The sequence below is a fragment of the Pseudomonas sp. W2-17 genome (assembly GCF_041060445.1).
In the GTDB taxonomy this organism is placed as follows: domain Bacteria; phylum Pseudomonadota; class Gammaproteobacteria; order Pseudomonadales; family Pseudomonadaceae; genus Aquipseudomonas.
The window spans coordinates 227060-279742 of the sequence record NZ_JAUFNS010000004.1 but is presented as its reverse complement, the minus strand read 5'-3'; the positions used below and the strand labels follow the sequence as shown (position 1 = coordinate 279742).

Here is a 52683-nt window from a genome sequence, read left to right as displayed (position 1 = left end):
GGCGTATTCCTTGGGACGGGTTAATGTGGGTACACCTTAACTCTGAGTAGACCAGTCGTCTAGAGTTATTTTTGTATTATTTCATAGGACCTTTTTAACGTGCTTGGCAGTGGGGGCGGCGAAGGTATAAAGCCGGTCAGGAGAGACCGGCAGGTAGTATGCGGAGGAGGAACGAAGGCAAAGAGAGCGGCAGGAGATTGCGGGGGCGCCGATCAGGCAAGGCGCAAGATCACGCGCGTTGTCGCCATGGCGGTTTCGAAGGGCGCGAGGCTTCTTTCGATCTTGACCATCACGCTGGCGCCGACCCACAGCTGATACAGGCTTTGCGCAACGGCGTAAGGGTTCTCGCAGGCGGGCAGCGAGCCGTCGGCAATGCCAGCCTCAATCGCGCTGCCGAGCCGGTCGGTAATCCCGGCCGTGCCGCGCTTGAGCACCGCGCGCATGGTTTCCGACAGATCGGCCACTTCAACGCCGAGCTTCACGGCGAGGCACTTGCCTTGGCATTCCTGGAACGACTGCGTGTCTTGCCAGACCCGCCAGTAGCTCATCAGGCGCTCGCCCATGGGCAGGCCGGGCTCGCCAAGGATGCGATCGATATCCGCGAGGTAGTCGTCGAAGTAGTGTTCGAGCAACGCCTCACCGAAAGCATCCTTGGAACCGAAGTAATGATAGAAGGAGCCTTTCGGCACGCCCGCAGCGGCCAGAATTTCGTTCAGGCCTACGCCGGAATACCCCTTGGCGGCCATGATGCGTTGGCCGACGTCGAGGATTCCTTTACGGACATCAGATGAACCACGTGTTTGGGGAGTATTCATGGCTCGGAGAATACATCCTAGTAAGTCGGTCTACTAGCGGATTCTGATGGGCGATGTCGTCGAGTGTCGGCGGCGCCTGCCTCGACACGACAGCGTTACCCCCATCGCCGTCGTGTCGCTGCGGTTATACAGCGCGCCTGCCCACTAAACCTGATCCACCGCTTCAGGGACCCCCTGATCTTCGCCCAGAAATCCGCCGCTCTGGTGATGCCACAGCCGCGCGTAAGTACCGTTCTTGTTAAGCAGTTCGGCATGGGTGCCTTGTTCGATGATGCGCCCGTCGTCCATCACGATAAGCCGGTCCATGGCCGCAATGGTCGACAGCCGGTGGGCGATAGCGATGACGGTTTTGCCTTTCATCATGTCGTCGAGGCTTTCCTGAATCGCGACTTCGACTTCCGAATCCAGGGCGCTAGTGGCTTCGTCTAGCAACAGGATCGGCGCGTTCTTCAGCATCACGCGAGCAATGGCGACCCGTTGACGCTGGCCGCCCGACAGCTTGATGCCGCGCTCACCCACCAGCGTGTCGTAGCCGCTATGACCATGCTTGTCGCTGAGCTGGCTGATGAAGCCATCTGCCTGAGCGTTAGCCGCAGCGGTGTGGATTTCCTCATCGGTGGCATCAGGTCGGCCATACGCGATGTTGTCGCGAATGGACCGATGCAGCAGAGACGTATCTTGCGTGACCATGCCGATGGCGCTGCGCAGGCTGTCTTGCGTGACCTGCCTGATGTTCTGCCCATCAATGCGAATCTCGCCGCTGTCCACGTCATAGAAGCGCAGCAGCAGATTGATCAGCGTGGACTTGCCGGCGCCTGAACGGCCGACCAGCCCGATCTTCTCGCCGGGTCGGATGGCGAGATTCAAACCCTCCAGCACCTGACGCTCGCCGTTGTAGTTGAAGCTGACGTTGTCAAACGTCACTGCGCCGCCGGAGGTCTTCAACACCGTGGCATCCGGCGCGTCCTGCACTTTAGGGCCCTGAGTCAGGGTCGCCATGCCGTCCTGCACCGTGCCGATGTTCTCGAACAGCGAGGTCATTTGCCACATGATCCAGTGGGACATGCCATTGATGCGCAGCGCCATGGCGGTGATCGCCGCCACCGCGCCAGTGCCGACGTCACCCTGATGCCACAGCCACAGTGCATAACCGCCCGCGCCCAGAATCAACGCGACGACCAGCGCCTGATTGACGATTTCGAAATGGCTCACCAGACGCATCTGGCGAAAGCCGGTCTGCTTGAAGTCCTCCATCGCCGCGCGCGCAAACTGCGCCTCGCGTTTGGAGTGGGAGAACAGCTTCACCGTAGTGATGTTGGTGTAGGCGTCGGAGATCCGCCCGGTCATCGACGAACGCGCGTTGGCCTGTTCCTGACCGACCTTGCCCAGGCGCGGCACGAAGTACAGCATGGCCAGGCCGAACAATACGATCCAGGCAAGGAACGGCAGCATCAGCTTCAAGGCAAAGCCGCCAGCCAGCGCGATGATCGCAATGAAATAAACCCCGATGCCGGGCGCGATTTCGATCAGGGTGAACAGCACGTCCCGCACCGCCAGCGCGGTCTGCATCACCTTGGTGGTGACCCGACCGGAGAACTCGTCGGAGAAGAATGACAGGCTTTGCCGCAGCATCAGTCGGTGAAAATCCCAGCGCAGCCGCAGCGGCAGGTTGATCGCCAGCACCTGATGCTGAACCATCGTGCGCATCGCCACCAGCCCGATGCTGATCACCAGCACAATGCCGATGCCCCACAGCGCCCGACTTTCCTCACCCGCTGTGGCGCCGCCGTCCTTCCAGGTCGAGAGCAGATCGACCACTTGCCCGAGGAACGAGAAGAGCCAGGCTTCGTAAAGCGATACACAGGCGCTGAGCACTGCAAGGGCGAGGATATAGCCACGCGCTCCACGGGTGCAGGCCCACAGAAAACGCGCCAGACCTACGGGCGGCGGCGGTGCTTCGTCGGGTGGGAAGGGGTCGAGCCGTCGTTCAAATACGCGCAGCATGAGGGTCTCCAAAACTGTCCAGTGGCGCAGATTCTGCCATTGAATGGCTAACTTGAGGGTTCGAGGCTTTCGCGGGTGGGTCGTTCCGCCCGATTGCGCGACTGTCTCGCGGCGTCCGGAACGCCAACATGACGGCTGAAGACCAGCAGTCGGTGACTGCCGGTAAGTGATCGCTCAACAGATCCCGTGCTAACTTCCCGGCCGTTTTCTATCATGCGGACTTTCCGTCCGTATGCGCATTCAGGTCCACCGACATGACACACATCTCCGAACGCCTTCTGGTCCAAGCGCACCTGGACGCCAAACAGCCCAAAACCCTGAGCCCGGACGAGGAGGCTGAGTACCGCCGTTTGATCGCCGCCGAGCTCAAGGCTCAGGACGCTGTCCTGGTCGCTCACTACTACTGCGATCCGGTGATCCAGGCGCTGGCGGAAGAAACCGGCGGTTGCGTCTCGGATTCTTTGGAGATGGCGCGATTCGGCAAAAACCATCCGGCGAAAACCGTTTTGGTGGCCGGTGTGCGTTTCATGGGTGAAACCGCAAAAATCCTCACTCCCGAAAAACGCATTCTGATGCCAACCCTTGAGGCGACCTGTTCACTGGACCTTGGTTGCCCGGTCGACGAGTTCGCTGCGTTCTGCGATCAGCACCCCGAGCGCACCGTGGTGGTTTACGCCAACACCTCCGCCGCCGTTAAAGCCCGTGCCGACTGGGTGGTGACGTCCAGCTGCGCGCTGGAGATCGTCGAAAGCCTGATGGACAACGGCGAGAAAATCATCTGGGCGCCCGACAAGCATCTGGGCCGTTACATCCAGCGCGAGACCGGGGCGGACATGCTGCTGTGGGACGGCGCCTGCATCGTGCATGAGGAGTTCAAGTCCCGACAGCTTGAGGACATAAAAGCGTTGTACCCGGACGCTGCCATTCTGGTGCACCCGGAGTCCCCTGAGCCGGTCATCGACCTGGCTGACGCCGTGGGCTCCACCAGCCAGTTGATCAAGGCCGCACAAACGCTGCCGAACACCACCTTCATCGTCGCCACCGATCGCGGCATCTTCTACAAGATGCAGCAGCTGTGCCCGGACAAGGTCTTCATTGAAGCACCGACCGCAGGTAATGGCGCCGCATGCCGCAGTTGCGCCCATTGCCCGTGGATGGCGATGAACACGCTGGCGCGCACGCTTGAATGCCTGCGCGAAGGCACCAACGAGATATTCGTCGACCCGGCGGTTATCCCCCACGCCGTTCGGCCGTTGCAGCGCATGCTCGACTTTACCCAGGCGGCACGTATGAAGAGCTCTGGTAACGCCTGACTCACAGCGGCAAGCCTCAAGCCTCAAGCGAGAAGCCGATTTGCTGCATTCCATCTTGCAGCTTATGGCTTGCCGCTTGGAGCTGACCGTAGCTCGCCTCAGTTCATCATGTCCTTCACCGCCCGCTCCTGAGCAATGATTTCCTGCTGCCGCGCGTCGATGCGTGAGGCCAGCTGGAAGTTGTTGTTCGCCCGTCGCTTGGCAAATTCAAGCTGCTGAATCGCCTGCTTGAAGTCGCCCATCAGGGCGAAATATTCCGCACGGGCCTGATGCAGACCGATGGTGTTGCCCGACAGGCCGCGGGTGTCCGCCACCTGATTCCAGATGTCCGGATCGTCCGGTCGGCTCTTCAACAGAATCTCCAGAGACTTCAGCGCTTCCGGCGCCTTGGACTGCTTGAGCAAGACGTCGACCTTTGCCTGATTAAGCGGATAGTTGTCTGGATACAGATTCAGCATTCGGTCCACCCGCTGTTGAGCGTCAGGCAGGCGATTGTTGGAGATGTCCAGGTTCACGGCGGCGAGGTTGTAGGGAATGTTGTCCGGCGCCTTGTCGAGCAAGGGCTTCAGCGTCTCGCGGCCTTCATTGAGCTGACCCGCCTTGGTCTGGGCCAGTGCCAGGCCGTAGCGAGCCGCGTCGTTTTTCGGATTCTCGGCCAGTTGCGCACGGAAACGCTTGGCGGCCATGCCGGGGGTTTCTTCGTAAATCAGCACGGTGCGCGCGCGCATCAGTTGATACGCGGGGCTGTCTTCCTTGCCGCCGGGCTTGGCTTGCTCGGCGCGGTTGCGCGTGTCGGCGATACGGGACTCGGTCACCGGGTGGCTCATCAGGAATTCCGGCGGCTTGGCGTCATAGCGATACTGGCGCGCCAGGCGCTCGAACATGGTGGGCATGTTGCGCGGGTCGTAGCCTGCCTTTTCAAGATTGAGGATGCCGATGCGGTCAGCTTCTGCTTCGTTCTGCCGGGAGAATCGCGCCTGCTCCTGAATCGCGGCGGCCTGGGTGCCGGCGATCGCGGCAATCCCCGCATCGCCCGCGCCCGCTGCGGCCATGACAATCCCCGCGAGCATCGCTGCCATGACCGGCACTTGCATGCGCTGCTGCGCCTGCACGCCCCTGGCAAAGTGCCGTTGCGACAGGTGAGCCAGTTCGTGGGCGAGGACCGCAGCGTATTCGCCTTCGGTTTCAGCGTGGAGGAACAGCCCGCCGTTGACCCCGATGATCCCGCCGGGCGCTGCGAAGGCGTTGATCTCCGGCGTGTTGATCAGAATGAATTCGAGCCGGCGGTCCTGCACCTGGCTGGTTTCGGCGAGCCGGTAGACCGACGATTCGACGAAGTCCTTGAGCAGCGGGTCGGACAGCTGCGCCACTTCAGAGCGCAGCAGCCCGAGCCAGGCACGCCCCAGGTCATGTTCTTGCTGCGGAGAAACGATGGATGAACTCGCGTCGCCGAGGGAGGGCAGGTCATCTTCTGCGAAACTCGGCGCTGCCATCAGGCATGCGAGGGTCAGCAGCGTGGGGCGCAAAAAATTCATGCACGAAACTCTGGGGCAGAAAGGCGCCACTGTAGCTGGCTCGATGGCTTGCTGACCAGAGTGGGGTATTCTGGAAAACTTGTAAGAATGTTCTTCCGCCCGTTGGCTTTCATGCGAGGGCGGATGTGTCTATCCGGAGAGAAACGATGTCTGACGCTGTAGGACAACCCGCAGCCTGCGATGCAGAGCTTGATGCAAGCGGTCTCAACTGCCCGCTTCCTTTGCTCAAGGCCAAGATGGAGCTCAACCGTCTGGCCAGCGGCGCGGTCCTCAAAGTGACGGCCACGGACGCAGGTTCGCAGCGCGACTTCCGTACCTTTGCAAAACTGGCCGGGCATGCGCTGCTGCACGAAGAAAACGCTGACGGCATTTATCGGTACTGGCTACGCAAGGCCTGAGCGTTTCTGACCCCTCGCAACCCTCCTAGGATTCTTGATGTTCAAAGTGCTTCGCGACTGGATACAGCGCTACTTTTCCGACGAGGAAGCGGTGGTGCTGGCAGTGCTGTTGGTTCTCGGATTTACCGTTGTCCTCACCCTCGGCGGCATGCTCGCGCCGGTGCTCGCCGGGCTGGTGCTTGCGTTTCTGATGCAGGGGTTGGTCAACCTGCTTGAACGCCTGCGGGTCCCGGAAGGTGGCGCAGTCGGACTGGTCTTCGCCTTGTTCATGGGTGCGCTGGCGCTGTTTCTGCTGGTGCTAGTGCCTCTGCTGTGGCGCCAGCTCATTACCTTGTTCAACGAATTGCCCGGCATGCTCGCCAAGTGGCAGTCATTGCTGTTGCTGCTGCCGGAGCGTTATCCGCATCTGGTGTCGGACGAGCAGGTCTTGCAGGCGATAGAAGTGGCTCGCGGCGAGGTCGGAAAGTTCGGGCAATGGGCGCTGACGTTTTCCCTGTCCAGCTTGCCGCTGTTGGTCAACATGATGATCTACCTGGTGCTGGTGCCGATCCTGGTGTTCTTCTTCCTCAAGGATCGTCGGATGATCAGCCGTTGGGCGAGGGGCTATCTGCCTCGCGAACGTACGCTGATTACCCATGTGGCTGAGGAAATGAATCGGCAGATCGCCAACTACATTCGCGGCAAGGTCATCGAGATCTTTATCTGTGGCGGGGTGACGTACATCGCCTTCGTGACCATGGGCCTGAATTACTCGGCGTTGCTGGCGATGCTGGTGGGGATTTCGGTGGTCGTGCCGTACGTAGGGGCTGTGGTGGTGACGGTGCCTGTAGCGTTCATCGCGCTGTTCCAGTGGGGCTGGAGCGATCAGTTCATCTATCTGATGGTGGTCCACGGCATCATCCAGACGCTGGACGGCAATGTGCTGGTGCCGCTGCTATTCTCCCAGACCGTGAGCCTGCACCCGGTGGCAATCATCTGCGCCGTACTGTTGTTCGGCGGGCTATGGGGGTTTTGGGGGATTTTCTTTGCGATTCCGCTGGCGACCCTGTTCAAGGCCGTACTGGACGCGTGGCCACGGAACGAACCGACGGTGGCGCCGTTGTTGTAGGCGTTGCCTTGCTTTTTGTAGGAGTGAGCTTGCTCGCGATCGGCGGCGTCCAGGTCAATATACGATGACTAAACGACCTGATCGCGAGCGAGCTCACTCCTAAAGTAGGGCGGTCAAGCCTGGTTCAGCGCCTGAGCTGCTTCAAGCACCGCCGCCACATGCCCCGGCACCTTCACTCCGCGCCATTCCTTGCGCAGCACGCCGTCCTTGTCGATCAGGAAGGTGCTGCGGTCGACGCCCAGGTATTCCTTGCCGTACAGCTTTTTCAGCTTGATCACATCGAACAACTGGCACAGCGATTCATCCTTGTCCGAGATCAGCTCGAACGGGAATTCCTGCTTGGCCTTGAAGTTCTCGTGGGATTTCAGGCTGTCCCGCGACACACCGAACACCACCGTGTTGGCGGCCTTGAAGTCGGCGTGGTGATCACGAAAGCCCTGGCCTTGGGTGGTGCAGCCAGGGGTACTGTCCTTCGGGTAGAAATAAAGGACGACTTGCTGACCTTTGAGCGCCGACAGGCTGACGGCCTGTTCGCTTGTGGCCTGCACCTGAAAGTCGGCAACGGGTTGGTCGAGTTCTACAGCCATTCGAGACTCCTTACATCGGTGCTTGAGGGCGCCATGGTTCGATCAGCGCATCGAGATTGAGAGCGTCGGCGAAGTCCAGGAACTGATCACGCAACCAGCTGATCTGGGTGCCGGCCGGCAATGTCACGGTGAACGTCGCGTTGAGCATGGTGCCGCCGGTCTGCGGTGCCTGATAGGTGTCGCAGATCAGGTTTTCCAGCTCGACGTTGTGGTCGATGAAGAACTGGCACAGCTCGTTGATGATGTCAGGGCGGTACGCCGAACTGACGTAGGCCACGTAGGGCAGGGCTTCCGGACGATTTTCCAGCGAAGCACTGCGCACCACATTAACGGTGAAGGCGTGTTTCTTCGCCAGATTGGGCAGACCGGTTTCCAGACGTGCCAGGGCGTCCCAGCTGCCGGAGATCTGCAGGATCAGCGCGCTGCATTCGCCATGGCGAGTGAGGCGTGAGCTGACGACCGAGCAACGGCTTTCGTTACTGGCGCGGCACAGGACGTTGGTCAGCTCCATTGGGTTGGCGCCAAGGGCACTGATGACAAGGAATTGTTCGCGAACTGTGGGGATGGATGACATGCAGCATTCCTAAACGATGAGCGGTCGGTACGCAGCAGGCCTGTGCCGGCGGGCTCGACGGACGAAGGCATCGTGATGTCGCCCCGACCCGCAGCCGTCAATCGCGGCCATGAGCCTGTCATGGCGCGCGATAACGACGCAGGGCGGGGTAAGTGACGACAAAATCGAGCAGTCGAACGAGCCGGGCAGATGACCCGTACCGATCAAAGACCGAAGGGTAGCGAAAACCGGCGCCGAGGGGAATGCTCGCCTTGTGCAAGGATCATGGCGCCAGTACCATTACCGCTCTCTTTTTCCGGCAGGAGCGGTTTGCATGATTGCGGGCAGTATGGTGGCACTGGTCACACCCATGGATGCACAAGGTCGTCTCGATTGGGACAGCCTGAGCAAACTGGTGGACTTTCACCTGCAAGAGGGCACCAACGCCATTGTTGCCGTCGGCACCACCGGTGAATCCGCGACGCTCGACGTCAACGAGCACATCGAAGTCATCCGCCGCGTGGTTCAGCAGGTCGCTGGCCGCATTCCGGTCATCGCCGGCACGGGCGCCAACTCCACCCGCGAGGCGGTCGAACTGACCACCAACGCCAAGAACGCCGGTGCCGATGCCTGCCTGCTGGTCACCCCGTACTACAACAAGCCGACTCAGGAAGGCTTGTACCAGCACTTCAAGCACATCGCCGAAGCCGTCGACATCCCGCAGATTCTCTACAACGTGCCGGGCCGTACCGCCTGCGACATGTCAGCCGAGACCGTTATCCGCCTGTCGACAGTCAAAAACATCATCGCCATCAAGGAAGCCACCGGAGACCTGCAGCGCGTCAAGGATATTCTTGCCGGCGTGAGCAGCGACTTCCTGGTCTATTCCGGCGACGACGCAACCGCAGTTGAGCTGATGTTGCTCGGCGGCAAAGGCAACATCTCGGTCACTGCCAACGTCGCGCCGCGCGCCATGGCCGACCTGTGCAAGGCCGCGATGGCCGGTGACGCCGACACCGCCCGCGCCATCCACGAAAAACTGATGCCGCTGAACAAGACCTTGTTCATCGAATCGAACCCTATTCCCGTGAAATGGGCCCTGCATGAGATGGGTTTGATGCCAGACGGTATTCGTCTGCCGCTCACCTGGCTCAGCGAGTCCTGCCACGAGCCGCTGCGTCAGGCCCTGCGCCAGTCCGGTGTATTGGTCTAATGAGGAAGCATTACGCAATGAAGCGACTGGCCGGACTTTCCGCACTAGCCTTGATTATCTCCAGCACCAGCGGTTGCAGCTGGCTTTTTGGCCAGGACGGTTATTTCCGCGATCGCAGCAGCGATTACCTGGAAGCGACCCAGAAGCCGCCGATGCAGATGCCCGAAGGCGTTCAGGAAGTCAAACGCCTGGACCCGTTGCTGCCGATCCCGCGCAACGTCGCCGACGACACCCAGAAGGGTGAATTCACCGTGCCGCGTCCGCAACCGCTGTCCACTGCTCAGGACTCCGGCGACTACACCCTGCAGAGGAGCGGCGACAACCGCTGGATTCTTGCCCAGCGCGCACCGGCCGAAGTCTGGCCTGTGGCGCACCAGTACTTTGAAGATAACGGCTTCCGTATTGCCGAAGATCGTCCGCAGACCGGTGAATTCAACACCACCTGGCAGCGCATGGACGAACTGTCCGCATCGGTTGCCAAGCGCATGGGTTCGAGTGGCGATGCCGCCAACACCGAAACCCGCGTCCGCGTTCGTATCGAGCCGGGCGTGCAGCGCAATACCAGCGAAATCTATGTGGTCAGCGTACAACGTCCGGCCGGCAGCAAAGATGATCCTGCATTCCCGTCGCGCAGCACCAACGTCGGCCTCGACTCCGTGCTGACCGACGACATGCTGGCAAGCCTGACCCGTACTGCCGAGAAGGGCGGTTCGGTGTCCCTGCTGGCGGCGCGTGATTTCGATACCCCAAGCCGCGTTTCCCTCAGCGAAGACGGCAGCGGCAACCCCGTGCTGAACCTGGGCGCGGACCTTGATCGCGCGTGGTCGAGCGTCGGTCGTGCGCTTAACCAGGGCGACTGGCGCGTTGAAGACATCAACCGCAGCCTGGGCCTGTACTACATCAACCTGGCAGAAAAAGCCGACAAGCCGGAAAACAAGCCTGGCTTCCTCAGTCGCGTGTTCGGCAGTGAAGAGTCCAAGGAAGAGAAAGAAGCCCGCGCCGAGCGTTATCAGGTTCGCCTGAGCAAGGTCGGCGATAACGTTCAGGTAACGGTCGAGAAGAACATCAACACCGTGGCGCCGACGGAAGTCGCTCGTCGTGTGTTGAGCGTCATTCAGGACAACCTGGGTTAAGTGCGCTTCGCGGTTCTGGGCAGCGGCAGTCGCGGCAACGCCACGCTGGTTGCGAGCAACGACACGTATGTGCTGGTCGATTGCGGTTTCTCCCTGCGGGAAACCGAGCGACGGCTCGACAGGCTGGGCGTCAGCGGCAAGCAGCTCAGCGCCATTCTAGTGACCCACGAACATGCCGATCATGTGCATGGCGTGGGTTTGCTGTCTCGGCGCTACGATGTGCCGGTGTACCTCAGCGACGGCACGCTGCGTGGCATGCGCAAGCCGGTCGAAGCCGGCCTTCGGCTGGTGGGCGGACAGGGTTTGCGCATTGGCGGTCTGGGCATCGACGTAGTGTCGGTGGCCCACGATGCGCTGGAGCCCACGCAGTTCGTGTTCAACGACGGGCGCCGGCGCTTCGGCCTGTTGACCGACCTTGGCTCGTATTGCCCGATGGTGCTGGACAGCTACCGCGGGCTCGATGCGCTTATGGTCGAGTCCAATCACTGCCGCGATCTGCTTGCTCGAGGTCAGTACCCGTACTTTCTCAAGCAGCGGGTGGGCGGTGATCACGGTCATTTGAACAATCATCAGGCTGCCGGTCTGGTGAACGAGTTGGGATGGCAGGATCTGCAGCACCTGGTGCTGGCCCATCTGAGCAGCAAGAACAACCTGCCGCATCTGGCCCGGCAATGTTTCGTCGACACCCTTGGGTGCGACGCAGACTGGCTACAATTGGCCGATCAGGATTCAGGGCTCGGCTGGCGCGAAATCGCCTAGCGTCCCAAACGGGCGATTCGCCCCCACTATTCAGCAAGATTCAGCAAGCGGAGCCCATCATGGAAAAACGTGAAGAACTCTACCGCGGCAAAGCCAAGTCGGTTTACAAGACCGATGACGCTGACCGCTTGATCCTGGTGTTCCGCAACGACACCTCGGCGTTCGACGGCAAACGCATCGAACAGCTCGACCGCAAAGGCATGGTGAACAACAAGTTCAACGCCTTCATCATGCAGAAGCTCGAGGCTGCAGGCATTCCGACCCAGTTCGACAAACTGCTGGGCGACAACGAAGTGCTGGTCAAGAAGCTCGACATGATCCCGGTCGAATGCGTCGTGCGTAACTACGCTGCCGGCAGCCTGGTCAAGCGCCTGGGCGTGGAAGAGGGCATGAAGCTCAACCCTTACACGTTCGAGCTTTTCCTGAAGGACGACGCCAAGGGCGACCCGTTCATCAACGACTCCCACGTCGTCGCGTTCGGTTGGGGCACTGCCGAGCAACTGGTTCGCATGAAAGAACTGTCGCTGAAGGTCAATGAAGTCCTGAGCAAACTGTTCGACGACGCCGGCTTGCTGCTGGTCGATTTCAAGCTTGAATTCGGTGTGTTCAGTGACGGCTCGATTGTCCTGGGGGACGAGTTCAGCCCGGACGGCTGCCGCCTGTGGGACAAAGAGACCCGCAAGAAAATGGACAAGGACCGCTTCCGTCAGGGCCTCGGCGATGTCATCGAAGCCTACGAAGAAGTCGCCCAGCGTCTCGGCGTACCGCTCTGATCCAACGCTTCAAGCGGAAAACGCTGCAAGCATCTGAAAGAACGCGAAAAAATCCGTAAAAAGGGTTCGCGTTCCTCGAACGAACTGTTATGATGCGCGCCGTTGGAGAGATGCCGGAGTGGCCGAACGGGACGGATTCGAAATCCGTTGTACTGGCGACAGTACCTAGGGTTCAAATCCCTATCTCTCCGCCATATATAAGGCCCCGAGCGTTTGTAGCGCTCGAGGCCTTTTTTATTTGGGGGAATTTTGGGGGAATGGGGGGAACGTGCCATTCCCCCAGCCAACGGTTATGATTCCCCCATGGCCTACTACGAGAAACGTGGCGAGAGCTGGCGCGCCCAGATCCGTCGAAAAGGATATCCCACCCTATCTGCGTCCTTCGACACCAAGGCAGAAGCCCAGCGCTGGGCCGCCGAGATCGAAGGCGATATGTCGCGCGCGCGATTCGTGGATATCCGTGAGGCCGAATCCACGACGCTCTTTAAGGCGCTGACGCGGTACCAGTCTGAGGTGTCGGTCGGCAAGAAGGGCGAGAAGCAGGAAAAGGTGCGCATCCAAAAGTGGCAGGACTCCGACCTTGCCCATAAGTCGCTCGCTTCGTTGCGGTCAAGCGACATGGCCGCCTTCCGCGACGCCGAACTCAAGGCCGGGAAGTCCACTGCTACGGTGCGGCTCGACCTGGCTGTGATCAGTCACCTGTACACCGTGGCGGCAAAGGACTGGGGTATTGAAGGGCTGATAAACCCGTGCCGGGCGATTCGTATGCCTAAGGGCAGCAAGCAGCGCGAGCGCAGGCCTACCGCTGAGGAACTGAAAGCCATCTACAAATTTGCCAGCGAGATAAATCCGGTGCTCCCGGTCATCTTCGAACTGGCGGTTGAAACGGCTATGCGCCGATCCGAATTGATGATGCTGCGTAAAGATCAGGTGCGGGGAAAAGTTGCGTACCTCGAAGACACGAAGAACGGCGAGCGCCGGTCGGTCCCACTATCATCGCGGGCCCTAGCACTCTTGGAGGGGTTGCCGACGCCAATCGCCGGCGGCAGGTACTTCAATCTCAAGCTGAATACCATCAGCAATTACTTCCCGCGCGTTTGCGAGAAGGCCAAGATTACTGACTTGCGGCTTCACGACTTGCGACATGAAGCGACGAGCCGCCTGTTCGAGCGCGGCTTCACGCTTATGGAAGTTGCCAGCATCACCGGGCACAAGACGTTGGCGATGCTCAAGCGTTACACTCACCTTAGTCCGCAAGATCTTGCGGAGAAGCTCGGATAAGCCCTAATCAAATCAAGGAAGACATACCATGCCGTTTACTGCTATCGAAGCTGCCAATTCCTGTGTTTCTCGAAGCAAGAAACTTCTAGCCGCATCTGACGATGCTGCCAACATAGAAGTGCGCGACGACCTAATTAGGTCCGCCTTAGTTATGGCCATTAGTGCCATGGACTCATATATGCATTGGATGGTTTTTCAGGAAATTACGGCAGTCAGCAAAAATGCAAAGCTGCCGAAGGCTTTATCGAAGCTCGAAATTCCATTCTCAGATGTCGCGGCTCTTGCAGATGCGGTGATTGAAGGTAGACGGGAGGGTAAAGAAACCCGGCCTTGGAACGCTTTGAAAAACTCGGCCCAAAGACAGCTTTTGTTCAGGACATTTCAGTCTTTTGATCAAGTTTCTGTGGCTATGTCGATGGCTGGTATAGCCGACGGCTGGACCAAAACCTCTAAAGCTTTAGGCGTCACATCTCCCGAAATCAAGGAAAAGCTGAATCATTTGGTTCATCGCAGGAACCAAATTGCACATGAGGGCGATATTCTTCGCTCTTCTCGACCTCGGCAACTTAAGTTCAATGATTTGGACTCTGGACAAGTCTCACGCGATGTCGACTGGATAGCGTCGGTGATTGCTGCTATCGAGTCGATCCGGTAGCGTTACGCTACGCGCAAGGACGGTGGTTCCTTTCGTTTGCGACCCAGCTTCGGCTTCTGGTGCTCGCCGTCTCGGAACTCCCGCAGAAACTTGCGCACGTCCTCTTTAAGCCAGCAGTGTTTGCCTCCCATCTTGAAACTTGGTGGCAGCCATGCTACTCCCCGGCGAATCCCTTCTCTAATTGACGCTTCGGTACGGCCTAGCATTTTTGCTAAGCTGTCCACCTTCACAACTTCGATTTCTTCGGACATGAGTTCCTCCTGCCCGCCGTGCACCGGCAGGCATGTGGGTAGATGGGGAAGGGGTTACTTGTCAGATGTGCGTTTGCGTGCGGCCATCACCAGTGCTTTCGAAGCCTTGGCGACACCGCCAACAACGTCTTCGGCGAGGATCGCGGTATTGCAGTGCGGGCAGAGCGGTGCGGTTTTCGTGCTGCGCCAGGCTTCGTCCATTACCTTCGCCGCCCGGCTTCGGGCCTGGAACTGCTCTGCCTGGGCTAGCGCTGTTTCTCGGGTCTTGAGGCGGCCGTTCGCCGCGCTCAGCCTGCTGACCAAGCCTTCGAAAGCATCGAAGGCCTCGACCTCGGTTTCGCAATCGCTGCACCAGATGCGGCGCTCGTTGTGGTCATAGATCAGCTTTTGGTGCTGGCATGATGAAGTGGGGCGGCGGGTCAGGCCGCGTGCAACTCGCAGGTCCTCAATCTGAACTACCTTCACGCCGTAGATGTAGTCTTGCGGTTCGATAGGTGCGCTCATGGGATGACCTCTCTGCCCACGCGCCTGTAATAGTCGCCGGCCACCCCGGCGTGCTTGATGGCGTCAGTAGCGTTCATCCAGCCGAGGCTTCGCGCCAGCGCCCAAACCTCGTCATAAAGCTCGGCTTTGCGGGGCTGAGCCTCTTTTGCCCATTGGGCTTCCTGCGCGGCGAGGGCATTCAGGCACCGCTTGCATGTGACCTTGCCCCTGTTGGTGGTGAATTCACCTTCAACGAGTGCCGTACCGCAGAACACGTATTCGTCACCATCGTCGTAGGGGCTTCCGCCGCCGGGCGGGTTGTAGTGCGTTTTTCGTCTGTTCATGGCGTCACCCGCTTGAACTCCACGACCCAGACCCATGGATCAGCTGCCCAGGCGCCTGGTCCGTTGATGGAGTTCCACAACCTCGCGAAGCCGGCTTGATACGTCAGCAAGTCCAGAGACCTGGCTTCTGCAAGGGTTACAGGCTCAGCACCTTCAGCAATCGACTCGGCGTTGGTTATGTCCTGCAGTCGCTCGACGCGCACGTCGGTGATCTCCAGCAGGATGCGGCTGTCACGCCTGAACATGTGGATGCTGGGTTTCCAGTGGATCGCGTCTGATGGTGGAAGGTTTTCCCAGCCCTGACCCTTGATGCAATCGGGATAAGTCGCTCGGTAAACCGTTGGGCCCGGATCAAGGTGCGCAGGCTGGGCCCAGGTCTCGCGCACCCACAGGCGGTTGCCCGGCTGGCCATAGGGACAAAGGTCCGCATTGCCAGCCAGCGCCAGAAAGGCAGGCTCGAAACCGGCAGCCAGGCAATTGAGCGCTGCCTGTTTCTTCACCTCGCGGCGCGTGACGGTCTTTCGGCCTTCCAGGATGGCGCGCACCATCGGCGCCGAGAACAGGATCGGGCGTTCTTTGATGGCCGTCATGGCTTCACCCGCTGCGAGTTGCAGACAACAACCGAATATCCACCGGGGCTGTCATCGCCATCAAGAGTGTGCACCGGGCCAATTTCTGCCAGCGCTGCTCGAGCTGCAGATTCGTTTGCGCCGAGTGCTTGCCGCTCCGCGAGCACCCATAGGTCAACGCCGGTACCGCTGGTGCCATTATTCGACCAACTACTGCAGCCCTCTGCCTCTTCCTTCGCCGCTTCGAGGTAGTCAGTCGTCCTGCAATGAGGGCAAATGTGGGTGCAATCACTGGGGTCATATCCTTCGCCGTCACCTGCGTACCAGAGGTAGCCGCCCTCGCGGCACTCCCAGTCGCCGTGTGTGTAGCCACAGGCACTCGTCTGCACCTTCTCGAAGTGGAATACGACCGGTACCGCCGTCTCGACGATTAGGCCGTAAGCCTTCGCGAGTCGGTAGGTCGGCTGATACAGGTTCAGGCTGTTTACGTGCCGGGCGATCCACGTGCGCCAGCCCTCAAGGCTTTGACCGCCCTTGCTGATATTGCAGGGCGCACAGGCCGGCATCATGTTTCCGATGTGATCGTTCTCCGGCTTGAGCGGCTTGCCTGAGTCCAGCCGCCATGTGCCGTTGGCGTTTCGCTTGGAAATCAACTCGCGGGTGACTGGCTCCAGATGGTCGGCGTGCCAGCGGCTGCCTAGTTCGATGCCGCAATACGCGCAGCGGCCGCCGTACTTCATGCGGACCTGCTCGCGCTCCAGTTTTTTCAAGCGCACAAATGTCTCCTCGCCGCATACGCAGCAGGCAATAGGTATAGGATGGTTGATGACGGCGATCTGACTGGATGAATCGATACGCCAGTGCCGACCAGATGGATAAAAAATCTATTTCCGATTACTTCACGCTTGAGGATCTTCCACATGCAGTCCGGTCAGGAATTCAGGGACGTAGCGCACCAGTTGATAATGGTCCTAGAGGACGCAACCGCTGTCATGGCAGGGTTGATCTCGGCATCATCAATAGGTACTCAAGAATGGAGATCGGCGGTAAGCGCGCAGCAGGAAGCGTTCGTTGAGCTGCATCTGTATCTCAGTCAGGCTGACGCATAGCCGCAGCAGGCGTTAGGGTCAGGTCTAGAGGCGTTGTCCTTAGCGCGTTGTGACAGGCGGAGTTGAATTTAATACGCCTCCCTAGGGTCAACCCCTCATGTGGTCGATTAACGACCTCAGTCCAGAGGCAACCAGATGCAAGCCGCCGATGACTTCCGTTACAAGTCTCACACCCTGCTTCTTGAACTTGATTCCTCCACTGTTCAGATGATGAAGCTGGTTGTCTTATCCGACATGGGCACGGTTTCGTGGGATAAAGCTGTTCGCACCCACCACGATGCATATAGCGCGCTCCATGCACATCTAGATCATCCCGATGCCGCTGGGTATATGGCAAAGCTTGCGCGTTAAATCCTTCTATGCCCATTTAGCCTGAAATGATCTGCCCTTGTCGGCATTCTTCCAAGAGTGCCGGGTAGTTGTAATCGGGCAGGCCCGTCAAGGGCCCGCTGACGTAGATGCGTTTCATGCGGCCACCTGGTGCTGAACGTTGGTACGCCATGGATCATTGGCGCGGGCGAGGGCGGACATCGGCGGTGGGCTGACGCTGTTGCCGCACATATGGACCTGCTCGGTCTTCGTGAACGGCTTGCCGTCGGCGCCGTGCGTGATGATGTAGTCCGTCGGGAAGCCCTGCGCCCGGTAGAGCTCGGCCGGCTGCAGCATCCGCAATCGGATATCGACGATCACGTATGGCGTGCCCTTTACCATCACGGTGACCAGGCCGAGGCGATCCTTCGTGGTGATCGTCGGCGCGGGCCGGTCGCAGCCGCTCATGTTCTCGGTGCCGTAGTAGCTGATCAGGAAAGCAGCAACGCGGAGCGCGCCTTCTTCGTGCTCGGGCGAAAGCTCGAAGCTGACCAACGAGCTCTTGCCCCCGCCGCCCGCCGTGATGGTCGGCGCGGGCTCGTCTAGGAGCTGGCCGACGCTGGCGCCAAACTGGCGCTCCATGAAAGCGGTGACAAGTCCGTGATGCGTTCCGCCAGCGCTGACCGTGTGCAGCGGATCGTCAGTGTCCCGCGCGTCGCAGTTGCCGCGCAGGTGCAGCAGATGCGCTGTGGCAACGCCCATTGCGTGAGCCGCGCCGGCAGGGCGCTGGTAATTGCCGCCGCTGGTGATCGTAGGCAACGGTTCGTCCAGCGGCTTCCCCGCATCGTCGAAACGAAACTTCACCAAGTGCGCAGCGGCCACGCCGTATTTGCCGCCCGATGCCATGATCGTGCCGAGCGGGTCATGCAGGTCAGCCGAGCGCGGCGCGGATCCGGCTTTGTCACCATTGCCGAGTTGGACAAGTGATGCGGCAGCAATGCCCCGGTGATTCTGCGCGAGCAGGGTACCAACGGGTTGATCGGCAGCCGTCGGCTTCCCGGAGTACTCCGGACCGCCAGCACCTAACAGAACAGCGCTGGTCAGTGCGTGCTTCACGCCGCCGGCGACCACAGTCCCAAGGGGTTGATCCAGTCCCGGTACACGCGGCTCTTGACCCTCCCGCTCGCCGTAACCGGTCTGAACCAGCGTAGGGCTGATTAGTGTCAGCTCGCCGCGGTTGGCACACGTCACTGTCGGCAGCGGCTCAAGTGGATCGTTGATGCGGTCACTGCCCTGATGCGTGGCTGGCGCAATCACCGGGCTGACAACTGAAAAGGGCCCGCCTCTCGGATAGGAGGTGACTGTGCGCAGCGGCTGATTGGCTGACTGCACGGTTTCGCCTGACCAGTTGGCAATCGGCACGATAAAGGGCGTCGCGTTGTCGATGACAAATTTCTTCATGCCTTTCGCTACACGCCGCAGCGTAGCGGGGGCCAGGTCCCTTTTGCGGCCAAAAATGCTTTTGCCCAGATCGGAGAAATCGATGCACTCCGCTGCGGTGCGCCAGGGCTTTTGCCCTTTGGCCGGCTTCTTGGCGTGGGTCGGTTCCGGCCAGACAATCGGCTGCCCATCGCAGCGGGCGAGCATGAACAGCCGTTCGCGGCTGGTTGGCGCGCCGAAGTCACAGGCCTTAATCACTTTCCACTCGACGACGTAGCCCATGCCTTCAAGCAGGGCCACGAATCGGCGCCACGTTCGCCCGCGCTGCTTCGGATCTGGAATCAGGAACTGCTGGTCTACCGGCACGACCTCACCAGGTGCGGCGATCGCGCCGCCCAGCTTGATGACCCGTCCGGTGGCCTTGTCGCGCTTCGCAATAAGCCGGCCCCATTGCAGGATCTGCTTCACGTTTTCTAGGCTGATGACTCGAGGCTTCTTCTTACCTGCCCACTTCAAGCCGATCCACGAAAGGTTACGGATCTCGCGCTTGCGCGGTTGCCCGCCGGCGGCCTGGCTGTGGTGGGTGCAGTCCGGCGACATGTGGAACCAGCCAACCGCCTTGCCGCCACACTCAGCGTCCGGATCGCCGTCGAACACGTCTGTGGTGAAGTGCTTGGCGCCCGGGTGGTTGATGGTGTGCATGCTGATCGCTTTGGCGCTGTGGTTCTTCGCCACGCTGACCTTGCGGCCAAGGCCCATCTCCAGGCCGGTACCGGCGCCGCCACCGCCGCAGAAGAAGTCCACGACGATCTCATCGTCTTGCGGGTCGAAGCCAAGGCCGTACTGAGTTTTGAAGTCGAAGGGGTGTTTCTTCTTACTTGCGGACATAGGGGATCCTCGCCAGTGGCGTGATTCAAGGTTGGGAAGGGGGGCTAATCGCCGCAGAAGCACGCAATTGCTTCGTCGTGGCCGGCGAACATGTCGAATTGGGTGTCGGAGTAGTCGAGCATCTGCTGATAGCTCGGGCGGTCGAAGCGGAACAGCGCGCCGTCGCCGGTGGTGCTGGAGCTGGATTTAGCTGTCCGCTCCATGCGTGCCCACCATTCAGCTTTCTGCCGGTCGCTGGCGATGATCGAATAAACCTGCTTGGCGCCCTTGAGGAAGCAAAGGTCGCAGTTGCCTTCCAACGTCCGGCCACTAATGGTCGGCAGCATCAGATCGAAAGGCTGTGCTTTCCAGAAGTTGGTCACGTCCTGCACGCCCACACCAGCATCCGCCAGTGGCATCACCATCGTTGCGTGCTTGCTCTCGCTGGTGGTCTTGCGGTGCCGGATCTTCGCTACTCGTCTGGGCTCATCGGCGCGGATGCCGGTCATCATGTCCACTGGTGTCTCTTCGGTGGAGCAGCCGACCATCCGCAGGTATTTGTGGATGACCCTGATCTTCAGATCGATGGTGCAGAACCGTGTAACTGGATTCGGTAGGTAGCTGCGTTTCCTGATCAGGTCCTCGAACGGCTGCCCGTCGCGGCTGGCGGTTTCGTAATTCACGATTGCGAATCCGCGTTCATCGTTTCGGTACTCAAGCCAAACAATCGGCACCTCCCAGCGCTTCGAGCATTCCTGAACGAAATCCAATGTGGCGGGGTGTTCCTTGCCAGTGTTGGCGAAGGTGACGATCAGCTCGCTCAGATCATCGTTGGTGTCCAGCACCTGGCGCAGCATGTACGCGCTGGTCCGGCCGCCGGAGAAGCTGACGACAGTCGTCCCGGACAATTTGTAGGCAGACATGTCTGATCCTCGCCAGTGGCGTGATTTACAGAAGTGAAGTATTGATAAGCGCTTACTTTCTGGACGAATCGCTATGACGCGTGGAGATGTGGCTTTGTTGGCGCTTATCGGCACTGGGTTGTTCGTGGCTGGTGCCGTATGGCGACCTGTGTTTGGTGATTACGCCAAGTTAAAGGACGCGCTGGAATGCACCAGCTTTGTCGCCACCGCGCTTGCGGCGATGGTCGCCATTTACACCTTGAACCTATGGAAAACTCAGTTCAGGCATGCGGAAAGCTTCAAGGCTCTCAAGGAGCTCAAGGATGCCGCGACCAGCCTTCATGCGTTCCGAGGTTACCTGTTGGCGGTCCAAGCAAGATGCATGTTTCTCATGCAATACGGCCGCGAGCAAAGCGAGGCCATACACGAAGATGAAGAGGCTGCTCGACAGAGGTGGCTGACTGCTCTTCAAGCATATAACCGGGCCTGGAGCACGGCAGTGGTGTTCCTCACCCCAGAGGAAGAGGCTGCCTTTCGTGGGCCTGCTCCAATTTTTACCCGGCGCTCGATTGACGACCCTTTAAAAATTGTCATGGCCTACGCGAATGCACCCGGTGTCGAAAATGTCCATCAATTTGCTGCGACGGCTCGCCTAATAACCGACGAGGCACGCCATCTATATGCAGATACCGTGTCTCAGTTGGAGTGGATGCTCCGTGAAAAGTACCAGGTCGCATCCAGTAAATAGCGTGGAATCAGTTTTGCATTGGGTTGCTTGGAAGTGTCTGCAGTCGCCAATCAGAGTCCGATGTTGCTGGCTCAAGGTTCGATTCCATGCGATGGGAAAATTGGCCTACGCTTACCGCTCCACAGAAAGGGATACGGCATGTACGAAGATAGAGAGAAGGGTTTGTATCTTGCGCTCAAGGCAGTGCTAAGCGTTGCGCAGAAAAGGGGGTTGAACTTAGATGATCTTACAGAGGCGGTAGCTGATGAGCTGCTGCAGTACAAGTCTTATGATTCGCAGCATGTGCCGACTGCCATCAAGGAGATCGAGCTTGCGGTTGACGCGCTGTTGGTCTGATTGATTAGGCTGCTGCAGCCTGAGCCTTCTGGGCCGTGATCGCCTTGGCGGCATGGTTGATCATGTAAAGGCACTGCACCAGTCCCTGTGATGGCTCATCTACTCTATTTTCGTACCACTCGTCACCCAGGCAAAGCGCCACGCTGTTATCGCGCATGAACATCATGGCTTCTTCAGTGAAGGCGATTTCATGCGCTGCATCCAGGGCGTCATCCCAGTGCATCCAACGATCATCGGTATGGCTCATGTCCCGCCGTTTGGCCAGGACGAGCTGCCGAAATTCAGGCCATTGGGCAGCTTCAACTCGATAAGGATCCTGTAGCCACTCAGGAAGCGATTCGAACATCTCTTCCTCGCACTCTTCACGCAGGGCCTGGGCGATGTTGCGCATCAACACTTCGCGGAATAGGCGCTCGCTGAAACTGCGCTTCTTGCACACCTCACTCAGTTTCGTGTGCAGGTAGTAGGTCACGTCGTCACCAGCCAAAAACTCAATGCCGTAGCCCAGGCCCACGCTGAAGGTCAGGTTGTCGATGTCACCGACTACGGCGATACCGAAGCGCGTCATAAGGATGTCGAAGGCGTAGAAGGTGTTTTTTGCAGCTTTGCAGCGCCAGATCACTGCGTCTTTCTGGTCGACGATGCAGGTGTATTCGTGATCGACCATGTTTTCTGCGGCGCGGGCCCGATAGTCCTGCTCAGTTTTCTTGCGCTTCGCGATCGCTGCTCGGCGTTGAGCTTCGTATTTGTCGCTCATGGTGATCTCCATATGTGCGCCACCCTCCGAAAGTTCGGTGGCGAATAGGTTGGTGGTGGGCTATAGGTGGTGACCGGCATAGGGCCGGCTCGAGGAGCGAAGAATGGATATTCCGGTTGATAGACCTCGCAACATCACTTGGACCGGGCCGAACGATGAAGTAGGTCGCATCGAATTTAAGTGGGGGTTATCCACTGACCCAGCGCCGAGAGGCTTCCGTATCTTTGTAGAGACAACGGATGGTAGGGGCTCGAAGCACGACGACAATACCCGGGATTCTTCATTCGAAGCAAGCCGCGACCGCGCGATAGCTTTGGTGAAGGACATGATGAGGTCGCTGGAGTAGAAAACTTAATCATCCCGGCCTGTCCTCAACTCTTCTCGCTGACTCGCTGATAGGCAATTTCGAGCCTCCGCGCCACGACTGACGGTGCCTTTACTTCGTGGCGCAGCCCGGACAGATGTTCTGTTTGCGTAACATCTAGTGCTGAGCGTTATGCCTGCGTGACGGGACGTATGCTGCGAGCGATGCCGTCAGCTTTGGTCACGGCGCCTTTTTTGACTAGCTGAGCGATGCGACCGCCGATAGCATTCACGTTAACCTTCTGAGCCCTAGCTATTTCTGCGAAGGTCGGCGAGTAGCCGTGCTGGGCGATATACCCGGCGATGAACGCCAAGGTGTCTGCCTGCACTGGGGTTAGTTCATTGTTCGTCTGCATCGGGGTCCACCTGGGCCATGCCGGCCGCTTTCAACTTACGCGCGAGGCTTGGGGTAACTACAAAATCTGACGCGCTAGGTTTGCGTAACCGCCGCGCCTGCTCTTCGCGAGGTGCTGCAAGAAATGACAGCGCCAGATCCTGCCACAGCTCTTGAATCTGCTTGTAGCCGTGATCCTTCATCGCAAGCGTCATGCCCGACCGAGTGCCAAGTGGAACATCGACCTCCAGAGTTTCGATCCCGAGCTTTTCCTTCTCCTCTTTTTGGCGCCGACGGTAGTCCGCCGAGTGCTTGGCCGCTGCTGTCTTTTCCATCTGGTGGATCTCCGATCTGATGCGCTGGCAGGTTGAGCCAGGTCTGGCGCCGGCGCTGATTGGCGCACTTGAATAGACGCCGCATCAGGTGGCCGCGGTGAATGTGATGCCGTGCTCTCGGGCAGTGAGTGCGACGGTGCGGGTATCGACGCCGAGCTTCATGCCGATCTGGCGGGCGTTGAGGCCTGCCTCGGCAAGCGCCCGGATCCGCGGTGCCCGCTTGGCGCGCTTGGCCTTGAGCGTTTCAAGATGATTCGTGGTACCCAGCATCGGCGCGTTGGCGCTGACGCCCTGGTCAATGTGCTGGATACGGTGGCCAGTGGCGAGAAAGTGATCAATCTGCGCGGAAAGCTGCGCGATGGCCTGCTTGTGCTGGTCCGGTAGGCTCTCGCCGATCATTGCACCAACCTCATGACAGGCTTGGCCTCAAGTTGCTGCGCGAAGTTCATAGCCTCTTTCCAAGTGTTGAACGTGTCCTGCAGATTGCCGCTCGCCAGCTCGACGACGCTGTACGAGTTGCGCGCCTTGCTCAGCACCTGGAAACGCACTTTGCTACTAGGCATTGCCCGGTCCGTGCGCTTGCTGAACTCGCCGCGGGCGGCGCTTGAACGCTGGAGCAAAACCCCCAGCTCGACGATACGGTCTTGAAATGCCTGATGCATGGCGATTCCTCTTGTGGGTCTGCGTGTATTCGTCAGCACTCTGGCCGCCTGACATAGGCCGATTGGGCGCAGGGGAGAGTGCTGACGGGTAAACGCTGGGTGAAAAAAAGCCCTGACGATGCAGGGCTTTTCACATCTCGCTGGTTCACAACGCCTCCGTACGTGAACCTTGCTTGCCGGCGCCGCCTGATGCGGTAGGCCGGGTCAATGTCTTTTACATGGCTGCCAATCCTCTGTTGCTTGCTCACTGGGAAGGCAGTGGCTACCTGTTCAGTGGGGTGCAGGCGGCTGGCGCTGACATATGGTCGTTTCCTGTATGATCTGCCCCGCTTACTGCACAGCACTAATCAAGCGTAGATAGCTGTGGTGGCAATCACCGGGTCCTGAAAGAGTGGCAAAAGCTGAACCCTAAGGACGAAATAGATTTGCAAAAAGGAGAAATGAAATGAGAAATCTGGTTTTCGCACTCATGACCTGCGCCGCCTTGGCAGGTTGCAGTGACAAGGGTAAGGATTTTGTTGGAGTCTGGAAATATTCAGATAAGTTGTCCGAAACACTCACAGTTACCAAGGCTGATGATGGCTATCGTGCTCTGGCGCACATTGATAAAGACGAACACGGCTATATGGACGTGGAAGTCTTTTTGTATCCGGAGTCCGACAAGCTTCTTGTGACGAAAGAGAAGCAGATAGCCTTAGAGCTGGGGGACGACGGCAAGATCATCAGCCATCTGCGCAACGGGATTGAAACGTTCACTAAAACTAAGTAACTCCCCCCGTTAAAAGGCGCTACGGCGCCTTTTTTTGCTTGCTGTTGCAGAGCTAAGACTTCTAAGAAGCAGAAGAGCTGGGTGCGCTAAGCAAGCCTTGATTGGCTCTCTGCCAAGGCCGTCGTGATGCAGTTGGGCAGTTATATGCCGCAGTGTCATCCGCATCGGGGAGTGATCGAAACACCAGGGCGCAACCCCTGCTTGTTTCCCGCCGCGTTTTTGGTATTGGCCGTCTCGCTTGTACCGGCCCAGGACATTCACGGGGCTTTGCGATCCTAGCGTTGCAGCCCGCTCGGGCACGCCTCGATCACTCTCCGATGCGCCCTGGTCAGCGTTCAAGCGTTCCAGGGTATCGGGCAGTTTTCGTCAGGCTGACGCTGGCGCTGGTTGTCTATCTGCCGACTGCTTCCAGTTCGGCGTGACTGTCTTGCAGGCGCTGGATCAGCTTCAGCCTTTCAATTCCTGTCAGGTGCCGCGCTGCTTGAAAAAGCCCCTCGGCCAGGTCGCCGTCGAACTTCATCGAGCCCGCGGCGTGTTCCAGCTCAAGCGTGATGTGCTTGGGTATCTGATCCATCGATCAGATAAACGCTGTGAGCGTCTTGGAGCCGTCAGGGTGGACGGTGGTCAGCTGCATTGCAGGGCCGTTGTGCGAGACGTGGCCTTGTCGGATGATTTGAGCTGAGCGGGTAAACCGCTCGTTGTGGTTCTCGTCGCCATCAGGCAGGTGAGTCGTGCAGGTCAGCGTCGAACAGTCTTCGCCGTTTGGCCCTTCACCATCGTGGGCGATATCGAAACTGGCGATCATCGCGATACCGTGTTCGCGGGTAATTGCGATGATCTGCTGCATCAGCGGGCTGATCTGCTCGTCGTAGATCTCTTCTTTGTTCACGGTGTCACCTCCGGTTGATTTCCCGTCTAGCCCTGTTGCCAAGGCCAATCGGTGAAATCCCGGCCTCGCTACTGGCGACAGGCCGGGGTAAAGCGTCCGCGGTGTGGTTACATCTGGTTCCTAATCCCCGCTTACTGATTGCAGGTTTCGGCATCGTGGGTTGGCGGCGGGCTTCCCTGTTCACGTCAGCTCGATCAGCGTTGCTGGCGTGGTCATCGGGTACTTACAACATGCGACGTGAAGCCCTGTGCCCGTTTGGTTTGAGGCACATCGCATGAGGTCCGGCACTCCTCATAGCCGAAGCTCGGAGCGCTAATTCAGTTCGATATTTCTCCCTTCTGCCGCTGGGATTCGCGGTTTGCATTGCTTGCCCGGGTCATTCGCGCAGTTCTGACGTTTTGTCATCGATCAGCCGTCCAGGGTTTTCCCTGGCGTTGGCAGGCTTTCCTCGTTCACCTGTCTGATCGCCGGTCGCCGGTAGAGGCAATGCGGTCTGTTGCTTTGTTGCGGCTGATTGTTAAAGAGCGTAGCCGGTTATGTGTCGGCATGGGCAAAATATAGGGAAACACATACTCTCTGTCAATGGGCATTCCCATAATATTTTTGTCTCGCCAATAAAAAGCCCGCTTGTGCGGGCTTAATTCACAGGTCGATGTACCTCTTCCATCCTAAACGGACGCAGCCTGGCTCAAGGCGCTCTACCGTTATTCCGTACGTCTCATCAAGCTCCTGGAGTACCTGCTCCCAGGCTTCGGGCGTCTCGTCTTCGCGCCTGGTGATGCTTACGGCTTGCCGTTTCTGCACATTCGGGTCCGACACCAACCGCTGAATCCTGCGGCCTACTTGCTCATATGACGTCGGGGCAAATGTGATGCTGGCGGTGCTCAGGGTCATGTCATCCTCCATGTTATTGCTGTACGTATAGACAGTATTGGATCTGTATAAAAACGGCAATAAAAAGGAGTACATTTGTTCTCTTTGCTTCTGTCTCCAAAAAAAAGCCCGCGCGGGGCGGGCTGATTTTTATCTCCTGCTTGAGGAGTTGCGCTTAAAGCCGAGCGCTCATTTGCACCGCAACACCGATTATCCGGCAGTTTTCATCGCACTCAACCATCTTGTACGCAGGGTTCAGCGGCTTTAAATAACGAACGCCGCCATCCTCAACAAGCTTTTTGAAGGTGGCCTCGTTGCTGGCGGGAAGCTTGGCAATAACCAGCTTTCCGGGCTTAACGTCTGCTTCCGTGTCAACCAGGATCATCATCCCCTCCGGCACGCTGACACCGGCCGGAGCGGTCATTGAGTCCCCTTTGACCTCAAGCCAGAAGGCAGGTCCTTTGGAGTCGTAGTCAGATGTTTCATAGCGGTCTGAGAAGCCATCTGGGTAGGGCTGAACCGCTTCCTCCCACGATCCAGCAGAAACCCAGCTAATAACGGGATACCGGAAAAGCATCTCGGGTTGGACAACGTCCTTAACGTTCGATGGCTCGGCAGCTTCCACCACCATAGGCCCCGCCCCGCTTTCGATCCAGATAGCAGAAACCCCACACGCTTTTGCGATGGATGCGTTGTAAGACGACCGCTGCGATCTTCCTCTCTCAAGATCCGAAATGGACGCTTGATCGATACCCACGAGTTTCGCGAGCTGCGCTTGGGTAAGTCCTGCATGCCGACGGGCGGCCTTGATTCGGTCTTTGTATTCCATCTGCCGATTATTACTGGCGCACCCATATCGTTGCAAAGTGGTATGCCTATGTTTTACGATATGGGTATTCACATACGGAGGGGCAGCATGAATACCATTTTCAAGGACCTCGTTGCCCACTTCGGCACACAAGAGGTCACGGCCGAAAAGCTGAGAGTCGATCAAAGCACTGTTTCCGGTTGGGTTCGGGGCAAGCACGGCATGTCTCCTGTCATTGCCAAGCGGGCTGAAGACCTGACTGGAGGCGCTTTCAAGAAAGAGTCCCTCTGTCCCGCTTTTCCATGGGCCGAAATGGTGGCCTGAGCAGGCGTCCCATGTCGTTCTGTTCCATGGGAAACATTTTGATACGCGTGCTGGCACGCTGCCACTGAAACAAATCTGAGGTTTTACGAATGGAAGATTTCTTGCGCGCCTGCCACACCACGGTCAAGGAAAGCGGAGCCGAAGAGCTGGCCGGAAAGATGTGTCTTGCCCACGTGAGCCTGCTACAGCGCTCCAACCCGGATAACGCCGCGCATCACCTGACCATCGAGCATCTGTTTGGGATTCTGCTTCACACCCAGGACATGCGTCCTCTGATGGCGCTCGCTGCTGGGTTCGGCTTTGACCTCGTTGCGAAGGAGCAGCCTGCGGCGATTGATGTTCACCAGGCGCTGGGGCACGTAACCCTGGAGATTTCCGAAGTGACTGTCGAGACGCACCGCGCAATGGCTGACGGTCGCGTTGATCAGGTCGAGCGGGCGCGAATCATGCGCGAGATCGCTGAGGCAGAGAAGGCGCTGCACGTTCTCAAGGTCTCGATCAAGGCGGCCTAAATCGCAGGCAATAAAAAAGCCGGTGGCTAGACCGGCTTCTTCAACAACACTTGTGAGGTCCGATTATGCACACCACGAACACCCAGAGCAATAGGGCCACTGATTCGTCAGTTTTCCCAATGAGGCAGAACATGACGCGTCAGTCCATGTCGTCGCGTGAGATATCGGACCTGCTCAATTCTCGTCACGACAAGGTCAAGCAATCTATCGAACGCCTTGTCCAGCGAGGCACGATCGTCCAACCCCCACTGGGGGACGAACAGATCAAAGACTCTTTGGGCCGTCCGCGCACCGAATCCGTTTACCACTTGTGCAAGCGTGACAGCTTCGTAGTCGTGGCACAGCTCAGCCCTGAATTCACCGCTCGGCTGGTTGACCGCTGGCAGGAGCTGGAGGGCCAAGCGGCTGGCGTCCATCGGATACCGGCGGATTACGCAGAGGCCTTGCAGCTGGCGGCGGATCAAGCCCGTGAGAACAGCCGTCTCTTGGGCGTGATTCAGCTTCAGGCGCCGAAGGTCGCCGCTATTCAACGTCTTGCAGCCGCAGAGGGCGCGATCTGCATCACCGACGCGGCAAAGCACCTCGGGCTCACGCCCTCCAAGCTTTTCGACTGGCTCCAGGCGAACCGCTGGATCTATCGCCGCGGTGGTTCCACACGTTGGATCGCTATGCAGCCCCGAATCCGCTCCGGCTTCCTCAAGCACAAGGTGACAGCCCTCAAGCCCGATACTGAGACCGGGATCGAACGTGCTGCCTTCCAGCCATTGGTAACCCCCAAAGGCCTGACTCGCCTGGCTGAAATCTTACAAAGCGAGAAGGGCTGACATGCAGTTCACAGTGACCGTAAACCAGGTGAAGGCTTTGGAATGGGGGCTGAACTCCCAGCAAGCCCTTTTGTTTGCATTCGTCTATGGCTGCCCGAGCTGGGCCAAGCCGGTGAAGACTGATACCGGTATTTTCTTTGCCCTCAGCAAGGCCAAAATCGTCGAGGAGCTGCCGTTGCTCACCGACAAACCAGACACCGCTTACAGGATGCTCAAGGCCCTGGACGAGGCAGGACTCATTGAGCTCTCCAGCACTTCCAACATCACGTTGTTCCGCCTGACCGAAAAAGGCACCGAGTGGAACAGGAAGCTTGATGGGTCGGAAAAATATCCGACCCAAGAACGAGCGAAGGGTCGGAAAAATATCCGAGCTACCTCGGACAAATCTCCGAGCAAGGTCGGAAAAAAATCCGAGCAAGGGTCGGAAAAATCTCCGACAAATCAGGATACCAATAATCAGGATACCAATCAGGGTACCAGTCAGGGTTTGCAACTCGCCCCGGCTGCGCCGTCGCAAGCCGCCACTTTTACTCTGATTTCCAACGAGGCACCTCGCTGCGTAATTCCTGATGACATGCCAGGGCCGAAAGATCAGGCCTGCAAAACTTTCAAGGCTTGGGCGAACTACGCCATGGCCTACCGCAAGCGCCACAACGCCTGGCCGGTATGGAACGCGAAGGTTGCAAAGCAGGTATCTCTGCTGGTGGACCGGCTGGGCATCGATGTTGCTCATCATGTGTCCGCATTCTTCCTGAGCATCAACGATGCCCGCGTCGTGGGGAACATGCACAGCATCGGCGACCTACTGGCCAAGGCCGAGTCCTACCACACGCAGTGGACGACCAATCGCCAAATGAACGCGACCACGGCGCGCCAGATCGAGCAGACCCAAGCGAACATCAACGCCGCGCAACAGGCTGCCGAGAATATCCGCCAAGGAGGTCGCCGTAATGCTTTCCTATGACGAAATCGCCGAACTGTCAGGGGCAATCTGCGCCACTGCTGAGGCGATGGGCCAGACGATCAGCGCCGCCGGTGCCCAAGTCATTGCCGAGGATCTGGCCGGTTATGAGGCTGCGGTGATTATCGCCGCGCTTCGGGCCTGCCGACGCGAGCCGAGTGGGAAGCTTTGTCTCGGCATGGTGTTGAGGAACATACACGCCGCTGACGGCCGCCCGGGCAAAGATGAGGCCTGGTCGATAGCCCTTTCGGCGAGTGATGAGTACGAGACCGTCGTACTGACCGCTGAAATCCGCCAAGCCATGTCTGCCTCAACACCGATTCTGCAAGCTGGCGACAAGGTAGGCGCGCGCATGGCCTTCATGAGCGCTTACGAGCGCCTCGTCGCATTTGCCCGCGCCGAAGATCGCCCAGCTAAATGGGAAGTGTCGCTGGGCTATGACTCGGCCCGTCGCATGGTCGCCATTGAGTCCGCCGTACGCTCCCAGCTCATCAACCATGAGACTGGCAGCAAATACCTTGCTGACCTGCGCATTGCGCCCATCACCGAGGAAGGCCAAGCCATTGCGGGTCTGCTCACCGGCACTCAGCCGACTCATGTTGCCCCGCATGTTCGCGCCAAGCTCGACGAAGTCCGTCAGATTCTCAAAGAGAGCAAGCGGGTGAAAGACCGCGATCGCCTGAAGCAAGCGCAGCGTCGCCGAGTAGATAGCTACCTGCGCAAGCGCCATGCCCGGGCCGCTCTAAACGAACTCAAGATTGCCGCCGGCCAGGAGCGTTTCTGATGGCCTTTACCCATTCCCGAATCCAACAGCTCCTTGCCGGCCAGTCCTCCACCGCCCGGAAGATCTTCGAGCACGTGCCCATCCAGCAACCGTGGAGCGCCCACGACATTCACTGCGCGGCTTTGGCAGCCAACGCCACTTCCGTTGCTGTGCACGCGGTGCGGCGCGCGCTTGGCGAGTTAAAGGACGCCGGGATAATCCGCGAGCCGGTGGGCAGCAAGTTTCAGCGCGACGCCGTAACCACAAAATTAAGGATTGAAAAGCCCATGCCGAAGCCTGCTTACGAAGCCGTCGTTCCACTCAAGAAGGCGGATGTCCAAGCGCTGGATGCGCTGGTGGGGCTCTCCGCAGAAGTCGTCAGTCTGGCCGACGATATCGGCGCGCGCCTGAAAGGACTTGCGTCACGCATCGAGGAGGTTGCCCTGTCGGTTGAAGTCGAGCGCGATACCAACGCCGAGGCGCTGGGCAAGCTCAAGCAGCTCCAGATCTTGCTGCAGGGGATCGCACAGTGAGCGCGCTCAATATCCAAGTGTCCGGTGACCACTACAAGTCGCTGAAGATTCAGCCCATTGAATTCATCCACGCCAACGGCATCCCCTTTGCCGAGGGCAGCGTCATCAAGTATGTGACGCGCTGGCGTACCAAGGGAGGTATCGCCGATCTGGAAAAGGCCAAGCACTTCATCGAGCTGCTGATCGAACTCGAGCAAAAAGAGCAGGGGCTCGTCGAATGAAGACTTTTCATGCGCTGGTCCGCGTCTTGTGCTGCGCCGTGTTGCTGATGGAGTTCGGCTATTCGCACCAGGTGCGCTCGATCGAGTTCCAGTTCGGGGGTGGCTTGTGAGGGTCATCAGCAAAAAGCTGCGCGAGTCTGCCCGCGACCAGACCTGCACGTTGCGTCTGGATGGCTGCCAGTACGACCAAGGTGTGGTGCTGGCCCACCTCCCGTGCGGACAGAAAGGCATAGGGATGAAGGGGCCTGACGTAATCGCCTGCTTTGCCTGTGACCATTGCCACTCGGTCATCGACTCACGCATTCGCGGCGAATACACCGGGGCCGATCTTCTGCGCGCCCTGGCCGAAACTCAAATGTACTGGCTTGAGAAGGGCCTGATAACTGTTAAGGGTGCAGCCGCATGAAAACCAAACTGCTTTCCGCTTTCGTGAGTCTTGCGTTCAGTTTGGCCCTGCTGTCTGGGATCTATGAGCTGCACCAATTCGCCTTCTACGTAACGCTGGTGATGAACGTCATCGCCTGGGCACTGCTGCTAGCCGGGCAGGTTAAAGACGAAGTCGCATCGAACATTCGGCGCTATCCATGGATCAGCCTTCCATCCTCAATCCTATCGCTGTATGCGCTGATTTTTACCGGGCACACGGTCCTTGCAGCCTCCAGCTTCATGCTCACATCTTTGTTGCTTGCCGTGTCGTTCGCCAAACAGGCGGCCAAGTCATGACATGGTCCCAACTGAAAACTCTGTTGAATAACTCCACGGTGATCAGCTCGGGTCGGGACAGCTTTGCTTTCACCCCGGCCCGCGGCTCAGCGAAAGGCGCGAGCAAATGAGGCTATTCAAGGCTTCGTCCACCCGCGCCAAGCCGGTCGACCGCGAAGGACTGGAGCAGGCCGCTCTGATCAAGGAACTCGAACTGCGCCTGCCGGCCGTGGCCGCGTTGATCTATCACGTCCCTAATGGCGGCCACCGACACAAGCTCGTCGCCATCAAGCTGAAAGGGCAGGGCGTCAAAGCGGGCGTGCCCGATCTGGTGCTGCCGATGGCGCGCGGCGGTTACTTCGGGCTTTACCTCGAGTTCAAGGCGACGGCGCCGAACGACGCAGCGGTATCGGCCAGCCAGCACGCGTGGATCCGCCGGCTGAATGATCAGGGGTATCTGGCGATGGTGTGCCGTGGCCACTTCGACGCGATGGAGCAGATCCGCGCTTACCTCAAACTTCCCCAAACGGTGGCCGCGGCATGAGCACGGGTGAGTCGATTGTATATCTGGTGATCATCACTGCATGGGTGTGCGGCATCGCGGTCGCCAAGGGCTTCTGGCTGACGCTCGGCTGCGTGACGTTCCCTCCTATGGCCTGGGTCGTGCTGGCGCAGCATCTGATGGGGTTGGCTTCATGAGCAAGACCCGCGCTGTCAAGCTCAGCGATGCCGAGATCCGCCGGCAGTCGGCCGACGTCGCCGTGCACGACCTGCGCGACCCGCGTCACCCGGGCCTGTATCTGCGCTTCGGCAAAGATCGGCAGCGCGGCTCCTGGTATCTGGTCAAAGGCAAGGCGTGGAAGCACCTGGCGCGCTGGCCTGAACTGAGTGCGGCCGTGATGGTTGCGGAGTTGCCTGCGCTCCGTCAGCGCCTGCTTCACGATCCAGAAGCCGCCGTAGCGGTGGGGCAGTTCGCGACTTGCGGTCAACTGATCGACTGGTACGGCGAACGCATGAGCGTTGATCGATCGCTTTCGGCGAAGCGCAAGGCCGGCGCCAAGTCGGCCATCAAGTGTCACCTCAAGCCCAGGCTTGAGCACGTACCCCTGCGTGACCTGACCGCCGCCGTGCTGGACCGGGAGCTGATGTGGCCATGCCAGCAAGAGCTGTCGTTGTCGTACGTGCACCAGTTGTTCGTGCTGCTGGTGGTAGCGTTCCTGCAGGCCTCGAAGCTGGGCCTGATCGATAAAAACCCGATGGCCGAGATGATGTTCGTGGACTTCACGAAGGCTCGAATCATGCCCAAGCCTGCCCGGTTGCGCGGCGGGCACTTGGCGGCGGTGGTGCCCATGCTGGCCGGCCTGTTCGAGAGCCAGCCCGACGAGTCCATGTTGGCGCTGATGATGCTGTGCCACGGCACCCGAGTCGGTGAAACCAGAATGGCGCGCTGGTCAGACATCTCCATCCCGGACGGCGAGTGGTTCATTCCCGCCGAGAACACCAAGACCCGGACTGAGCACCGCGTGCCGTTGACCGCTCAGGCCAAGGCGCTGCTGACCCGGTACAGGGCCATCCAGCTGGCTCGTGGTTACGAGGGCATTTACCTGTTCCCGTCACGTCGCGGCCGTGTGCTGAGCGAAGGGCAGGCGAGCGCCGTGTTTACCCGCATCGGCCAAGGTGAGTGGACCAGTCACGACCTGCGCAAGGTTGCCCGCACAGCGTGGACTGACCTCGGCATCGACGGGCACATCGGCGAGATGCTGCTCAACCACTCGCTGGGCAAGATCGCGAGCACCTACATCAACACGCAAGCCCGGGCACAGCGTCTGGCGGCGTTGGAGAAGTGGCACAACTGGTTAGATGAGCGCGGCCTTAACGCGATTCACAACCTGACAGACGCCCAATTTGAAGATTCGAAAAACCCCGCGCAAGCCACGAACGGCGGGGGCTGCGAGCCTGTTTCCAACATTGTGAATGGCGAGGTTTAAAAACGATGAAAAAGCAACATGGCCCCGCCTTCAAGGCTCAGCAGATCGAGCTGGCGCAGTGCCCTACCTGCAAGGGCAGAACCGTAGTGAGAGGCGTTTTCCATGACTTGGCCTGTGTCCAGTGCAACGCGTCCGGCTGGGTAGACGCTCAGACCGGTGATGCTCTTCCGCTTGAGTTGCTGGTCACTGCATTGGGCTCGATGCTTCATCAGGCAATGCGGAACCTGGAGCTTTCCCGCCGCATAGAACTCCTTTCCGGGCCTGCGGCTATCTACCAACAGAACAACCGCCGCGGTGCCGGTGGATCGAATTACACAGGGGATTGACCATGATGACTCGCAACACGCTGCACCGCCCGCTGGGTGAAACTGAAAACATGCTTGAGCAGTGGGGCTACTGGAGGATGGATGGTATGGGTGTGCCCAGCTACGCGTCGCCCACGCTCGCCCTGATGCGGGATGCCATGCCTATGCCCGGTAAGTCGTATGTGATCACCGACGAGCTTGCCGGGCTAGTGGACGCGGCCGTAGCTGGCCTGTGTAACCGTCACCAGCAGATGGGCGACATGGTCTGGTTCTACTACGGCGCGAAGTGGCCAGCGATCCGTGTCGGTCGCCATTTCGCTATGAGCGAAGGCAAGGCCCGCGAGCTCATCAAGGCCGGTGCGGCCTGGGTGGATTGCTATTTGGAGGGAGTTCGAGCGGCAGCGTGAAAAAAGAGTTGTCCATATGGAATAGCTCTGTTTTCATGGCACGGTGTTCAGCTGTTCCAGCGCGGCACCAGTAGGTCTTAAGTACCAGTGCTACGACGAGTCCCTCTATAGTCGTATACACGTTAATATGTCTAAGGAAGATTTATGGTAAACGGATATGTAATTGAACAAGTCTGGCGGTTGCGTTGTGATGGCAAACTTCAAAGTGGCGAGTATCGCACTAAGGAAGAAGCTGAAATAGAGGCTAAGGCAAGACCCCGCTGTGCCCCCTTAGAAAAGCCAACTCAAGAGAACACGCCGCTAACCAATCCAGATGGTGTCGTTGAGCTAGAGAGCGCCGGTAAGCCAGAGAAAAAAAAGCGCAGGTTAGTAATTTAAATCCGGTTAAATACTTGAAGCAGTATTCACCGTTAAAAATATTCCCCTTTGAATAAAGGGGTGCAATAAGAGGCTCGCCACATTGGCGGGCCTTTTTCGTTTATAGAACCCGAAAGGGCCAAGACCGGATGCGCACTATGCCCGATAAGCCAGACACCTGGGCCAAGCTCTGGATGGCCCTTTCAAATCCACTATGGCAGGGCGCGATCATGGCCATCATCGTCTCTCTACTGCGCATCCTTTACGACGCGAAAGAAACCAGCAAACGCCGGATCTTCTTTGAGGCGTTGATCTGCGGTGCGCTCAGCCTAGTGGCTTCGAGTCTGATCGAGTGGATGGCCTGGCCGCCCAGCCTGTCAGTCGCTGCCGGTGGAACGATCGGCTTCCTTGGCGTCACTGCCATTCGGGAACTGGTCACGCGGTTTATTGGCCGAAAGGTGGACATCACATGAAGGCTATCGCCGCAGCAATCATCATTGGTCTGGTGGGCTTATTGCTCGTCGGTATCCAGCAGTACCGCGTTGTCGCACTCAGCGGCGCCATGCAGCTGGAGACGAGGAGCAAGAACGAAGCTATCGCCGCCAACACCGAGAGCCAGGCCACCATCACCACGCTGCGGGCAGAAGCACAGCGCAACGCTGCCTATCTGAAGGATCTGAACCAACGGATCAAGGCCAGCGAAGACAAAGCCAAACAGGCGAGGAAAGACTTTGAAGACCTCAAGCGCAACAGCAAGCCGGTTCGTGATTGGGCTTCTCAGCCTTTGCCTGACGGCCTGCGCGGCAGAGCCAGTGGTGGTAACGAAAACGTCGGCCGTCCGAATCGAACCCCCTGAGCTGATCCCCTGTGAGCGCATTGATGCTGATGAGGCCGATCTGCGGCTGAATGGTGATGTATGGGAGCTGAAGGATCAGGCGATCAAGCTGCTCGACACGTGCGCCGATCAGGTCGATGCCCAGATTTTGCGCAGCCAGAGCAAGTAATCCCGAACCGAAGGAGATGTGTCCAAATCTGGACGCATCGGTGAGCCAATGAAAAAGTCCTGGCTCGTCTCAGTCCCCGGCTTCAAACCATTTCCCATGATTATGCAAGAAGACCACGACCACGCAGGTGCCCTGTCATTCGCGCGTTGTAAGTGGCCGACCTGCACCATTCGATAGTCGAGGTGAGCCATGCCACGTAAGAAAGCACCAGAACCAGTTGCCGAGATTGTCCAGCCTGCTGATGTCGCCCCAGTCGCAACAAGTGCAAACGAGGTAGGCCTTCTCGACCAGCGCATCACCGACGCTCTGATTGGCGCCAAAACTGGCGGGATACCACAGGGTTTTATTGTTGCGGTTCTTCAGGCGCACGCCCTGAAGGAAACCCAAGCGCTAATCGCCTAACAGGTTGGAACGGACATGGCCTGTAGTGGATGCGCCGCCCGGCGTGAGCGGATCAAGAAGTGGTCGAAGGTAGCCTATGAACGAGCAACTGATCTCTTTGCTGGAAAGAACAACGGCAGCACAGGAAGCCCAGGCGAAGGCGATGCAGATGGTAGCCGAGCGTCTCGACCTGCTGATCCAGGCGCTGGCCGAGGATGAACCTGAAGACCCCGATGCCCAACCCCTCCGATACATGGACGGCACACCATGCCGCTGAGATCGCAGAAGCCATGCAATGCCCAGGGCTGCAACACACTGACCCGCAACCCTCGGTACTGTGATGAGCACAAGGATGTGGGCAAGCAGTTCGAAGTGAAACAGCGGGAGAAGCAGCGCGAGACCAGCAGCCAGCGAGGATACAGCTACAAGTGGCAGCAGGCCCGCAAGTCATACCTGGCCAAGCACCCGCTGTGCGCTGAGTGCGAACGCCAAGGATTGGTGGTGGAGGCTACCGATCTCGACCACATCGTGCCGCACGGTGGCGACAAGGAAGCGTTCTGGGTTCGCTCTAACTGGCAGGGCCTGTGTCACCCATGCCACAGCCGCAAGACGGCGGCAGAGGACGGCGGGTGGGGCAACGCAAGGTCGTCCCGTGCCGGTAGTGCATGAACGAGATTGATTCTCGTCGAATTTCATCGAATTTAGTGCAAATGAGAAAAATTCCCATTTCTAGGGGTGGGGAGGGCCAAAAGTCTGGGACCTTTCGCTTCTAGACCGCGCCCTCAGTCGTTTTTTTACACCCGCGAAATTAAAAATTCAGGAGTTGCGCGATGGGAGGCACCGCCACGGTCGCCGGCCGTGGTCGCAAACCCAAGCCAACGGCCAAGAAAGCACTGGCCGGAAACCCGGGCAAGCGTGCGCTGAACACCGCCGAGCCCCAGTTTTCCAAGATCACCCAGATCGACCCGCCGGAGTGGTTCAGCCCTCGGGCGGCCACCATGTGGAACATGATTGTTCCGGAGCTGTTGCGCGAGAACGTCGTCGCGATCACCGATCTGCATAACGTCGAAGCCTTCTGCAGCGCCTATGACAACTGGCGCATGGCGCAGGAGTCGATCAAGGCGCACGGCATTGTGGTGACCGGCGCCACCGGTGGGCCGATGAAGAATCCAGCCCTGACCGCGGCCAACGAAACGATGCGCCAGATGGTGACGTTCGGATCAATGCTTGGCCTGGACCCGGCAAGCCGCACACGCTTGATCGGCGGCAATAAAGAAAAGGAAACCAACGAGTTCGCAAAATTACTGAGTAGCTGATGGCCAAATCCGCCCACCCTAACGTCGACAAGGCGATGGCGTGGGGTCGGTCATTGCTTCGCGGAAAGGTGCCAGCCTGCCGTTACATCCACCAAGCGGTGCAGCGCCACTTCGACGACGTGGCAGCCAGCCGCAAGCGCGGGTTCCGCTTCAAGTTTGATCCTGCGAAGGCTGAAAAAAAGCTGAAGCTGATGCAGCTCCTGCCGCACACGAAGGGGGAGTGGGCATTCAAGCGTCAGCTGATCAGTCTGGAGCCTTGGCAGCTGTTCGGCCTGGCTGTCACATTTGGCTGGGTCAAGAAGAAAGGCGGCCACCGCCGGTTCCGTGAAAGCTATTGGGAAGTGCCGCGAAAGAATGGGAAGTCCGTCGTCGCCGGCGGCGTTGGTATCAGCATGTTTGTGGCCGACGGCGAGTTCGGCGCCGAGGTGTATGCCGGCGCGACCACCGAGAAGCAGGCGTGGGAGGTTTTCCGGCCCGCGAAATTGATGGTCAGCAAGTCGCCCATGCTGATTCAAGCTGCCGGCATCGAGGTCAATGCCTCGAACATGAACATTCCGTCCGACTTCAGCCGCTTCGAGCCGCTGATCGGCGATCCCGGTGACGGTGCTTCACCGAGCTGCGCGATCGTTGACGAATACCACGAGCACCGGACCTCAGCCCAATACGACACCATGCTGACGGGTATGGGCGCACGGCGTCAGCCGCTGATGTTCATCATCACCACCGCCGGCGCCGATATCGAGGGTCCTTGCTACGACAAGCGCCGCCAGGTCGTAGAGATGCTGGCCGGGACAGTGCCAGACGAGGAGCTATTCGGCTGGATATGGACTCTCGACGAGGGGGATGACTGGACCGACCCGAAAATGCTGGCCAAGGCCAACCCGAACCATGGGGTTTCGGTATTCCAGGAGTACTTGGAAAGCCAGCAGGCGAGGGCAATCCGCTCCGCCCGCTTCGCCAACACGTTCAAAACCAAGCACCTCAACCTGTGGGTCAGTGCGAAATCCGGTTTTTTCAACATGGAAAGCTGGAAGGCCTGCGAAGACACGACGCTAACGATCGAACAATTCGAGGGCCAGGAGTGGATTGCCGGTTTCGACTTGGCGCGCAAGCTGGACATGAACTCAAGGGCGCGCCTGTTTTGGCGGGTCATCGACGGCAAGACCCACTACTACTGCATTGGTCCTAAATTTTGGGTGCCTTACGACACTGCCTACAACACCGACAACAAGCGAATGTCGGAGCGCTTCCAGGCCTGGATCAACTCGGGGCATTTGGAAGTCACCGACGGAGCGGAGATCGATTATCGCGAGATCCTCGAGGACACCAAAGAGGCCAATCATCAGGCGCCGCTCAGGGAATCGCCCATTGACCCGCACGGTGCAACCGGTCTGAGCCACGACCTAGACGATGAAGGGTTCAACCCCATCACGATCACGCAGAACTACACCAACATGTCCGACCCGATGAAGGAGCTTGAGGCCGCGATCGAGTCTGGCCGATTCCATCATGACGGCAACCCGATCATGACCTGGTGTATCGCCAACGTTATTGGCAAGAACATGCCCGGTAACGACGACGTGGTGCGTCCGATCAAGCAGGGCGACGACAACAAGATTGACGGGGCGGTGGCGCTGATCATGACGATCGGCCGCGTGCTTGTAGATGCGGCGCAGAACACCACCGAATCTTTCATGGACTCAATCCGGAATCCAATAATCGCATGAGCCTGCCATTGATGTTTTTCATCCTGACGGCGTTGGCAGGTTTCGGCCTGCTCGTCGGAGGGGTTTTTATCCTGTTCGGCATCGGATGGGCGCTCATCGCAGCGGCTGCCTCAATGTTTCTGATTTCCGGTTTCATTCAAAAAGGTCTAGCAGGTGAATAAATCTCTCTCGCTGGTCCTCGGCAGGTCTGCGGCCAAGCCGATCAGGTCGCTCGGCGACTGGACGGGAAAAGCCATCCGCCTTAGTGACGGGGGGTTCTGGGGAGCATTCCTAGGCAACCAGTCCAGCTCCGGCAAATCCGTGAATGCCGACAACGTCATGCGCCTCTCCACCGTTTGGGCCTGCGTTCGGATCATCTCCACTTCTGTCGCTGGCTTGCCACTGGGCGTATTCCGGCGCAAGGCCGATGGCGATCGCGAGGACGCGCGAGATTTCTCACTGTACGACGTGATCCACAGCAGCCCCAACGAGGACATGACTGCGTTCCAGTTCTGGCAGGCGGTGGTGTCGTCGATGCTGCTCTGGGGTAACGCGTACTGCGAAATTCACCGATCAGGCGGCCGGGTCATTGCCTTGGATTTCCTCCTGCCTTCCCGGGTGGATCTGGATGTCGATGATGACGGGCGGCTGGAGTATTGGTACCGGCCCCGCAAAGGGCCTCGCCGTCAGATCGCCCGCAGCGACATGCTGCATATCCCTGCCTTCAGCATCGATGGGCGGGTGGGAATGTCCGCGATCCGGTTCGGCTCCGAGGTCTTCGGTGCGGCAATGTCTGCCGACGACGCCGCGAACGGCACGTTCAAAAATGGCCTGCTCCCAACTGTCGCGTTCAGCGTTGACCGAGTGCTCAAGCCCGAGCAGCGTGCCGAGTTCAGGGAGTACGTGAAGACCGTCTCCGGCGCAATGAATGCTGGGAAATCGCCGGTACTTGAACAGGGCGTAAAGGCTGAAACCATCGGCATCAATCCGGTGGATGCACAGCTGCTTGAGTCGCGCGGGCACAGCATCGAGGAGATCTGCCGCTGGTTCGGCGTCCCGCCGTGGATGGTAGGTAAAACAGACGCCGGCAGTAATTGGGGAACCGGTCTTGAGCAGCAGATGATCGCCTTCCTGACCTTCTGCATCAGCTCAATCACGAGCCAGATTCAGCAGTGCGTCAACAAGCGCCTGCTTACGCCGGTCGACCGGCGAACCTACTACACCGAGTTTTCGCTGGAGGCCTTTTTGAAAGCCGACAGTGCGGGCCGTGCGGAGTGGTACAGCAAGATGACCCAAAACGGGATCATGACCCGTGACGAATGCCGCGTTAAGGAGAACCTCCCACGCCACGGCGGCAACGCGTCGGTGCTCACCGTTCAGACCAACCTCGCGCCAATCGACAAGCTTGGCCAGTCCACCGACGGGCAAGCCGCTCAAAACGCTTTGAAAAACTGGCTCGGCCAGGCCCAGGAGTAACCATGCCACTGAATGTAAACGCTCGCAGTTTCAACTGCGAGCTGAGCCCGCGCGCGCTTGATTTGTGGAATCCGGATCTGCGCGCGGCGCTGGAAGCCGGCACCGATACGATCACCATGTACGGCATCATCGGTGAAGACTGGTACGGGGATGGCGTCACGCTCAAGCGCGTCGACGCTGCATTGCGCTCCATCGGCGACAAACCGGTCACCGTCTATATCAACTCGCCTGGCGGTGACATGTTCGAGGGGATCGCGATCTACAACCGACTGCTCGAGCACTCCCAAGAGGTGACGGTCAAGGTCCTGGGCTTGGCCGCTTCGGCCGCGTCGGTCATTGCGATGGCTGGCGCCAAACGCGAAGTCGCCAAGACGGCGTTCCTCATGATTCATAACTGCTGGACCTACTTCGCCGGGAACCGCCACGCCATCCGCGAGCTTGCGGACACGATGGAAGAGTTCGACCGCGCGATGATCAGCCTGTACGCAGAGACCAGCGGCCAGGATGAGTCCGCGGTGGAGAAGATGCTCGACGCGGAGACCTACATGAACGGCTCGAACGCCGTTGAGAAGGGTTTCGCCACCGGCCTGATCTCGGCATCCGAAGTTGAACAAGCCCCGAGCGAAGAAGCAAATCAGGCCCACTCGGCCCGCAAGCTCGACGCTGCGCTCGCCAAATCAGGGATGCCGCGCAGCGAGCGCCGCAAGCTCATCTCAGAAATCAAGACCAGCACGTCTAGCGCTGCTGGCGGCGACACGCTTCGCGCTGTCGTGCCGGGCAAGCCTAGCGCTGCCCTTGATGTATCCGCGTTTGAAGAAACCGCAAATCAGGCGTCGGCACTTCGGGGGCTCATCCCCGCCTGCTGATCGACTGGCGCTGCAACCCATTTGATAACCGCCCTAGAGGCGGTTTTTTCATTTCTGAAAGGACAAAATCATGGCTGTAGATCTTTCTGCAATTGAAGCTTCCCAAAAGCAAACCCAAGCCGACCTGAAGGCCGTCGGCGACCAGATCAAGACCTATGCCGAGCGCACCGAGAAGGAAATCAAAGCCTCCGGTGAAATGCAGGCAGAGACCCGTGGCAAGGTGGACGAGCTGCTGCTGAAGCAGGGCGAGCTTCAGGCTCGCATGCAGGACGCTGAGCAAAAGCTGGTCAATGCCAATAAGCGTCATGAGCCGGACGTTCAGCAGTCTGCCGGTCAGCTCGTCGCCGCGAAAATGGCAGAAGAAGGCGTCAATAGCTCTTTCCGCGGCGCCCGCCGTGTGACCGTGCCGCGAGCCGCAATCACTTCCGTTCCAACCTCCGGCGGCGCGCTGGTGCAGACCGAGCGAGTAGGCATCGTTCTCGCGCCGCAGCGCCGCTTGACCATTCGCGACCTGGTTGCGCCTGGCACCACCGACAGCAACGCTATCGAGTACGTGCGTGAAACCGGCTTCACCAATAACGCCGCCATCGTTGGCGAGGGGCTGGCCAAGCCCTACAGCGACCTGAAATTCGAGTTGCAGAACGCCAACGTGCGAACCATCGCACACCTGTTCAAAGGCAGCCGCCAGATTCTGGACGACGCTTCGGCGTTGCAGAGCTACATCGACGCCCGAGCTCGCTACGGCCTGTTGATGGCCGAGGAAGCGCAGCTGCTGTACGGCAACGGCACGGGCAACAACGTGAAAGGGATCATCCCCCAAGCGCAGATTTACGCAGCGCCTGCTGGTATCCAAGTGCAGGCGATTCAGCGTATCGACCGCATCCGTCTGGCCCTGCTGCAGGCGCAGCTGGCCGAGTTTCCGTCCACCGGTATCGTGCTGAACCCGATCGACTGGGCGGCCATCGAGCTGCTCAAGGACGGTGAAGGTCGCTACATCATTGGCAAGCCGCAAGAAGGCACCGCGGCGCGCTTGTGGAACCTGCCGGTCGTTGAAACCCAGGCCATTGTTCAAGACCAGTTCCTGGTGGGCGCATTCAGCTTGGCTGCGCAGATCTTTGACCGGATGGGTATCGAAGTGCTGGTCTCGACTGAGAACGCCGATGACTTCGAGAAAAACATGGTGACCATCCGCGCTGAAGAGCGCTTGGCCTTCTCTGTGTACCGCCCTGAAGCCTTCGTGACCGGTCCTCTGACCCCGGCCGCCTAACCTTCCCACAGAGCGCCGCCCCCGGGCGGCCTCGCTGATTCAGGAGAGATGAACATGGCACGTACAAGCGCGAGCGATGCACCCAAGGGGACTGCTACAGCGGCGAATACGACTGTCCCTACGCCCGGCCCGCAGGCTCCGGCACAAAGCACCACCGGCCCGGCAACGGCGGCCGGCGTCCAAGGCGGGACAGCGGCAGCAGATAGCGCATCCGTGGCAAGCGTAGGGAATGGCCCGCTGCAGCCCACTGATCCGGCCAACAGCATTGGCAACACCGTGCAGGCTGGTCAATCGGCCTCCGATGCGGCAACAGCAGACGGCTCGACGGTTACCCTCGACACTACGGCAGCCGCCGGTGACCAGTTGCAAGCGGATGGCGTTGCTGAGGACAGCAACGAGATCATGATCTACCCGTTGCGCAGCTACCTGGACGGAAAAGAGATCCGCCGTGCTGGTGGTAAAGGCTACAAGTCGCCGAAGCATGACGCGGTGTCGTTGGTCGCAGCCGGCCTGGCCACCGACAAAAATCCGAAGGTCTGACATGAACGCCATCCCGACCGATCAGGCAATGCAACATCTGCGGGCGGACGAGGATGACCGCGAGTACGTCGAGCTGCTGCTGACCGCCGCCGAGGACAGTGCCGCCCAGTTCATGAACCGGCGGTTTTATGCGGACTTAGATTCGCTTAGCGCCGCTGTGCTCGACGGCTCGGCCGGCCTTGATCCGGTGCTCCTGAATGCATCGATCCGCGCGGCCTGTTTGCTGATCCTGGGCTCGCTCTACGCCAACCGGGAGGATTCGGCCAGCGGTGCTGCGTTCAGCGAGTTGCCAATGGGCTCGCGATCGCTGCTGACACCTTATCGAATCGGCTGGGGGATCTGATGCGCGCAGGAAAGCTTCGACACCATGTGATGCTCCAGCGCGCCGAGTACTCACAAGATCCAGTGACCGGAGAGGTAACCCCGTCATGGGTTGAAGTCGGCAAGGTATGGGCCGCCATTGAGCCGCTGTCGGCGCGCGAGTTCATCGCCGCAGCGGCGGGTCAGTCGGAGGTGGCGGCGCGTATCGTGATTCGTTACCGCCCGGGCATCACGTCGACCATGCGAGTCCTTTACCGCGGCAAGGTTTACAACATTCAGGGCGTGCTTGCTGACATGGACAGCGGCCTCGATTACCTGACGCTTCCATGCAGCGAGGGCGTGAGCGATGGTTGATACGGTGCAGTTCAGCCTGACCGGCATAGATTCGCTTGTCGCCAAGCTGGAAGCCGTGTCGTACGACGTGAAGCGCAAAGGCGGTCGTGCGGCGCTGCGCAAGGCCGCCCAGGTCGTTGCCGACAAGGCCAAGGAAGGATCGCAGAAGCTCGACGATGCGGCGACCGGGCGCTCGATCGCAAAGAACATCGCGCTTCGCTGGAATGGCCGGCTGTTCAAAGCATCGGGTGATCTGGGTTTCCGCGTCGGCGTTCTTCACGGTGCCAAAATCGCCAAGAAGGGCAATCCTGACGAAGGTGAGTCCGGACCGACGCCGCACTGGAGGTTCTTCGAGTTCGGCACTGCCAAAATGGCGGCGAACCCATTCATGCGTAAAGCGCTGGCTGACAACATCAGTCTGGCCACGAACACGTTCATCACTGAATACGAAAAGGCCATTGACCGGGCGATCCGGCGAGCAGCGAAGGCGGGCAGATGAAATACCCACCCATTTTCCAAGTGGCGGCGGCGGATCCCGCTGTAACAGCTCTGATCGGGCAAAACCCGGTGAGACTTTATCTATTCGGCATGGCACCTGATAAACCTGCCGGTACCTATTGCGTGTGGCAGGTCATCAATGGCAGCCCGGAAAACTATCTGGCTGGGCGCCCCGACGTCGAGGCCTACAGCCTGCAGGTCGACGTCTACGCATCAACTGCCGTAGGTGCTCGCGCTGCAGGGCAGGCCATCGAGTACGCAATCGAATTGGTCGCACGGGTTACAAGTTACAACGGCGAGACCCGAGACGCCGAGACAATGCTCTACCGCTACAGCTTCGACGTCGACTGGATCGTCCAGCGATAACCGAACAGCCCTGAAACCGACCCGCCTTTAGCGGGTTTTTTTGTGCCCGACATTTGGAGATCACCATGTCGATTCTGTCCCAAGGAACCCAGATTTACGCGCTGGTGCCGCCATTGTCCGGTACTGGTCCCAAGACCGTGCTCGCTATCGAATGCGCCACGGCGTTCAGCCCGGGCGGGGCTCCGGCTGACCAGATTGAAGACACTTGCCTGGAAGACCAGGAGCGCAGCTACAAGAAGGGTTTGCGCACGCCTGGCCAGGCCTCGCTGACCGTCAACGCTGACCCCACCAACGCAAGCCACATTCGGCTGCACCAGCTTTCCGAGGCGAATGGCGATACCACCATCCCGTGGGCGGTTGGTTGGTCAGACGGTACGTCTCCACCGACGCTGAATGTCGCCGGCGACGACTTCGAGCTTCCGAAGGATCGTACCTGGTTCACGTTCGAAGGATACGTCTCTGACTTTCCATTCGATTTTGCTGGCAACGATGTGGTGAAGACAGCTGCAACCATCCAGCGCTCCGGCGGCTCCGCCTGGATCCGCAAAACGACATAAGGCCACAGCATGAAACTCACACTGGAAAGCCTTAAATCGGTCGGCGCTTTCACCGGCCGGCCGGTCGAGAAAGAAATCAGATGGTCGCAGGGCGATGACGAGTTCACTGCGACGGTGTTCATCCGTCCGCTGGGCTATCAGGCGGCAGTCAGCGATGTCACGGCCCTCAACGGCAAGCACGACAGCCTTGCTGGCCGAATCGCTGCAAGCGTTTGCGACGAGCACGGAAACGCGGTGTTCACGGTTGGCGACATCACTGGGACTGCGGATCCAGAGCGCGGCGCCCTCGACGGCCGCCTCACCGTAGCGCTGCTCGCCGCCATCTTCGAGGTCAACAACCTGGGAAAGACGACGCCCTCACTGACGGAGAAGAGCTCTGGCACGAACTCGCGACCACGTTCGGCTGCACGATCGCGGAAGCCCAAGAGCGCCTAAGCCTTCGTGAATACAACCGCTGGGCAAAGTACCGGCGGGAACGCGGCTCTCTGAACGTGGGGGCCAGGATCGAGCGCAGCGTTGCACTCCTGACCACTATCTACGCGAATCGGATATCCAAAGATGGCGGCTTCAAGCTTGCCGACTTCTTGCCGCATGAGCGGGCGCGCGAGGTCAGTCTTGAGGAAGCGATGGAGGCATGGGTGTAACACTCCCGGAGATTATGAATGGCCAGTAATTCACTGGGTACGCTCACGCTTGATCTGATTGCGAAAATCGGTGCATTCACTGGCCCGCTAGACAAAGCGAGTCAGGACGCGAAAAAGCGAACGGCGGAGATCTCCAAGTCATTCGACAGTTTGGCAAAGGGCGTGGGTGCCGCGGTCGGCACCATCCCTGCGGCTCTCACCGCCCTTGTCATCCATTCCGCAAGCGTGGCGAAGGAAATCTCAAACCAAGCAGCGATGGCCGGCCTGGGCACGACGGAGTTTCAGAAGTACGCCGCTGGCGCGCAGAGCGTGGGCATCGAGCAGGACAAGCTGGCCGATATTTTCAAAGACACGAACGACAAGCTCGGGGATTTTGCGAATACGGGCGGGGGTGCTCTGAAGGACTTTTTCACCAATATCGCCCCTAAAGTTGGCCTGACGGCTGACAGCTTCAAAAAGCTCAACAGCAAGGACGCGCTGGCGCTGTACGTCACGAGTCTGGAGAAGGCGAACGTCAGCCAGCAGGAAATGACGTTCTACATGGAAGCGATCGCCAGCGACTCCACTGCGCTCGTGCCACTGCTGCGTAACGGCGGCAAGGCGTTCGACGAATTGGGAGCCTCTGCCGAGGCCGCCGGCGTCGTCATGGACGAAGGCACCATCGCTGCGGCGAAACAATTCGGTATCGAGATTCAAGGGCTTGAGCAGTATCTGACCTCGGCCAAGACCATGCTCGCCGCCGAGTTTCTTCCGGTCATTGCTCAGTTTGCCAAGGACCTGAACTCATCGGCGAAGCAGGCTGGGGGGCTGAAGGGCGTTGTAGGTGACCTCGGCGAAAAGCTGGTTGAATCCACGGCGTTCATCGCTAACGCCGGTGATGGCGTGGTTCGTGTCTTCGACGTGATTGCGAACACGCTGGTCGGCATGTTCGCCACGGCGGTTGGCCACACTGACAATCTGGCGGCGCAGGCCAACACAGCGCTTTCGGTGCTCACGTTCGGTGATACATCGAAGGAGTTCAAGCAGAACGCTGCTGACTTTGCCAACAGCGCCCAGATTCAGTTCGGAGTGGCCGCGCAGGCGGCGGGTAAGATTCACGAAAACCTTGACCGGCCGCTGGTTGGGGATCAATTCAAGGAGTACGTGGCCAATGCCAAGAAAGCGGCCGCTGAACTCGCCAAGACGACTCCCTCCATTACGCCCGGCACTGGTTCGGGCGTGGACCCGGCAGCGATTGCGGCCGCCGCGGCGGCTGCGAAGAAAGCCGCTTCCGATGCCGCTGCGGCTGCGAAGAAGATTCAGGACTCGTTCGCAGATTCAGAAACGGATCTGCAGCGACAGATCGAGCTGATAAACACGTCGGTGGATGCAAGGAAAAATGCCACCGAGGTTTCGAAGCTGCAGTTCGAGATCGAATCCGGGAAGCTGGTCGGCATCAATGCCCAGCAGCAGAAACGACTGCTTGGGCTTGCTTCTGAGCTGGATGTGAAGAAACAGCTCAAGCAGGCGAACGAGGACGAGGCAAAGGCAGCAGCCTTCGCGGCCACGCTGAACGCCGCCAACCAGACCGCCAAATCCGGCTTTGATCAGGAGATCGCTGCCGTCGGCTTGGGTGACAAGGCGCGCGATCGCCTGAAGCAAGACCTGGCCATCCAGGAGGATTACAACCAGCAGATGGCGGATCTGCAGAAGCAATTGAACACCGGCGATATCAGCCAGGAAACTTTCACCAAGCAAACCGGGCAACTCAAAGACGCACTGGCCAAGCGCCTCGCAATCCAGCAGGACTATTACAAGGGGCTGGATGCGGCCCAGGCGGATTGGATCAGCGGAGCATCTGCCGCGCTGGCGAATTACCTGGACAGCGCACAGGACATTTCCGGACAGACTCAGACCTTGTTCACCAGTGCCTTCAGCTCGATGGAAGATGCAGTCACGAATTTCGCCCTGACAGGCAAGCTCTCGTTCGCTGACTTCACCAAGTCGGTGCTGGCTGACATGGCCCGCATCGCTGCCCGACAGGCTGCCAGCGGCCTACTAGCCGCCGGTGTTTCTGCGGTCGGCGGATTGTTCGCCGGCGGCGCTACGGCAGGATCTTCCCAGTCGGATTACACGGGCGCCGCTTTCTCAAGCTGGGCAAGTACTCAAGCCAAAGGTGGCGCATGGGCTGATGGAATCCAGATGTTCGCCAAGGGCGGTGCGTTCACGAACGGGCTGGTTTCATCCCCGACTACGTTCGGGATGGCTGGCGGGAATGTAGGGCTGATGGGCGAGGCCGGCCCGGAAGCGATTCTGCCCCTGTCGCGCACCTCAGACGGGTCGTTGGGCGTCAAGGCGATCGGCGGCGGAGGTTCCGCGTCGTCCACTCAGGTGCTGATCCAGCAAACGATCGCTGTCCCTGAGTCCAGCGGCGGAGGTTCCGCTCAGGACATGCAGGCGGTCGGCCAGGCTTACGCGGACACCGCCAAGCGAGGTGCACAGCAGGCAATCGCCGAAGAGCTTCGGCCCGGCGGAGCAATCTGGAGAGTCATAAATGGCCGTTGAAACATTCACCTGGTGTCCGGGGATTGATGCCACCAGCGCTCCGGAGTATCGAACTCGGTCATCAAAATTTGGTGATGGGTATGAGCAGGTGGTTGGGGATGGCATCAACAACCGCGTTGATAGTTGGTCCCTGACCTTTGTGGTCGGTAAAGCCACGGCGCTGGAAATCAAAGCCTTCCTGGATCGCCACGGCAATTTCAAATCGTTCTTCTGGACGCCCCCTCTTGGCGAGCTAAGTTTCTGGCGCGGAACTGCGCCGGCAGTGAGCCCCAAGGGCGCGGGCATTTACACCCTAACAGCCACGTTCACCCAGTCATTCATGCCTTAGGATTCATATGCCGCTGACCAAAGATATTCAGGTGCTTGAGCCTGGGAGTGAAGTGCTGCTGTTTGAATTGGATGGGTCGGATTACGGAGCGGATGTGTTGCGATTTCACGGTCACGCCATTCCGTATACGGCGGCTGAGCTTGTCGCTGCTGGTGCTGACGCCGATCAACTGCCCGCTAAGGCGATCTGGTGGCAGGGTCAGGAGTATGGCGCGTGGCCGATGCAGATCGATGGCATCGAGGCGACCGGTGATGGTACGGCGGTGCGCCCGACGCTTTCAGTGGGCAACGTCAATGGACGCATCACTGCGTTGTGCCTGGCGTTTGAAGACCTGCTGGAGTTTAAGCTGACGATGCGCCACACACTGGGCACGTATCTCGATGCGCAGAACTTTCCCGGCGGCAACCCCGCCGCGGATCCTACGCAGGAGACCATTGAGGTCTGGTACCTGGACCAAAAGACGTCTGAAAACGGCTCAGGCGTGTCATGGGAGCTCGCAAGTCCTGGCGATGTTGGTGGTGAATCTATCGGCCGGCAGATGACGACGCTGTGCCACTGGTGCCTAACTGGCGGGTACCGCGGACCCAACTGCAATTACACCGGGCCATACCGGGACAAGGACGGCAATATTACAGACGACCCGCAGAAGGACGTTTGTGACGCAACGCTGGCGCGGGGGTGCGTGCCAAGGTTCGGCGATGGGAACGCGCTACCGTTTGGTGGCTTTCCGGCCGTTTCTCTGATCGCCAGGAGCTGACCATGTTGAAACACATTCTGAAGGCCGTAGCGGCCCACGCTGCCGCCCAGTACCCGAGGGAGTGTTGCGGGTTGCTGATCAGCATCGGTCGAAAGCAGCAGTACATCCCGTGCGCAAACACCGCCGCCGATCCCAACGAAGAATTCCTGATCGCCCCGGAGGATTATGCCGCCGCCGAGGACCTGGGCGTGGTAATCGGCATCGTCCACTCCCACCCGGACGCCACGAGCAGGCCGTCTCCACGCGATTTGGCGATGTGTGAGGCGACGCAACTGCCGTGGCACATCCTCAGTTGGCCCGAGGGCGATCTGCGAACTATTGTTCCCACCGGCAAGACGCCGCTGTTGGGCCGACCGTTCGTGCATGGCGCTTGGGACTGCTGGCAGGTCTGTGCTGACTGGTACAAGCGCGCATGGGGTCTGGATTTCGAAGCTTTCAAGCGTGAGGACGGGTGGTGGGAGCAGGCTGAGAGTCCAAGCCTTTACGAGCAGGCATACGAGGCTGCCGGATTTGAGCGTGTTGGCACTCCGCAGCGCGGCGACATGATTGTGATGGAGGTTGGGCGCACCAAGCATCCGAACCATGCCGGCATATACCTTGGATCAGATCCGAATCTGCCGAACGAAACTACAGCCGTGCACGGCGCTGGACCGTTCCTCCTCCATCACCTGTACGGCAGGCCATCCGAGATCATAATCTTCGGGGGCCCTTGGCATGACCGCACGCGGCTGATACTTCGCCATGGCGATGCGCGGTGATACCCTCAGACCTTTCTTCCTGAGGGGCCATCATGCGAATTTTAGTTGGAGCTTTTGCAGTTGCTCTGCTGTCGGGATGCTCGACCCCATCCGACCTGATGTCGTCACCGCCAGATTTATCCATCGCGACTTCAAAACCCGCCAAGTCTTATGTCTTGTGCGTCTTTCCTCAGTGGCAGGAGCATAGCTCGACGGCCGTGATGAGCGAGACGGCGAACGGGTACCGAATCGTCAATGGATTTGGGCAACAAACGGACGATTTGCTCGATGTCACAAACACGCCTACGGGGGCTGTCGCAAGGCTTTACCAGCGCATGGCATGGTCTCAGCTCGGCAGATCATCCCTCAGGGATTCGATGCAAAAGTGCCGATGACAAGAGGCCGCCTTTAGGGCGGCCTTTCTTTTACGAGGTAGAAATGAAGGCATCTAACTTGCTGGCACCAGGCTTGGTAAACATCAAGCTTTCCGGCTCATTGGCGGCGAAATTTGGAAGGAACCACCCCAAGCAGATCGATTCTGGTAACACCCGTGAAGTGCTAAAAGCGCTGAGCTGCACCCTAGAAGGATTCGACCGAGAGGTGAAAAGGTTGGACTCGATGGGAATGCGATTTGCGGTGTTCCGTAATGGCAGAAATGTCGGAGAGTCTGCTTTCGAGCTCGGCGGCACCAGGGAGATTAGGATCGTCCCTGTAGTTGGCGGCAGCAAGCGAGGAGGGGTGCTGCAAACGGTGCTGGGTGTGGTGTTACTGGTTATCTCGTATGTGTTTCCTTTTACGGCACCATACCTTGCCCCGGCAGGTATCGGACTCATTGCAGGAGGAGTCATTCAGATGTTGAGCCCGCAGGCGTCCGGGCTGAAACAGAGCGCTTCGCAAGACAACTTGCCGTCCTATGCCTTCGGCAGCGCCAAGAACACCACCGCCAGTGGGAACCCTGTACCGATCTGCATCGGCGAGCGCCGGTGGGGTGGCGCGATAATCTCTGCGTCGATTCTTGCTGAAGACAAAACCTGATCCTGAACAGAAACACCTGGCCGCCGATTGGCGGTTTTTTTATGCCTGGAGAAAAGCATGGGCGCAGCTGAACAAGTCGACATCCGTGGCGCCAAAGGCGGCAGCAGCACTCCAAAGACGCCAACCGAGGCAACGGACAGCCTGCGTTCCACAAACTTGGCGAAAATCCTGATCGCGGTAGGTGAGGGCGAGTTTGAAGGCGTCCCGACGGCGGCCGACATCTACCTGGACAACACACCTATCAGCGATGCGAGTGGCAACGTCAATTTTCCCAATGTGAAGTGGGAGTGGCGCTCCGGCTCCGTTGAGCAGGACTACATCCCTGGTATTCCGTCAGTTGAGAACGAGACAACCGTCAACGTTGAGCTGCGCAGCGATAGCACCTGGGTCCACTCAATTACCAATACTCAGCTGTCTGCTGTGCGCGTCCGCCTCGCGTGGCCTGCGCTTCAGCGACAGGACAGTGAGGGGAATGTTGGCGGGTACAGAATTGAGTACGCCGTCGACCTGGCTACGGATGGCGGTGCCTACCAGCAGGTTTTGGCCGAGGCGGTGGACGGCAAGACCACTACCCGGTATGAGCGTTCTCGCCGGATTGATCTGCCCGCCGCCAGTTCAGGCTGGCAGATCCGCGTCCGCCGACTGACTCCGAACCAGAACACCAACCGGATCGCTGACACAATGATCTTGGCCGGACTGACCGATGTTATCGACGAAAAGCTCCGGTACCCGAATACGGCGCTGTTATTCATCGAGTTCGATGCCGAGCAGTTCAGCAACATTCCGGCGGTGACAATCAAGTGCAAAGGGCGGAAATGGCAGGTTCCGAGCAACT

At 59.1% G+C, this 52683-nt stretch carries 72 protein-coding genes, 1 tRNA gene and 1 pseudogene (1 of these 74 running past the window's edge); 53 read left to right on the top strand and 21 right to left on the bottom strand.

All coding sequences use genetic code 11. The features are described 5' to 3' along the window. Window positions 1-212: 212 nt before the first annotated feature. Together QWI20_RS07110 and QWI20_RS07105 are read right to left on the bottom strand one after the other, a co-directional pair. Window positions 213-815 (bottom strand): TetR/AcrR family transcriptional regulator, encoded by a 603-nt coding sequence (locus tag QWI20_RS07110; protein ID WP_369304839.1) that lies wholly within the window; start codon window positions 813-815, stop codon window positions 213-215. Between the two features lie 144 nt (window positions 816-959). Then, window positions 960-2819: an ABC transporter ATP-binding protein gene (locus QWI20_RS07105; RefSeq protein ID WP_369304838.1), complete on the bottom strand. Its 1860-nt coding sequence runs from the start codon at window positions 2817-2819 to the stop codon at window positions 960-962. Between the two features lie 254 nt (window positions 2820-3073). Between QWI20_RS07105 and nadA the strand changes: the two genes are divergently transcribed. After that, on the top strand, window positions 3074-4132 hold the full coding sequence (gene nadA / locus QWI20_RS07100; protein ID WP_369304837.1) for a quinolinate synthase NadA: 1059 nt from the start codon (window positions 3074-3076) through the stop codon (window positions 4130-4132). 98 nt (window positions 4133-4230) lie between these two features. On the opposite strand, the gene QWI20_RS07095 is transcribed toward nadA, so the two are convergent. Continuing rightward, window positions 4231-5667, bottom strand: a complete 1437-nt coding sequence (locus QWI20_RS07095; RefSeq protein ID WP_369304836.1) for a M48 family metalloprotease — start codon at window positions 5665-5667, stop codon at window positions 4231-4233. 146 nt (window positions 5668-5813) lie between these two features. Between QWI20_RS07095 and QWI20_RS07090 the strand changes: the two genes are divergently transcribed. Together QWI20_RS07090 and QWI20_RS07085 are read left to right on the top strand one after the other, a co-directional pair. Continuing rightward, window positions 5814-6065 carry a sulfurtransferase TusA family protein gene (locus QWI20_RS07090; RefSeq protein ID WP_237253715.1) on the top strand — a complete coding sequence of 84 codons (252 nt, stop codon included), beginning with the start codon at window positions 5814-5816 and terminating at the stop codon, window positions 6063-6065. A gap of 37 nt (window positions 6066-6102) precedes the next feature. Beyond that, a complete protein-coding gene (locus QWI20_RS07085) occupies window positions 6103-7173 on the top strand; it encodes an AI-2E family transporter (RefSeq protein WP_133772851.1) in 1071 nt (356 codons plus the stop codon). Window positions 7174-7286: 113 nt separating this feature from the next. On the opposite strand, the gene QWI20_RS07080 is transcribed toward QWI20_RS07085, so the two are convergent. Together QWI20_RS07080 and QWI20_RS07075 are read right to left on the bottom strand one after the other, a co-directional pair. Beyond that, window positions 7287-7760, bottom strand: coding sequence for a peroxiredoxin (locus QWI20_RS07080; RefSeq protein ID WP_192132097.1), 474 nt, complete (start codon window positions 7758-7760; stop codon window positions 7287-7289). A gap of 10 nt (window positions 7761-7770) precedes the next feature. Then, the gene (locus tag QWI20_RS07075) at window positions 7771-8334 is read right to left on the bottom strand and encodes a glycine cleavage system protein R (protein ID WP_037014004.1); all 564 of its coding nucleotides are present in this window, start codon (window positions 8332-8334) and stop codon (window positions 7771-7773) included. A gap of 313 nt (window positions 8335-8647) precedes the next feature. On the opposite strand from QWI20_RS07075, the gene dapA reads away from it, so the two are divergent. The 7 genes from dapA (at window position 8648) to QWI20_RS07040 (ending at window position 14127) form a co-directional block, all read left to right on the top strand. After that, window positions 8648-9526: a 4-hydroxy-tetrahydrodipicolinate synthase gene (gene dapA / locus QWI20_RS07070; RefSeq protein WP_369304834.1), complete on the top strand. Its 879-nt coding sequence runs from the start codon at window positions 8648-8650 to the stop codon at window positions 9524-9526. 17 nt (window positions 9527-9543) lie between these two features. Beyond that, window positions 9544-10659 carry an outer membrane protein assembly factor BamC gene (bamC, locus tag QWI20_RS07065; RefSeq protein WP_369304833.1) on the top strand — a complete coding sequence of 372 codons (1116 nt, stop codon included), beginning with the start codon at window positions 9544-9546 and terminating at the stop codon, window positions 10657-10659. Further along, complete coding sequence (locus QWI20_RS07060) at window positions 10660-11418, top strand: MBL fold metallo-hydrolase (protein ID WP_369304832.1); 759 nt, start codon at window positions 10660-10662, stop codon at window positions 11416-11418. 59 nt (window positions 11419-11477) lie between these two features. Beyond that, complete coding sequence (purC, locus tag QWI20_RS07055) at window positions 11478-12191, top strand: phosphoribosylaminoimidazolesuccinocarboxamide synthase (protein ID WP_192170882.1); 714 nt, start codon at window positions 11478-11480, stop codon at window positions 12189-12191. A 104-nt stretch (window positions 12192-12295) separates the two neighbouring features. Next, window positions 12296-12385 (top strand) — tRNA-Ser (locus tag QWI20_RS07050). Window positions 12386-12494: 109 nt separating this feature from the next. Then, window positions 12495-13472 (top strand): tyrosine-type recombinase/integrase, encoded by a 978-nt coding sequence (locus tag QWI20_RS07045; RefSeq protein ID WP_369304831.1) that lies wholly within the window; start codon window positions 12495-12497, stop codon window positions 13470-13472. Window positions 13473-13500: 28 nt separating this feature from the next. Next, window positions 13501-14127, top strand: a complete 627-nt coding sequence (locus QWI20_RS07040; RefSeq protein ID WP_369304829.1) for a HEPN domain-containing protein — start codon at window positions 13501-13503, stop codon at window positions 14125-14127. A gap of 2 nt (window positions 14128-14129) precedes the next feature. Here QWI20_RS07040 and QWI20_RS07035 read toward each other — a convergent pair whose 3' ends face one another. From QWI20_RS07035 to QWI20_RS07015, 5 genes are read right to left on the bottom strand one after another with little or no spacing between them, the layout of a single operon-like run. Further along, on the bottom strand, window positions 14130-14378 hold the full coding sequence (locus tag QWI20_RS07035; RefSeq protein ID WP_369304828.1) for a hypothetical protein: 249 nt from the start codon (window positions 14376-14378) through the stop codon (window positions 14130-14132). Window positions 14379-14432: 54 nt separating this feature from the next. Beyond that, on the bottom strand, window positions 14433-14882 hold the full coding sequence (locus tag QWI20_RS07030; protein ID WP_369304827.1) for a hypothetical protein: 450 nt from the start codon (window positions 14880-14882) through the stop codon (window positions 14433-14435). Continuing rightward, entirely contained in the window at window positions 14879-15205 is a 327-nt protein-coding gene (locus QWI20_RS07025) for a hypothetical protein (RefSeq protein WP_369304826.1), read from the bottom strand. The genes QWI20_RS07030 and QWI20_RS07025 overlap by 4 nt, the downstream gene beginning before the upstream one ends. Continuing rightward, the gene (locus QWI20_RS07020) at window positions 15202-15795 is read right to left on the bottom strand and encodes a hypothetical protein (protein WP_369304825.1); all 594 of its coding nucleotides are present in this window, start codon (window positions 15793-15795) and stop codon (window positions 15202-15204) included. Before QWI20_RS07020 ends, QWI20_RS07025 begins: the two co-directional genes overlap by 4 nt. Then, window positions 15792-16550, bottom strand: coding sequence for an HNH endonuclease (locus tag QWI20_RS07015; protein WP_369304823.1), 759 nt, complete (start codon window positions 16548-16550; stop codon window positions 15792-15794). The genes QWI20_RS07020 and QWI20_RS07015 overlap by 4 nt, the downstream gene beginning before the upstream one ends. 468 nt (window positions 16551-17018) lie before the next feature. Here QWI20_RS07015 and QWI20_RS07010 point away from each other — a divergent pair, with 468 nt between their 5' ends. Continuing rightward, the gene (locus tag QWI20_RS07010) at window positions 17019-17234 is read left to right on the top strand and encodes a hypothetical protein (protein ID WP_369304822.1); all 216 of its coding nucleotides are present in this window, start codon (window positions 17019-17021) and stop codon (window positions 17232-17234) included. A gap of 114 nt (window positions 17235-17348) precedes the next feature. Here the strand turns inward: QWI20_RS07010 and QWI20_RS07005 are convergent, their stop codons facing one another. Next, window positions 17349-19520, bottom strand: coding sequence for a DNA cytosine methyltransferase (locus QWI20_RS07005; RefSeq protein WP_369304890.1), 2172 nt, complete (start codon window positions 19518-19520; stop codon window positions 17349-17351). Between the two features lie 44 nt (window positions 19521-19564). Continuing rightward, window positions 19565-20422: a phosphoadenosine phosphosulfate reductase family protein gene (locus QWI20_RS07000; protein WP_369304821.1), complete on the bottom strand. Its 858-nt coding sequence runs from the start codon at window positions 20420-20422 to the stop codon at window positions 19565-19567. 73 nt (window positions 20423-20495) lie between these two features. On the opposite strand from QWI20_RS07000, the gene QWI20_RS06995 reads away from it, so the two are divergent. Continuing rightward, window positions 20496-21149, top strand: a complete 654-nt coding sequence (locus QWI20_RS06995) for a hypothetical protein (protein ID WP_369304820.1) — start codon at window positions 20496-20498, stop codon at window positions 21147-21149. A 138-nt stretch (window positions 21150-21287) separates the two neighbouring features. Next, a complete protein-coding gene (locus QWI20_RS06990) occupies window positions 21288-21485 on the top strand; it encodes a hypothetical protein (protein WP_133772887.1) in 198 nt (65 codons plus the stop codon). A 4-nt stretch (window positions 21486-21489) separates the two neighbouring features. Here QWI20_RS06990 and QWI20_RS06985 read toward each other — a convergent pair whose 3' ends face one another. The 5 genes from QWI20_RS06985 to QWI20_RS06965 all read right to left on the bottom strand — a co-directional run bounded on the left by QWI20_RS06985 (window position 21490) and on the right by QWI20_RS06965 (window position 23936). Next, entirely contained in the window at window positions 21490-22242 is a 753-nt protein-coding gene (locus QWI20_RS06985) for a hypothetical protein (RefSeq protein WP_369304819.1), read from the bottom strand. Window positions 22243-22736: 494 nt separating this feature from the next. Beyond that, the gene (locus QWI20_RS06980) at window positions 22737-22961 is read right to left on the bottom strand and encodes a LexA family transcriptional regulator (protein ID WP_133772891.1); all 225 of its coding nucleotides are present in this window, start codon (window positions 22959-22961) and stop codon (window positions 22737-22739) included. Continuing rightward, window positions 22945-23274: a hypothetical protein gene (locus QWI20_RS06975; RefSeq protein ID WP_133772893.1), complete on the bottom strand. Its 330-nt coding sequence runs from the start codon at window positions 23272-23274 to the stop codon at window positions 22945-22947. Before QWI20_RS06975 ends, QWI20_RS06980 begins: the two co-directional genes overlap by 17 nt. Before the next feature lie 84 nt (window positions 23275-23358). Then, on the bottom strand, window positions 23359-23673 hold the full coding sequence (locus QWI20_RS06970; protein ID WP_369304818.1) for a hypothetical protein: 315 nt from the start codon (window positions 23671-23673) through the stop codon (window positions 23359-23361). Beyond that, window positions 23670-23936 (bottom strand): hypothetical protein, encoded by a 267-nt coding sequence (locus QWI20_RS06965; RefSeq protein WP_369304817.1) that lies wholly within the window; start codon window positions 23934-23936, stop codon window positions 23670-23672. Before QWI20_RS06965 ends, QWI20_RS06970 begins: the two co-directional genes overlap by 4 nt. 445 nt (window positions 23937-24381) lie before the next feature. Between QWI20_RS06965 and QWI20_RS06960 the strand changes: the two genes are divergently transcribed. Next, window positions 24382-24705, top strand: coding sequence for a hypothetical protein (locus tag QWI20_RS06960; RefSeq protein WP_369304816.1), 324 nt, complete (start codon window positions 24382-24384; stop codon window positions 24703-24705). 391 nt (window positions 24706-25096) lie between these two features. Here QWI20_RS06960 and QWI20_RS06955 read toward each other — a convergent pair whose 3' ends face one another. From QWI20_RS06955 to QWI20_RS06940, 4 genes are all read right to left on the bottom strand, one after another. Further along, window positions 25097-25279 carry a hypothetical protein gene (locus QWI20_RS06955; protein ID WP_369304815.1) on the bottom strand — a complete coding sequence of 61 codons (183 nt, stop codon included), beginning with the start codon at window positions 25277-25279 and terminating at the stop codon, window positions 25097-25099. Window positions 25280-25282: 3 nt separating this feature from the next. After that, on the bottom strand, window positions 25283-25594 hold the full coding sequence (locus QWI20_RS06950) for a hypothetical protein (RefSeq protein WP_369304814.1): 312 nt from the start codon (window positions 25592-25594) through the stop codon (window positions 25283-25285). A gap of 642 nt (window positions 25595-26236) precedes the next feature. Continuing rightward, window positions 26237-26488, bottom strand: a complete 252-nt coding sequence (locus tag QWI20_RS06945; RefSeq protein WP_369304813.1) for a DUF1654 domain-containing protein — start codon at window positions 26486-26488, stop codon at window positions 26237-26239. Between the two features lie 154 nt (window positions 26489-26642). Continuing rightward, the gene (locus tag QWI20_RS06940; RefSeq protein ID WP_074893364.1) at window positions 26643-27296 is read right to left on the bottom strand and encodes a LexA family transcriptional regulator; all 654 of its coding nucleotides are present in this window, start codon (window positions 27294-27296) and stop codon (window positions 26643-26645) included. Window positions 27297-27383: 87 nt separating this feature from the next. Between QWI20_RS06940 and QWI20_RS06935 the strand changes: the two genes are divergently transcribed. From QWI20_RS06935 to QWI20_RS06745, 39 genes and pseudogenes are all read left to right on the top strand, one after another. Further along, window positions 27384-27599 carry a YdaS family helix-turn-helix protein gene (locus tag QWI20_RS06935; RefSeq protein ID WP_369304812.1) on the top strand — a complete coding sequence of 72 codons (216 nt, stop codon included), beginning with the start codon at window positions 27384-27386 and terminating at the stop codon, window positions 27597-27599. Between the two features lie 89 nt (window positions 27600-27688). Further along, window positions 27689-28111, top strand: coding sequence for a phage regulatory CII family protein (locus QWI20_RS06930; RefSeq protein ID WP_369304811.1), 423 nt, complete (start codon window positions 27689-27691; stop codon window positions 28109-28111). A 131-nt stretch (window positions 28112-28242) separates the two neighbouring features. Continuing rightward, a complete protein-coding gene (locus QWI20_RS06925) occupies window positions 28243-28935 on the top strand; it encodes a phage antirepressor KilAC domain-containing protein (protein WP_369304810.1) in 693 nt (230 codons plus the stop codon). 1 nt (window position 28936) lies between these two features. After that, window positions 28937-29899, top strand: coding sequence for a phage replication protein (locus tag QWI20_RS06920; RefSeq protein WP_369304809.1), 963 nt, complete (start codon window positions 28937-28939; stop codon window positions 29897-29899). Beyond that, on the top strand, window positions 29886-30680 hold the full coding sequence (locus QWI20_RS06915) for a hypothetical protein (protein WP_369304808.1): 795 nt from the start codon (window positions 29886-29888) through the stop codon (window positions 30678-30680). The genes QWI20_RS06920 and QWI20_RS06915 overlap by 14 nt, the downstream gene beginning before the upstream one ends. Next, entirely contained in the window at window positions 30680-31192 is a 513-nt protein-coding gene (locus QWI20_RS06910; RefSeq protein ID WP_369304807.1) for a hypothetical protein, read from the top strand. The genes QWI20_RS06915 and QWI20_RS06910 overlap by 1 nt, the downstream gene beginning before the upstream one ends. Beyond that, complete coding sequence (locus QWI20_RS06905) at window positions 31189-31413, top strand: DUF3310 domain-containing protein (protein WP_369304806.1); 225 nt, start codon at window positions 31189-31191, stop codon at window positions 31411-31413. Before QWI20_RS06910 ends, QWI20_RS06905 begins: the two co-directional genes overlap by 4 nt. 106 nt (window positions 31414-31519) lie before the next feature. Further along, on the top strand, window positions 31520-31819 hold the full coding sequence (locus QWI20_RS06900; RefSeq protein ID WP_192131167.1) for a nuclease domain-containing protein: 300 nt from the start codon (window positions 31520-31522) through the stop codon (window positions 31817-31819). Further along, entirely contained in the window at window positions 31816-32136 is a 321-nt protein-coding gene (locus QWI20_RS06895) for a hypothetical protein (RefSeq protein ID WP_369304805.1), read from the top strand. Before QWI20_RS06900 ends, QWI20_RS06895 begins: the two co-directional genes overlap by 4 nt. A gap of 106 nt (window positions 32137-32242) precedes the next feature. Further along, a complete protein-coding gene (locus QWI20_RS06890) occupies window positions 32243-32659 on the top strand; it encodes a VRR-NUC domain-containing protein (RefSeq protein ID WP_369304804.1) in 417 nt (138 codons plus the stop codon). Next, window positions 32656-32814 carry a hypothetical protein gene (locus QWI20_RS06885; RefSeq protein ID WP_369304803.1) on the top strand — a complete coding sequence of 53 codons (159 nt, stop codon included), beginning with the start codon at window positions 32656-32658 and terminating at the stop codon, window positions 32812-32814. Before QWI20_RS06890 ends, QWI20_RS06885 begins: the two co-directional genes overlap by 4 nt. Beyond that, window positions 32811-34103, top strand: a complete 1293-nt coding sequence (locus QWI20_RS06880) for a tyrosine-type recombinase/integrase (protein ID WP_369304802.1) — start codon at window positions 32811-32813, stop codon at window positions 34101-34103. The genes QWI20_RS06885 and QWI20_RS06880 overlap by 4 nt, the downstream gene beginning before the upstream one ends. 5 nt (window positions 34104-34108) lie before the next feature. Next, window positions 34109-34429: a hypothetical protein gene (locus tag QWI20_RS06875; protein WP_369304801.1), complete on the top strand. Its 321-nt coding sequence runs from the start codon at window positions 34109-34111 to the stop codon at window positions 34427-34429. A gap of 2 nt (window positions 34430-34431) precedes the next feature. Further along, window positions 34432-34815: an antitermination protein Q gene (locus QWI20_RS06870; protein ID WP_369304800.1), complete on the top strand. Its 384-nt coding sequence runs from the start codon at window positions 34432-34434 to the stop codon at window positions 34813-34815. A gap of 144 nt (window positions 34816-34959) precedes the next feature. Further along, window positions 34960-35193, top strand: a complete 234-nt coding sequence (locus QWI20_RS06865; RefSeq protein ID WP_369304799.1) for a hypothetical protein — start codon at window positions 34960-34962, stop codon at window positions 35191-35193. Window positions 35194-35321: 128 nt separating this feature from the next. Continuing rightward, a complete protein-coding gene (locus QWI20_RS06860; protein ID WP_080336554.1) occupies window positions 35322-35645 on the top strand; it encodes a phage holin, lambda family in 324 nt (107 codons plus the stop codon). Next, entirely contained in the window at window positions 35642-36028 is a 387-nt protein-coding gene (locus tag QWI20_RS06855) for a hypothetical protein (RefSeq protein WP_369304798.1), read from the top strand. The genes QWI20_RS06860 and QWI20_RS06855 overlap by 4 nt, the downstream gene beginning before the upstream one ends. 337 nt (window positions 36029-36365) lie before the next feature. Next, window positions 36366-36578 (top strand): hypothetical protein, encoded by a 213-nt coding sequence (locus QWI20_RS06850; protein ID WP_369304797.1) that lies wholly within the window; start codon window positions 36366-36368, stop codon window positions 36576-36578. 76 nt (window positions 36579-36654) lie between these two features. Beyond that, a complete protein-coding gene (locus tag QWI20_RS06845) occupies window positions 36655-36834 on the top strand; it encodes a hypothetical protein (RefSeq protein ID WP_369304795.1) in 180 nt (59 codons plus the stop codon). Continuing rightward, entirely contained in the window at window positions 36825-37226 is a 402-nt protein-coding gene (locus QWI20_RS06840) for an HNH endonuclease (RefSeq protein WP_369304794.1), read from the top strand. The genes QWI20_RS06845 and QWI20_RS06840 overlap by 10 nt, the downstream gene beginning before the upstream one ends. A gap of 161 nt (window positions 37227-37387) precedes the next feature. Beyond that, window positions 37388-37873, top strand: coding sequence for a phage terminase small subunit P27 family (locus QWI20_RS06835; RefSeq protein WP_369304793.1), 486 nt, complete (start codon window positions 37388-37390; stop codon window positions 37871-37873). Further along, window positions 37873-39600, top strand: a complete 1728-nt coding sequence (locus QWI20_RS06830) for a terminase large subunit (RefSeq protein WP_369304792.1) — start codon at window positions 37873-37875, stop codon at window positions 39598-39600. The genes QWI20_RS06835 and QWI20_RS06830 overlap by 1 nt, the downstream gene beginning before the upstream one ends. After that, window positions 39597-39761: a hypothetical protein gene (locus QWI20_RS06825; RefSeq protein ID WP_163023144.1), complete on the top strand. Its 165-nt coding sequence runs from the start codon at window positions 39597-39599 to the stop codon at window positions 39759-39761. The genes QWI20_RS06830 and QWI20_RS06825 overlap by 4 nt, the downstream gene beginning before the upstream one ends. Beyond that, complete coding sequence (locus QWI20_RS06820) at window positions 39754-41055, top strand: phage portal protein (RefSeq protein ID WP_369304791.1); 1302 nt, start codon at window positions 39754-39756, stop codon at window positions 41053-41055. Before QWI20_RS06825 ends, QWI20_RS06820 begins: the two co-directional genes overlap by 8 nt. 2 nt (window positions 41056-41057) lie before the next feature. Then, window positions 41058-41921, top strand: coding sequence for a head maturation protease, ClpP-related (locus QWI20_RS06815; RefSeq protein ID WP_369304790.1), 864 nt, complete (start codon window positions 41058-41060; stop codon window positions 41919-41921). A 70-nt stretch (window positions 41922-41991) separates the two neighbouring features. After that, a complete protein-coding gene (locus QWI20_RS06810) occupies window positions 41992-43188 on the top strand; it encodes a phage major capsid protein (RefSeq protein WP_369304789.1) in 1197 nt (398 codons plus the stop codon). 54 nt (window positions 43189-43242) lie between these two features. Continuing rightward, window positions 43243-43728 (top strand): hypothetical protein, encoded by a 486-nt coding sequence (locus QWI20_RS06805; RefSeq protein ID WP_369304788.1) that lies wholly within the window; start codon window positions 43243-43245, stop codon window positions 43726-43728. A gap of 1 nt (window position 43729) precedes the next feature. Beyond that, entirely contained in the window at window positions 43730-44071 is a 342-nt protein-coding gene (locus QWI20_RS06800) for a head-tail connector protein (protein WP_369304787.1), read from the top strand. Then, window positions 44071-44403, top strand: a complete 333-nt coding sequence (locus tag QWI20_RS06795; protein WP_369304785.1) for a phage head closure protein — start codon at window positions 44071-44073, stop codon at window positions 44401-44403. Before QWI20_RS06800 ends, QWI20_RS06795 begins: the two co-directional genes overlap by 1 nt. Next, on the top strand, window positions 44396-44881 hold the full coding sequence (locus tag QWI20_RS06790; protein ID WP_369304784.1) for an HK97-gp10 family putative phage morphogenesis protein: 486 nt from the start codon (window positions 44396-44398) through the stop codon (window positions 44879-44881). Before QWI20_RS06795 ends, QWI20_RS06790 begins: the two co-directional genes overlap by 8 nt. Continuing rightward, window positions 44878-45246, top strand: coding sequence for a DUF3168 domain-containing protein (locus tag QWI20_RS06785; protein ID WP_369304783.1), 369 nt, complete (start codon window positions 44878-44880; stop codon window positions 45244-45246). The genes QWI20_RS06790 and QWI20_RS06785 overlap by 4 nt, the downstream gene beginning before the upstream one ends. Window positions 45247-45311: 65 nt before the next feature. Further along, a complete protein-coding gene (locus QWI20_RS06780) occupies window positions 45312-45803 on the top strand; it encodes a phage tail tube protein (protein ID WP_369304782.1) in 492 nt (163 codons plus the stop codon). Window positions 45804-45812: 9 nt separating this feature from the next. After that, on the top strand, window positions 45813-46238 hold the full coding sequence (locus QWI20_RS06775) for a phage tail assembly chaperone family protein, TAC (RefSeq protein WP_369304781.1): 426 nt from the start codon (window positions 45813-45815) through the stop codon (window positions 46236-46238). 227 nt (window positions 46239-46465) lie between these two features. Then, window positions 46466-48991, top strand: a complete 2526-nt coding sequence (locus QWI20_RS06770) for a phage tail tape measure protein (RefSeq protein WP_369304780.1) — start codon at window positions 46466-46468, stop codon at window positions 48989-48991. After that, window positions 48981-49319: a phage tail protein gene (locus tag QWI20_RS06765; RefSeq protein WP_369304779.1), complete on the top strand. Its 339-nt coding sequence runs from the start codon at window positions 48981-48983 to the stop codon at window positions 49317-49319. Before QWI20_RS06770 ends, QWI20_RS06765 begins: the two co-directional genes overlap by 11 nt. A 7-nt stretch (window positions 49320-49326) precedes the next feature. After that, window positions 49327-50076 (top strand): phage minor tail protein L, encoded by a 750-nt coding sequence (locus tag QWI20_RS06760; protein ID WP_369304778.1) that lies wholly within the window; start codon window positions 49327-49329, stop codon window positions 50074-50076. A gap of 2 nt (window positions 50077-50078) precedes the next feature. Further along, a complete protein-coding gene (locus QWI20_RS06755) occupies window positions 50079-50834 on the top strand; it encodes a C40 family peptidase (protein ID WP_369304777.1) in 756 nt (251 codons plus the stop codon). A 417-nt stretch (window positions 50835-51251) separates the two neighbouring features. After that, the gene (locus QWI20_RS06750) at window positions 51252-51848 is read left to right on the top strand and encodes a tail assembly protein (RefSeq protein ID WP_192131220.1); all 597 of its coding nucleotides are present in this window, start codon (window positions 51252-51254) and stop codon (window positions 51846-51848) included. Window positions 51849-51905: 57 nt separating this feature from the next. Continuing rightward, window positions 51906-52683: pseudogene (locus QWI20_RS06745) on the top strand (host specificity protein J); its annotated part runs 2186 nt beyond the window's last position; the annotation flags it as partial.

Bases quoted from the DNA above. Each gene is read 5' to 3' on its own strand.
- QWI20_RS06870 (WP_369304800.1), top strand. From the start codon at position 34,432: ATGATGACTCGCAACACGCTGCACCGCCCGCTGGGTGAAACTGAAAAC.
- QWI20_RS06935 (WP_369304812.1), top strand. From the start codon at position 27,384: ATGAATACCATTTTCAAGGACCTCGTTGCCCACTTCGGCACACAAGAG.
- QWI20_RS06850 (WP_369304797.1), top strand. From the start codon at position 36,366: ATGCCACGTAAGAAAGCACCAGAACCAGTTGCCGAGATTGTCCAGCCT.
- QWI20_RS06895 (WP_369304805.1), top strand. From the start codon at position 31,816: ATGAAAACCAAACTGCTTTCCGCTTTCGTGAGTCTTGCGTTCAGTTTG.
- QWI20_RS06930 (WP_369304811.1), top strand. From the start codon at position 27,689: ATGGAAGATTTCTTGCGCGCCTGCCACACCACGGTCAAGGAAAGCGGA.
- QWI20_RS06845 (WP_369304795.1), top strand. From the start codon at position 36,655: ATGAACGAGCAACTGATCTCTTTGCTGGAAAGAACAACGGCAGCACAG.
- QWI20_RS06785 (WP_369304783.1), top strand. From the start codon at position 44,878: ATGAAATACCCACCCATTTTCCAAGTGGCGGCGGCGGATCCCGCTGTA.
- QWI20_RS07090 (WP_237253715.1), top strand. From the start codon at position 5,814: ATGTCTGACGCTGTAGGACAACCCGCAGCCTGCGATGCAGAGCTTGAT.
- QWI20_RS06920 (WP_369304809.1), top strand. From the start codon at position 28,937: ATGCAGTTCACAGTGACCGTAAACCAGGTGAAGGCTTTGGAATGGGGG.
- QWI20_RS06855 (WP_369304798.1), top strand. From the start codon at position 35,642: ATGAAGGCTATCGCCGCAGCAATCATCATTGGTCTGGTGGGCTTATTG.
- QWI20_RS06975 (WP_133772893.1), bottom strand. From the start codon at position 23,274: ATGGAAAAGACAGCAGCGGCCAAGCACTCGGCGGACTACCGTCGGCGC.
- QWI20_RS06770 (WP_369304780.1), top strand. From the start codon at position 46,466: ATGGCCAGTAATTCACTGGGTACGCTCACGCTTGATCTGATTGCGAAA.
- QWI20_RS07080 (WP_192132097.1), bottom strand. From the start codon at position 7,760: ATGGCTGTAGAACTCGACCAACCCGTTGCCGACTTTCAGGTGCAGGCC.
- QWI20_RS06875 (WP_369304801.1), top strand. From the start codon at position 34,109: ATGAAAAAGCAACATGGCCCCGCCTTCAAGGCTCAGCAGATCGAGCTG.
- QWI20_RS06810 (WP_369304789.1), top strand. From the start codon at position 41,992: ATGGCTGTAGATCTTTCTGCAATTGAAGCTTCCCAAAAGCAAACCCAA.
- QWI20_RS06880 (WP_369304802.1), top strand. From the start codon at position 32,811: ATGAGCAAGACCCGCGCTGTCAAGCTCAGCGATGCCGAGATCCGCCGG.
- QWI20_RS06830 (WP_369304792.1), top strand. From the start codon at position 37,873: ATGGCCAAATCCGCCCACCCTAACGTCGACAAGGCGATGGCGTGGGGT.
- QWI20_RS06765 (WP_369304779.1), top strand. From the start codon at position 48,981: ATGGCCGTTGAAACATTCACCTGGTGTCCGGGGATTGATGCCACCAGC.
- QWI20_RS06865 (WP_369304799.1), top strand. From the start codon at position 34,960: ATGGTAAACGGATATGTAATTGAACAAGTCTGGCGGTTGCGTTGTGAT.
- QWI20_RS06910 (WP_369304807.1), top strand. From the start codon at position 30,680: ATGGCCTTTACCCATTCCCGAATCCAACAGCTCCTTGCCGGCCAGTCC.
- QWI20_RS06925 (WP_369304810.1), top strand. From the start codon at position 28,243: ATGACGCGTCAGTCCATGTCGTCGCGTGAGATATCGGACCTGCTCAAT.
- QWI20_RS06990 (WP_133772887.1), top strand. From the start codon at position 21,288: ATGTACGAAGATAGAGAGAAGGGTTTGTATCTTGCGCTCAAGGCAGTG.
- dapA (WP_369304834.1), top strand. From the start codon at position 8,648: ATGATTGCGGGCAGTATGGTGGCACTGGTCACACCCATGGATGCACAA.
- QWI20_RS06940 (WP_074893364.1), bottom strand. From the start codon at position 27,296: ATGGAATACAAAGACCGAATCAAGGCCGCCCGTCGGCATGCAGGACTT.
- QWI20_RS06985 (WP_369304819.1), bottom strand. From the start codon at position 22,242: ATGAGCGACAAATACGAAGCTCAACGCCGAGCAGCGATCGCGAAGCGC.
- nadA (WP_369304837.1), top strand. From the start codon at position 3,074: ATGACACACATCTCCGAACGCCTTCTGGTCCAAGCGCACCTGGACGCC.
- QWI20_RS07020 (WP_369304825.1), bottom strand. From the start codon at position 15,795: ATGACGGCCATCAAAGAACGCCCGATCCTGTTCTCGGCGCCGATGGTG.
- QWI20_RS07030 (WP_369304827.1), bottom strand. From the start codon at position 14,882: ATGAGCGCACCTATCGAACCGCAAGACTACATCTACGGCGTGAAGGTA.
- QWI20_RS06955 (WP_369304815.1), bottom strand. From the start codon at position 25,279: ATGGATCAGATACCCAAGCACATCACGCTTGAGCTGGAACACGCCGCG.
- QWI20_RS07035 (WP_369304828.1), bottom strand. From the start codon at position 14,378: ATGTCCGAAGAAATCGAAGTTGTGAAGGTGGACAGCTTAGCAAAAATG.
- QWI20_RS07005 (WP_369304890.1), bottom strand. From the start codon at position 19,520: ATGTCCGCAAGTAAGAAGAAACACCCCTTCGACTTCAAAACTCAGTAC.
- QWI20_RS06815 (WP_369304790.1), top strand. From the start codon at position 41,058: ATGCCACTGAATGTAAACGCTCGCAGTTTCAACTGCGAGCTGAGCCCG.
- QWI20_RS06800 (WP_369304787.1), top strand. From the start codon at position 43,730: ATGAACGCCATCCCGACCGATCAGGCAATGCAACATCTGCGGGCGGAC.
- QWI20_RS06885 (WP_369304803.1), top strand. From the start codon at position 32,656: ATGAGCACGGGTGAGTCGATTGTATATCTGGTGATCATCACTGCATGG.
- QWI20_RS06965 (WP_369304817.1), bottom strand. From the start codon at position 23,936: ATGCATCAGGCATTTCAAGACCGTATCGTCGAGCTGGGGGTTTTGCTC.
- QWI20_RS06775 (WP_369304781.1), top strand. From the start codon at position 45,813: ATGAAACTCACACTGGAAAGCCTTAAATCGGTCGGCGCTTTCACCGGC.
- QWI20_RS06960 (WP_369304816.1), top strand. From the start codon at position 24,382: ATGAGAAATCTGGTTTTCGCACTCATGACCTGCGCCGCCTTGGCAGGT.
- QWI20_RS06945 (WP_369304813.1), bottom strand. From the start codon at position 26,488: ATGACCCTGAGCACCGCCAGCATCACATTTGCCCCGACGTCATATGAG.
- QWI20_RS06970 (WP_369304818.1), bottom strand. From the start codon at position 23,673: ATGATCGGCGAGAGCCTACCGGACCAGCACAAGCAGGCCATCGCGCAG.
- QWI20_RS06755 (WP_369304777.1), top strand. From the start codon at position 50,079: ATGTTGAAACACATTCTGAAGGCCGTAGCGGCCCACGCTGCCGCCCAG.
- purC (WP_192170882.1), top strand. From the start codon at position 11,478: ATGGAAAAACGTGAAGAACTCTACCGCGGCAAAGCCAAGTCGGTTTAC.
- QWI20_RS07000 (WP_369304821.1), bottom strand. From the start codon at position 20,422: ATGTCTGCCTACAAATTGTCCGGGACGACTGTCGTCAGCTTCTCCGGC.
- QWI20_RS06795 (WP_369304785.1), top strand. From the start codon at position 44,071: ATGCGCGCAGGAAAGCTTCGACACCATGTGATGCTCCAGCGCGCCGAG.
- QWI20_RS06835 (WP_369304793.1), top strand. From the start codon at position 37,388: ATGGGAGGCACCGCCACGGTCGCCGGCCGTGGTCGCAAACCCAAGCCA.
- QWI20_RS06980 (WP_133772891.1), bottom strand. From the start codon at position 22,961: ATGCAGACGAACAATGAACTAACCCCAGTGCAGGCAGACACCTTGGCG.
- QWI20_RS07040 (WP_369304829.1), top strand. From the start codon at position 13,501: ATGCCGTTTACTGCTATCGAAGCTGCCAATTCCTGTGTTTCTCGAAGC.
- QWI20_RS07095 (WP_369304836.1), bottom strand. From the start codon at position 5,667: ATGAATTTTTTGCGCCCCACGCTGCTGACCCTCGCATGCCTGATGGCA.
- QWI20_RS06780 (WP_369304782.1), top strand. From the start codon at position 45,312: ATGTCGATTCTGTCCCAAGGAACCCAGATTTACGCGCTGGTGCCGCCA.
- QWI20_RS06825 (WP_163023144.1), top strand. From the start codon at position 39,597: ATGAGCCTGCCATTGATGTTTTTCATCCTGACGGCGTTGGCAGGTTTC.
- QWI20_RS07025 (WP_369304826.1), bottom strand. From the start codon at position 15,205: ATGAACAGACGAAAAACGCACTACAACCCGCCCGGCGGCGGAAGCCCC.
- QWI20_RS07110 (WP_369304839.1), bottom strand. From the start codon at position 815: ATGAATACTCCCCAAACACGTGGTTCATCTGATGTCCGTAAAGGAATC.
- QWI20_RS06840 (WP_369304794.1), top strand. From the start codon at position 36,825: ATGCCGCTGAGATCGCAGAAGCCATGCAATGCCCAGGGCTGCAACACA.
- QWI20_RS06995 (WP_369304820.1), top strand. From the start codon at position 20,496: ATGACGCGTGGAGATGTGGCTTTGTTGGCGCTTATCGGCACTGGGTTG.
- QWI20_RS06915 (WP_369304808.1), top strand. From the start codon at position 29,886: ATGCTTTCCTATGACGAAATCGCCGAACTGTCAGGGGCAATCTGCGCC.
- QWI20_RS06860 (WP_080336554.1), top strand. From the start codon at position 35,322: ATGCGCACTATGCCCGATAAGCCAGACACCTGGGCCAAGCTCTGGATG.
- QWI20_RS07075 (WP_037014004.1), bottom strand. From the start codon at position 8,334: ATGTCATCCATCCCCACAGTTCGCGAACAATTCCTTGTCATCAGTGCC.
- QWI20_RS06760 (WP_369304778.1), top strand. From the start codon at position 49,327: ATGCCGCTGACCAAAGATATTCAGGTGCTTGAGCCTGGGAGTGAAGTG.
- QWI20_RS06750 (WP_192131220.1), top strand. From the start codon at position 51,252: ATGAAGGCATCTAACTTGCTGGCACCAGGCTTGGTAAACATCAAGCTT.
- QWI20_RS06805 (WP_369304788.1), top strand. From the start codon at position 43,243: ATGGCACGTACAAGCGCGAGCGATGCACCCAAGGGGACTGCTACAGCG.
- QWI20_RS07085 (WP_133772851.1), top strand. From the start codon at position 6,103: ATGTTCAAAGTGCTTCGCGACTGGATACAGCGCTACTTTTCCGACGAG.
- QWI20_RS07010 (WP_369304822.1), top strand. From the start codon at position 17,019: ATGCAAGCCGCCGATGACTTCCGTTACAAGTCTCACACCCTGCTTCTT.
- QWI20_RS06890 (WP_369304804.1), top strand. From the start codon at position 32,243: ATGAGGCTATTCAAGGCTTCGTCCACCCGCGCCAAGCCGGTCGACCGC.
- QWI20_RS07045 (WP_369304831.1), top strand. From the start codon at position 12,495: ATGGCCTACTACGAGAAACGTGGCGAGAGCTGGCGCGCCCAGATCCGT.
- QWI20_RS06790 (WP_369304784.1), top strand. From the start codon at position 44,396: ATGGTTGATACGGTGCAGTTCAGCCTGACCGGCATAGATTCGCTTGTC.
- bamC (WP_369304833.1), top strand. From the start codon at position 9,544: ATGAAGCGACTGGCCGGACTTTCCGCACTAGCCTTGATTATCTCCAGC.
- QWI20_RS07105 (WP_369304838.1), bottom strand. From the start codon at position 2,819: ATGCTGCGCGTATTTGAACGACGGCTCGACCCCTTCCCACCCGACGAA.